General features: G+C 62.7%; 49 protein-coding genes and 2 tRNA genes. 24 read left to right on the top strand and 27 right to left on the bottom strand.

The window, feature by feature from the left end:
• Window positions 1-360: 360 nt before the first annotated feature.
• From AB4097_RS16255 to AB4097_RS16245, 3 genes are all read right to left on the bottom strand, one after another.
• On the bottom strand, window positions 361-1,122 hold the full coding sequence (locus tag AB4097_RS16255; RefSeq protein ID WP_442041377.1) for an ABC transporter permease: 762 nt from the start codon (window positions 1,120-1,122) through the stop codon (window positions 361-363).
• Window positions 1,119-2,066 carry an ABC transporter ATP-binding protein gene (locus AB4097_RS16250; RefSeq protein WP_442041375.1) on the bottom strand — a complete coding sequence of 316 codons (948 nt, stop codon included), beginning with the start codon at window positions 2,064-2,066 and terminating at the stop codon, window positions 1,119-1,121. Before AB4097_RS16250 ends, AB4097_RS16255 begins: the two co-directional genes overlap by 4 nt.
• 206 nt (window positions 2,067-2,272) lie before the next feature.
• Complete coding sequence (locus AB4097_RS16245; RefSeq protein ID WP_442041373.1) at window positions 2,273-3,397, bottom strand: DUF2865 domain-containing protein; 1,125 nt, start codon at window positions 3,395-3,397, stop codon at window positions 2,273-2,275.
• 157 nt (window positions 3,398-3,554) lie between these two features.
• On the opposite strand from AB4097_RS16245, the gene AB4097_RS16240 reads away from it, so the two are divergent.
• Together AB4097_RS16240 and AB4097_RS16235 are read left to right on the top strand one after the other, a co-directional pair.
• On the top strand, window positions 3,555-3,938 hold the full coding sequence (locus AB4097_RS16240) for a VOC family protein (RefSeq protein ID WP_442041371.1): 384 nt from the start codon (window positions 3,555-3,557) through the stop codon (window positions 3,936-3,938).
• A gap of 63 nt (window positions 3,939-4,001) precedes the next feature.
• On the top strand, window positions 4,002-4,505 hold the full coding sequence (locus AB4097_RS16235; RefSeq protein WP_442041369.1) for a CreA family protein: 504 nt from the start codon (window positions 4,002-4,004) through the stop codon (window positions 4,503-4,505).
• A 3-nt stretch (window positions 4,506-4,508) separates the two neighbouring features.
• Here the strand turns inward: AB4097_RS16235 and AB4097_RS16230 are convergent, their stop codons facing one another.
• A complete protein-coding gene (locus tag AB4097_RS16230) occupies window positions 4,509-5,120 on the bottom strand; it encodes a LysE/ArgO family amino acid transporter (RefSeq protein ID WP_442041367.1) in 612 nt (203 codons plus the stop codon).
• A 94-nt stretch (window positions 5,121-5,214) separates the two neighbouring features.
• On the opposite strand from AB4097_RS16230, the gene AB4097_RS16225 reads away from it, so the two are divergent.
• Window positions 5,215-6,105 (top strand): LysR family transcriptional regulator ArgP, encoded by an 891-nt coding sequence (locus AB4097_RS16225; RefSeq protein WP_442041365.1) that lies wholly within the window; start codon window positions 5,215-5,217, stop codon window positions 6,103-6,105.
• Here the strand turns inward: AB4097_RS16225 and AB4097_RS16220 are convergent.
• A complete protein-coding gene (locus AB4097_RS16220) occupies window positions 6,102-6,425 on the bottom strand; it encodes a hypothetical protein (RefSeq protein WP_442041363.1) in 324 nt (107 codons plus the stop codon). The genes AB4097_RS16225 and AB4097_RS16220 overlap by 4 nt on opposite strands.
• Window positions 6,426-6,718: 293 nt before the next feature.
• Here AB4097_RS16220 and cysS point away from each other — a divergent pair, with 293 nt between their 5' ends.
• The 3 genes from cysS to cimA all read left to right on the top strand — a co-directional run bounded on the left by cysS (window position 6,719) and on the right by cimA (window position 10,441).
• The gene (cysS, locus tag AB4097_RS16215) at window positions 6,719-8,188 is read left to right on the top strand and encodes a cysteine--tRNA ligase (RefSeq protein WP_442041361.1); all 1,470 of its coding nucleotides are present in this window, start codon (window positions 6,719-6,721) and stop codon (window positions 8,186-8,188) included.
• A 151-nt stretch (window positions 8,189-8,339) separates the two neighbouring features.
• Window positions 8,340-8,849, top strand: a complete 510-nt coding sequence (locus tag AB4097_RS16210) for a GNAT family N-acetyltransferase (protein ID WP_442041359.1) — start codon at window positions 8,340-8,342, stop codon at window positions 8,847-8,849.
• Window positions 8,846-10,441, top strand: coding sequence for a citramalate synthase (cimA, locus tag AB4097_RS16205; RefSeq protein WP_442041357.1), 1,596 nt, complete (start codon window positions 8,846-8,848; stop codon window positions 10,439-10,441). The genes AB4097_RS16210 and cimA overlap by 4 nt, the downstream gene beginning before the upstream one ends.
• 30 nt (window positions 10,442-10,471) lie before the next feature.
• On the opposite strand, the gene AB4097_RS16200 is transcribed toward cimA, so the two are convergent.
• Window positions 10,472-10,825 (bottom strand): BA14K family protein, encoded by a 354-nt coding sequence (locus AB4097_RS16200; protein WP_442041355.1) that lies wholly within the window; start codon window positions 10,823-10,825, stop codon window positions 10,472-10,474.
• A 237-nt stretch (window positions 10,826-11,062) separates the two neighbouring features.
• Here AB4097_RS16200 and AB4097_RS16195 point away from each other — a divergent pair, with 237 nt between their 5' ends.
• Window positions 11,063-11,512, top strand: a complete 450-nt coding sequence (locus AB4097_RS16195; RefSeq protein WP_442041353.1) for a DMT family transporter — start codon at window positions 11,063-11,065, stop codon at window positions 11,510-11,512.
• Between the two features lie 3 nt (window positions 11,513-11,515).
• On the opposite strand, the gene AB4097_RS16190 is transcribed toward AB4097_RS16195, so the two are convergent.
• Complete coding sequence (locus tag AB4097_RS16190; protein WP_442041351.1) at window positions 11,516-12,124, bottom strand: TIGR00730 family Rossman fold protein; 609 nt, start codon at window positions 12,122-12,124, stop codon at window positions 11,516-11,518.
• 94 nt (window positions 12,125-12,218) lie between these two features.
• Between AB4097_RS16190 and AB4097_RS16185 the strand changes: the two genes are divergently transcribed.
• The 7 genes from AB4097_RS16185 (at window position 12,219) to AB4097_RS16155 (ending at window position 18,657) form a co-directional block, all read left to right on the top strand.
• Complete coding sequence (locus tag AB4097_RS16185; protein WP_442041349.1) at window positions 12,219-13,550, top strand: LysM peptidoglycan-binding domain-containing protein; 1,332 nt, start codon at window positions 12,219-12,221, stop codon at window positions 13,548-13,550.
• Between the two features lie 106 nt (window positions 13,551-13,656).
• The gene (locus AB4097_RS16180) at window positions 13,657-15,570 is read left to right on the top strand and encodes an ABCB family ABC transporter ATP-binding protein/permease (RefSeq protein WP_442041347.1); all 1,914 of its coding nucleotides are present in this window, start codon (window positions 13,657-13,659) and stop codon (window positions 15,568-15,570) included.
• A gap of 57 nt (window positions 15,571-15,627) precedes the next feature.
• The gene (locus AB4097_RS16175; protein ID WP_442041345.1) at window positions 15,628-16,329 is read left to right on the top strand and encodes a phosphatidylserine decarboxylase; all 702 of its coding nucleotides are present in this window, start codon (window positions 15,628-15,630) and stop codon (window positions 16,327-16,329) included.
• A gap of 278 nt (window positions 16,330-16,607) precedes the next feature.
• The gene (locus AB4097_RS16170; protein ID WP_442041343.1) at window positions 16,608-17,456 is read left to right on the top strand and encodes a CDP-alcohol phosphatidyltransferase family protein; all 849 of its coding nucleotides are present in this window, start codon (window positions 16,608-16,610) and stop codon (window positions 17,454-17,456) included.
• Window positions 17,457-17,542: 86 nt separating this feature from the next.
• Entirely contained in the window at window positions 17,543-18,193 is a 651-nt protein-coding gene (locus AB4097_RS16165; RefSeq protein WP_442041341.1) for a Maf-like protein, read from the top strand.
• A gap of 83 nt (window positions 18,194-18,276) precedes the next feature.
• Complete coding sequence (gene yacG, locus AB4097_RS16160; protein ID WP_442041339.1) at window positions 18,277-18,480, top strand: DNA gyrase inhibitor YacG; 204 nt, start codon at window positions 18,277-18,279, stop codon at window positions 18,478-18,480.
• Window positions 18,481-18,581: 101 nt separating this feature from the next.
• Window positions 18,582-18,657: transfer RNA gene (locus AB4097_RS16155), tRNA-Phe, on the top strand.
• 93 nt (window positions 18,658-18,750) lie between these two features.
• Here AB4097_RS16155 and AB4097_RS16150 read toward each other — a convergent pair.
• The 3 genes from AB4097_RS16150 to AB4097_RS16140 all read right to left on the bottom strand — a co-directional run bounded on the left by AB4097_RS16150 (window position 18,751) and on the right by AB4097_RS16140 (window position 20,457).
• Window positions 18,751-18,924, bottom strand: a complete 174-nt coding sequence (locus AB4097_RS16150; protein WP_442041337.1) for a hypothetical protein — start codon at window positions 18,922-18,924, stop codon at window positions 18,751-18,753.
• Window positions 18,925-19,660: 736 nt separating this feature from the next.
• Window positions 19,661-19,891 (bottom strand): hypothetical protein, encoded by a 231-nt coding sequence (locus AB4097_RS16145; protein WP_442041335.1) that lies wholly within the window; start codon window positions 19,889-19,891, stop codon window positions 19,661-19,663.
• 149 nt (window positions 19,892-20,040) lie between these two features.
• On the bottom strand, window positions 20,041-20,457 hold the full coding sequence (locus AB4097_RS16140; protein ID WP_442041333.1) for a hypothetical protein: 417 nt from the start codon (window positions 20,455-20,457) through the stop codon (window positions 20,041-20,043).
• Between the two features lie 115 nt (window positions 20,458-20,572).
• Between AB4097_RS16140 and AB4097_RS16135 the strand changes: the two genes are divergently transcribed.
• Window positions 20,573-20,770: a hypothetical protein gene (locus AB4097_RS16135; RefSeq protein WP_442041331.1), complete on the top strand. Its 198-nt coding sequence runs from the start codon at window positions 20,573-20,575 to the stop codon at window positions 20,768-20,770.
• Between the two features lie 134 nt (window positions 20,771-20,904).
• On the opposite strand, the gene AB4097_RS16130 is transcribed toward AB4097_RS16135, so the two are convergent.
• The 8 genes from AB4097_RS16130 to hutI all read right to left on the bottom strand — a co-directional run bounded on the left by AB4097_RS16130 (window position 20,905) and on the right by hutI (window position 29,519).
• The gene (locus AB4097_RS16130; RefSeq protein ID WP_442041329.1) at window positions 20,905-21,696 is read right to left on the bottom strand and encodes an ABC transporter ATP-binding protein; all 792 of its coding nucleotides are present in this window, start codon (window positions 21,694-21,696) and stop codon (window positions 20,905-20,907) included.
• Window positions 21,693-22,469 carry an ABC transporter permease gene (locus AB4097_RS16125; protein WP_442041327.1) on the bottom strand — a complete coding sequence of 259 codons (777 nt, stop codon included), beginning with the start codon at window positions 22,467-22,469 and terminating at the stop codon, window positions 21,693-21,695. Before AB4097_RS16125 ends, AB4097_RS16130 begins: the two co-directional genes overlap by 4 nt.
• A 105-nt stretch (window positions 22,470-22,574) precedes the next feature.
• Window positions 22,575-23,516, bottom strand: coding sequence for an ABC transporter substrate-binding protein (locus tag AB4097_RS16120; protein WP_442041325.1), 942 nt, complete (start codon window positions 23,514-23,516; stop codon window positions 22,575-22,577).
• 167 nt (window positions 23,517-23,683) lie between these two features.
• On the bottom strand, window positions 23,684-24,262 hold the full coding sequence (locus AB4097_RS16115) for a HutD/Ves family protein (protein ID WP_442041323.1): 579 nt from the start codon (window positions 24,260-24,262) through the stop codon (window positions 23,684-23,686).
• Window positions 24,262-25,926: a urocanate hydratase gene (gene hutU, locus AB4097_RS16110; protein WP_442041321.1), complete on the bottom strand. Its 1,665-nt coding sequence runs from the start codon at window positions 25,924-25,926 to the stop codon at window positions 24,262-24,264. The genes AB4097_RS16115 and hutU overlap by 1 nt, the downstream gene beginning before the upstream one ends.
• A 16-nt stretch (window positions 25,927-25,942) precedes the next feature.
• Window positions 25,943-26,773 (bottom strand): N-formylglutamate deformylase, encoded by an 831-nt coding sequence (gene hutG / locus AB4097_RS16105; protein WP_442041319.1) that lies wholly within the window; start codon window positions 26,771-26,773, stop codon window positions 25,943-25,945.
• On the bottom strand, window positions 26,770-28,305 hold the full coding sequence (gene hutH, locus AB4097_RS16100) for a histidine ammonia-lyase (protein WP_442041379.1): 1,536 nt from the start codon (window positions 28,303-28,305) through the stop codon (window positions 26,770-26,772). The genes hutG and hutH overlap by 4 nt, the downstream gene beginning before the upstream one ends.
• Window positions 28,306-28,316: 11 nt before the next feature.
• A complete protein-coding gene (gene hutI, locus AB4097_RS16095; protein WP_442041317.1) occupies window positions 28,317-29,519 on the bottom strand; it encodes an imidazolonepropionase in 1,203 nt (400 codons plus the stop codon).
• A 150-nt stretch (window positions 29,520-29,669) separates the two neighbouring features.
• Between hutI and AB4097_RS16090 the strand changes: the two genes are divergently transcribed.
• Window positions 29,670-31,028, top strand: a complete 1,359-nt coding sequence (locus tag AB4097_RS16090; RefSeq protein ID WP_442041315.1) for a formimidoylglutamate deiminase — start codon at window positions 29,670-29,672, stop codon at window positions 31,026-31,028.
• Window positions 31,029-31,045: 17 nt separating this feature from the next.
• Window positions 31,046-31,750 (top strand): histidine utilization repressor, encoded by a 705-nt coding sequence (gene hutC, locus AB4097_RS16085; RefSeq protein WP_442041313.1) that lies wholly within the window; start codon window positions 31,046-31,048, stop codon window positions 31,748-31,750.
• Window positions 31,751-32,037: 287 nt separating this feature from the next.
• Here hutC and AB4097_RS16080 read toward each other — a convergent pair whose 3' ends face one another.
• Together AB4097_RS16080 and AB4097_RS16075 are read right to left on the bottom strand one after the other, a co-directional pair.
• Window positions 32,038-33,198, bottom strand: a complete 1,161-nt coding sequence (locus tag AB4097_RS16080) for a cystathionine gamma-synthase (RefSeq protein WP_442041311.1) — start codon at window positions 33,196-33,198, stop codon at window positions 32,038-32,040.
• Window positions 33,198-34,571, bottom strand: a complete 1,374-nt coding sequence (locus AB4097_RS16075; RefSeq protein ID WP_442041309.1) for a pyridoxal-phosphate dependent enzyme — start codon at window positions 34,569-34,571, stop codon at window positions 33,198-33,200. Before AB4097_RS16075 ends, AB4097_RS16080 begins: the two co-directional genes overlap by 1 nt.
• A 375-nt stretch (window positions 34,572-34,946) precedes the next feature.
• Here AB4097_RS16075 and msuE point away from each other — a divergent pair, with 375 nt between their 5' ends.
• Complete coding sequence (msuE, locus tag AB4097_RS16070) at window positions 34,947-35,531, top strand: FMN reductase (RefSeq protein WP_442041307.1); 585 nt, start codon at window positions 34,947-34,949, stop codon at window positions 35,529-35,531.
• Between the two features lie 42 nt (window positions 35,532-35,573).
• Here the strand turns inward: msuE and AB4097_RS16065 are convergent, their stop codons facing one another.
• Window positions 35,574-35,879 (bottom strand): hypothetical protein, encoded by a 306-nt coding sequence (locus AB4097_RS16065; RefSeq protein WP_442041305.1) that lies wholly within the window; start codon window positions 35,877-35,879, stop codon window positions 35,574-35,576.
• Between the two features lie 250 nt (window positions 35,880-36,129).
• On the opposite strand from AB4097_RS16065, the gene galE reads away from it, so the two are divergent.
• The 4 genes from galE to AB4097_RS16045 all read left to right on the top strand — a co-directional run bounded on the left by galE (window position 36,130) and on the right by AB4097_RS16045 (window position 40,126).
• Window positions 36,130-37,122, top strand: a complete 993-nt coding sequence (galE, locus tag AB4097_RS16060) for a UDP-glucose 4-epimerase GalE (protein WP_442041303.1) — start codon at window positions 36,130-36,132, stop codon at window positions 37,120-37,122.
• A 118-nt stretch (window positions 37,123-37,240) separates the two neighbouring features.
• Window positions 37,241-37,783, top strand: a complete 543-nt coding sequence (locus tag AB4097_RS16055) for a DoxX family protein (RefSeq protein WP_442041301.1) — start codon at window positions 37,241-37,243, stop codon at window positions 37,781-37,783.
• 152 nt (window positions 37,784-37,935) lie between these two features.
• Window positions 37,936-39,024: an outer-membrane lipoprotein carrier protein LolA gene (locus tag AB4097_RS16050; RefSeq protein WP_442041299.1), complete on the top strand. Its 1,089-nt coding sequence runs from the start codon at window positions 37,936-37,938 to the stop codon at window positions 39,022-39,024.
• Window positions 39,025-39,151: 127 nt separating this feature from the next.
• On the top strand, window positions 39,152-40,126 hold the full coding sequence (locus AB4097_RS16045) for a phosphoribosylaminoimidazolesuccinocarboxamide synthase (RefSeq protein ID WP_442041297.1): 975 nt from the start codon (window positions 39,152-39,154) through the stop codon (window positions 40,124-40,126).
• Here the strand turns inward: AB4097_RS16045 and AB4097_RS16040 are convergent.
• Window positions 40,117-41,064, bottom strand: a complete 948-nt coding sequence (locus AB4097_RS16040) for a hypothetical protein (RefSeq protein WP_442041295.1) — start codon at window positions 41,062-41,064, stop codon at window positions 40,117-40,119. The two genes, AB4097_RS16045 and AB4097_RS16040, sit on opposite strands and share 10 nt — an antisense overlap.
• A 1,109-nt stretch (window positions 41,065-42,173) precedes the next feature.
• Here AB4097_RS16040 and tyrS point away from each other — a divergent pair.
• The gene (gene tyrS / locus AB4097_RS16035; protein WP_442041293.1) at window positions 42,174-43,427 is read left to right on the top strand and encodes a tyrosine--tRNA ligase; all 1,254 of its coding nucleotides are present in this window, start codon (window positions 42,174-42,176) and stop codon (window positions 43,425-43,427) included.
• Window positions 43,428-43,826: 399 nt separating this feature from the next.
• On the opposite strand, the gene AB4097_RS16030 is transcribed toward tyrS, so the two are convergent.
• The 5 genes from AB4097_RS16030 to AB4097_RS16010 form a co-directional block, all read right to left on the bottom strand.
• On the bottom strand, window positions 43,827-45,023 hold the full coding sequence (locus tag AB4097_RS16030) for a calcium-binding protein (RefSeq protein ID WP_442041290.1): 1,197 nt from the start codon (window positions 45,021-45,023) through the stop codon (window positions 43,827-43,829).
• A 274-nt stretch (window positions 45,024-45,297) separates the two neighbouring features.
• A tRNA-Leu gene (locus AB4097_RS16025) sits at window positions 45,298-45,383 on the bottom strand.
• Between the two features lie 65 nt (window positions 45,384-45,448).
• Window positions 45,449-46,636 carry an FAD-dependent oxidoreductase gene (locus AB4097_RS16020; protein WP_442041288.1) on the bottom strand — a complete coding sequence of 396 codons (1,188 nt, stop codon included), beginning with the start codon at window positions 46,634-46,636 and terminating at the stop codon, window positions 45,449-45,451.
• Between the two features lie 10 nt (window positions 46,637-46,646).
• Window positions 46,647-46,910, bottom strand: coding sequence for a zinc-finger domain-containing protein (locus tag AB4097_RS16015; protein WP_442041286.1), 264 nt, complete (start codon window positions 46,908-46,910; stop codon window positions 46,647-46,649).
• Between the two features lie 284 nt (window positions 46,911-47,194).
• A complete protein-coding gene (locus tag AB4097_RS16010; RefSeq protein WP_442041284.1) occupies window positions 47,195-47,458 on the bottom strand; it encodes a hypothetical protein in 264 nt (87 codons plus the stop codon).
• A gap of 682 nt (window positions 47,459-48,140) precedes the next feature.
• Between AB4097_RS16010 and AB4097_RS16005 the strand changes: the two genes are divergently transcribed.
• Window positions 48,141-50,297 carry a cadherin domain-containing protein gene (locus AB4097_RS16005; protein ID WP_442041282.1) on the top strand — a complete coding sequence of 719 codons (2,157 nt, stop codon included), beginning with the start codon at window positions 48,141-48,143 and terminating at the stop codon, window positions 50,295-50,297.
• The last annotated feature ends 225 nt before the right edge of the window (window positions 50,298-50,522 follow it).

The raw sequence follows: 50,522 nt of genomic DNA, 5'->3' as shown, positions 1-50,522 counted from the left end.
GTCGAGACGCACGAGAACTGGCTGGAAGCCCACCGCTACCTCAATATGGAGGATCTCAAGGAGCACAAGAAAACCACTCTTCGCGAAGCCGCTTAGCCAGCCCGACCGGCCGCCCCTCTTTGCAGAACTTGACGCACACAATCACGGGGGCCGAACGAAGCACAACGCTGCTTGCCTTTGCCTGGCATGCCACGGTTCTGGGTTCCCGCCTTCGCGGGAATGACACGGGCGCAGGTGCCAATGCCCTATCCCGATCCGGACCAACCCCGCCGCGTCATGGCCGGACTTGTTCCGGCCACCCGCGTCTTGGGAACCACAACGCTGCCAAGGGATGCTGGGCATGACGGATGCAGGATCCCCTTAAGCCTTGATCTTGTATCCGGTCCTGAAGACCCACCAGACCGCAGCGAGGCAGATCAGCATGAAGACCATGGTCATGGCGAGGCTCAAGCCGACGCTCACATCGGCGACGCCATAAAAACTCCAGCGGAAGCCGCTCACCAGATAGACCACCGGGTTGAACAGGGCCACCTTCTGCCAGAAGGGCGGCAGCATGTTGATGGAGTAGAAGCTGCCGCCGAGGAAGGCGAGGGGCGTGACGATCATCAGCGGGACGACCTGCAGCTTCTGGAAGCTGTCGGCCCAGATGCCGATGATGAAGCCGAAGAGGCTGAAGGTGATGGAGGTCAGCACCAGGAAGGCGATCATCCAGACGGGATGCGCGATGGAGAAATCCACGAAGAGACGCGCCGTGACCAGGATGATGGTGCCGATGATCACCGACTTGGTGGCCGCCGCTCCCACATAGCCGATCACCGTCTCCAGGGCCGAAATGGGGGCCGACAGGAGTTCGTAGATCGTGCCGGAGAACTTCGGCATGTAGATGCCGAACGAGGCGTTCGAGATGCTCTCCGTCAGGATGGAGAGCATGATCAGCCCCGGAACGATGAAGGCGCCGTAGCTTACGCCGTCGATACTGGCCATGCGCGAGCCGATGGCGGAGCCGAAGACGATGAAATAGAGCGAGGTCGAGATGACCGGAGACGCGATGCTCTGCATCAGCGTGCGCCAGGTGCGTGCCATCTCGAAGAGATAGATGGCCTTGATGCCGTACAGGTTCATGGGCGCCCCTTGACCAGGCTGACGAAGATCTCCTCGAGCGAAGATTCCGAAGTCTGCAGATCCTTGAAGTCGATGCCGTGCTCGCTCAGGCGGCGCAGAAGACCCGCGATGCCTGTTTCCTGCGTCTGCGTGTCGAACGTGTAGACGAGTTCGGTGCCGTCCGTGGAAAGCTGTAGATTGTCGGAGCGTAGCCCGGTCGGCAGGGCGGAGAGAGGGCTCTGCAGGTGCAGGGTGAGCTGCTTCTTGCCGAGCTTCTGCATCAGGACGTTCTTGTCCTCGACCAGGATGATCTCGCCTTTGCTGATCACCCCGATCCGGTCGGCCATTTCCTCGGCCTCCTCGATGTAATGGGTGGTCAGGATGATGGTGACGCCGCTCTCCCGCAGAGCGCGGACCATGTTCCACATGTCCCGCCGCAGCTCCACGTCGACGCCGGCGGTCGGCTCGTCGAGGAAGAGGATCTTGGGCTCGTGCGACAGCGCCTTGGCGATCATGACCCGGCGCTTCATGCCGCCGGAGAGGGCCATGATCTTGCTGTCCCGCTTCTCCCACAGGGAAAGGTCTTTCAGGATCTTTTCGATATAGGCGGGATTGGGCGGTTTGCCGAACAGGCCCCGGCTGAACGTCACCGTCGCCCACACGCTCTCGAACGCGTCAGTGGTGAGTTCCTGCGGCACGAGGCCGATCTTGGTGCGTGCCGCCCGGTAGTCGCGGATGATGTCGTGCCCGTCGGCCGTGACGGTGCCCGTGCTCGGATTGACGATCCCGCAGATGATGCTGATCAGGGTCGTCTTGCCGGCGCCATTGGGGCCGAGCAGCGCGAAGATCTCGCCCCGGCGGATCTCCAGATCGATCGTCTTCAGAGCCTGGAAGCCCGATGCATAGGTCTTGGCAAGGCCGGAGACGGAAATGATGGGATCGGAGGCGCCCGTGGGGCGGAGCATCTCAGGGGAATCGAGTGGTTTCATGCCGGGGTGATAGCATGACGGGGGATGGTGCGGAATGGGCGCGGGATCATGCCCCTCCGGCATCGTCACCGGCCTCGTGCCGGTGATCTCGAACAATTTGAGCGCCGCGCTTTTCCAATCGGGATGGCCGGCACAAGGCCGGCCATGACGTAGAGGGCGTCATCCCGGGTTTGCCGAGATCATCAGTTCTGGGCGTGCGGAACCGGAATGATGTTGGGAGCGATCACGCGCACGGTCTTCTTCTGGCCGTTGCCCGCGACGACCTCCTGCTTCGAGCCCTCGCCCTGGCCGACCACGGCATTGGTCTCGATGGATTGTGGTCCGATGCCGGCCGATTCCTTGCTGGCGGTCGGGGCGGCGGCGGCGATCTCGGCGGCTTCCTTGGACTCCTCGTCGGCTTTCTTATCGGCGGCCTTGCGGGCGGCCTGCACCTTTGGCCTGGAGAGCTCCTCCGCCTTCTCGGCGGTGACGATCACGTCGCCCTTGCGCTGCTCGAGCATGCTCTCAGCCTTGCGCAGAACCGCGGCCCAGCTTTCGCCCTGCTTCTTGCAGGCGCAGCTCTCGTCGAAGGTCTTGCGGAATTTGAAGGCGTTCGCCAGCGACGTATAGGGCTGGTTCGTGGAGAGCGAGGCAGCCCGGTTGAGGCCCTGATCACCGCCCGGATAGGCGAAGGCCAGGGTTTCCGTGCCCGGGCAGAGGGACTGGCACATCTCGTTGGCGCTCTGTCCGCCACCCGGGGGAGTGGTCAGCGGGAAGAAAGACCCGTCGCAGGTCTTCACGCAGATCAGGCGTCCGCCACCCATGGAACGCGGTTCGTCGTCGGCGATGATCGGCTGCCCCTCGGGCATGATCTCCTGCTGCTGTTGCTGGCGCGGAGCGCCGAACAGTGATTCGAAGAAGCCACGGGGTTGGTCGGTCGAGCAGGTCTGCTGGATGGCGACCTGCAGCTGCCGGCGGCGTGCCTCGATCTGGCTCTGGTCGACAGCCTGCGAGGCGAGCTGGGCATAGCCGGCCTCGAGTTGGCGGATCTGCTGGGCGATGGAGCCGCATTCGGCCGGGGCCGGACCCGACAGGAAGCCGAGCGGGCCGCGTTCGCAGCCGATGTTGCGGTAGTAGCCGACGAGGCGGTTGATCTCCATCCGCTGGGCCTGCATCTGCCCGGTCGGCGCGCTGCCGCCGCTGCGGTCCAGGGAAGCGAGTTCAGCCTGGAACCGCTGACACTGTGCCGACTGGGCATAGGCGGCCTGCCCGGCGGCCAGAAAGGCCGTCACGGCGATGAGGGAGCGGAGAAAAGATATCTTTGCCATAGAGCTGATCGCAGAACCGGTCCGTTGCGGCATCGAATGCCTGGGTCAGGCAGGTCATGTGCCGCTGGAATTTGACCCTATTGTGATTAACGCCTTGCCCCCTTCGAGGGAAGCTGTCTAGCTTCCTGCGAACAGCGACTCCGAAAAGTGATCCCGCATGTACTCCCATACGACGATCGGAGCAAATGACCTTGCCCGGGCGAGAACCTTCTACGATGCGGTTCTGGCGCCTCTTGGCCTGGAAGTCCGCTTCTCGGACGACAGCATCGTGGGCTGGGGCTTGGCCGGCGGCCGACCGCAATTCCTCGTCGTGCGCCCCTTCGACGGCAGAGAGTCGAGTGTGGGCAACGGCGCCATGATCGCGCTGCTCGCCTCGAAGCGCAGCCTGGTCGATTCCTGTCATGCGGCTGCCCTCGAGCAAGGCGGAACCGACGAGGGGCCGCCTAGCCTGCGGCCTCAATACCACCGCAACTATTACGGGGCCTATTTCCGCGACCTCGACGGCAACAAGATCTGCATCGTCAGCCATCACGCCGAATGAGCCCTCGTCAAAAGCCCAAGCCATCCCCACATGACAGCGTAACCGTGGGAGATGACTGGTACGATGCTTGCTCGAATTGCCTTGGCTCTGGTTGTGACGATGGCTGCCGTGACCGGCGCTGCTGCCCAGGAGCCCGACCTGATCTTCAAGAAGTCCACGGTCTGGCGGGCGCTCACCCCCGACGACAAGCTCGCGGTTTACGGGATCGACGATCCCGTAGTCGAAGGCGTGGCCTGCCATTATACGACCCCGGAGCGCGGCGGCATTTCCGGCACCTTCGGCGTGGCCGAGGAAGTCTCGGACATCTCCCTGTCCTGCCGGCAGGTGGGGCCGGTGAAGTTCAAGCAGAAATTCGGCCAGGGCGACGTGGTGTTCAGTGAGCGCCGGTCCCTGATCTTCAAGAAGATGCAGATCGTCCGCGGCTGCGACGCCAAGCGCAACACCCTGGTTTACATGGTCTATTCGGACCGGCCTATCGAGGGTTCGCCCAAGAACTCCACCTCGACCGTCCCGCTGATGCCCTGGGGCACCGAGGTTCCGCCCAAATGTGGGGAGTGGCTGAAATAGGGGTCAGGTGGCTGCCTCGCCGAGCAGCAGCCGCGCCGCCGTCACCCACATGATGAGCCCGATGGCGACGTCGAGGATCCGCCATGTGACGGGCCGGGCGAAGAATGGCTTCAGGAGACGGGCGCCGAAGCCGAGGGAAAAGAAGAACGTGAAGGAGGCCAGCATGGCGCCGGCGGCGAAGGATCCCTTGTTCTGGTCGAACTGCGTCGAGATGGAGCCGATCAGGACCACCGTATCCAGGTAAACATGCGGGTTGAGCCAAGTGAAAGCGAGGCAGGTCAGGACGACCCGGCCGAGGCTTTCCGGCGCCGCCTCGGACGGCCTCAAGGAAGCATTCCCGAACGCGGCCATGAAGCTGCGCGCCCCGTACACGAGAAGGAACGCGGCGCCGCCATAAAGTAGGATCGTCTTGGCCCAGGGCACCCTCGCGCTGAGCTGCGCGAAACCCGACACGCCTGCCAGGATGAGGACGGCATCCGACAGGGCACAGGTGAGACAGACGGCAAAGACATGCTCGCCGCGCAGCCCGACCCGCAGGACGAAGGCGTTCTGCGCTCCGATGGGAAGAATGAGGCTGAGGCCGAGCAGGAAGCCGGCGAGAAGGGTTGAGGTCATGTCGATGGTCCGAGAAGCAGTCGACGCCTCATAGACCCTGACATAGGATTAGTGCACTTAAACAATCTCATTCCGAATTAGAAAAACTAATCCGATGCTGGACTATGCCCTTCTCTCCGCCCTCGCAGCCGTCGTGCGTACCGGCAGTTTCGAGCGGGCGGCGGAGCATCTCAATGTCACCCCCTCGGCTGTTTCCCAGAGAATCAAGCTGCTGGAGGAGCGAATCGGAGCCGTTCTCGTGGTTCGGGGCCAGCCCTGCACGGCCACAGACGCCGGTCAGCGATTATGCCAACATGTGGAACAGGTCGCGCTGCTTGAAAGCTCTTTACGCCGGACCCTGCCCGGACTTCAGCCCGAGAGCCGTCCGGTCACCCTGCGTATCGCCGTAAACGCGGACAGCCTCGCCACCTGGTTCATTCCGGCCATGGCGCAGACGACAGGGTTCCTCTTCGATCTCGTGATTGACGATCAGGACCACAGTGCCGAGTGGCTGAGGCGAGGGGAGGTCTTGGCCGCTGTGACCTCCCATGGCAAGCCGATCCAGGGCTGCGACAGTTATTCGTTGGGCAACTTACGGTACCTTGCGACCGCCAGCCCCGCGTTCGTGGAACGATGGCTGCCGGACGGCTTGAGCGAGCATTCGGCGGCTCATGCGCCCTGTCTCGTTTTCAACCGGAAGGATCAGCTTCAGGCGCTCTGGCTCCGGCGGGCCTTCGGTGCGGATGTCGTGCCGCCTGTCCACTGGCTGCCGTCATCGCAGGCTTTCGTGGATGCCGCCTTGTCAGGGTTGGGATGGGGAATGAACCTGGAAGCCATGGTTCAGAAGCACATCCGCTCCGGTCGCCTTGTGGCCTTGGAGCCTTCCGATCCGCTGGAAGTGTCCCTGTTCTGGCAGCAGAGCCGGATCGTCGGTCCGCTGCTGGGAGATCTGACCCGGGCTGTCGTCGAGACCGCCCGGACCATGCTCTCACCCATGCCGACTTAGTTGGAGCAGGTTACGGAAACCGGGCGCTCCTCGGGGGTGAGGGCAGCCTTCTGGATGGCGCCCGTTACCTCGTCAGGGTTGATCTGGCGATAGGAAACCGCCTTGGCGTAGCCATGAGCCTCGCACCAGGCGGTCGCCACAACTTGGCCACATGCCTGGGTTGTGATCAGGCATTCCGCGACGCCATAGCCGTCGGCGGCGGGGACCATGAAGGTGGCTTCGGTCGAAGAGGCCTGGGTACCGTTAGGAAGCAGCGTCAGGGACGCGGCTGCAAGAAACACGACAGTACCCATTCCGAGCATGGTGAATGCGCGGCGCATCGCAGACCTCTTTTGTTGAACTCGGGCCATTATGCCACGAGTGTGCGTGAACAAAGCTCTAACGCGCTTTGCTGGGACGCGTTTCATGCGGCCGTGCAAATAAAACATGCTTACCGAATCGGAAACCTTGACGTCCCAGGGGCGAAAAGGCATTGATGGCTTCATGAACACGGCAACGATCCTCATTTCCGGGATTATTTGCGGCTAGCGCATTTCGCTGGCTGGAGCCGTCTCGTTCTCATTCCAAGATCGAAACCATTCTCCGGCCTGCGGCCTGACAGGGATTTGGTTTCATGGCGGCAAGCTTGAGGCTCTACAACACGTTGACCCGGTCGAAGGACGCTTTCGTCCCGATCGACCCCGGGAACGTGCGCCTCTACGTCTGCGGACCCACCGTTTACGACTACGCTCACATCGGCAATGCCCGCCCGATCATCGTCTTCGACCTTCTCTTCCGTCTGCTGAGATATGTTTACGGTAAGGAAGCCGTCACGTATGTGCGCAATATCACCGATGTGGACGACAAGATTAACGCCCGGGCCGCCCGGGATTACCCGGGCCTGCCCCACAACGAGGCTATCCGCGTCGTTACGCAGAAGACGGAAGAGCAGTTCCACGCCGATATCCGGGCGCTGGGCGTGCTCATGCCGGAGGATGTGAACGAGGCGGGCGAGGCTCCTCGCTTCGTCGAGCCCCGGGCAACCGAGCACATCGACGAGATGCGCATGATCATCGAGCGGCTGATCGCGCGCGGCGCGGCCTATGTCGCCGAGGAGCACGTGCTCTTCTCCGTCGCCGCCATGCAGAGCCTGCCGAACGTCCCGAAATATGGCGCCTTCTCGAAGCGCTCCCTCGACGAGCTGCTCTCGGGCGCCCGGGTGGACGTGGCGCCCTACAAGCGCGACCCGATGGATTTCGTGCTCTGGAAGCCTTCCGGCCCGCAGGATCCCGCCTGGCCGTCGCCGGCGGGCATCGCGACCCCGGGGCGTCCCGGCTGGCACATCGAGTGCTCGGCCATGTCCTGGAAACATCTGGTTCAGGCTTTCGAGACGCGGCTTTCCTGCTCCGATCCGACCGAGCGCGAGATCTTCGACATCCATGGCGGCGGCATCGATCTCGTCTTCCCGCACCACGAGAACGAGATCGCCCAGAGCTGCTGCGCCTTCGACACCCCACGCATGGCCAATGTGTGGATGCACAACGGCTTCCTGCAGGTGGAAGGGGAGAAGATGTCGAAGTCCCTCGGCAACTTCTTCACCATCAACGAACTCCTGCAGGATTGGCCTGGCGAGGTTTTGCGCTTCAACATGCTGCGCACCCATTATCGCCAGCCGATCGACTGGACGGCCAAAGGCCTCGAGGAAAGCGAGAAGACACTCGACCGCTGGTACGAGCTGGCCGGCCGGGGCGAGAATGCGTATCTGTCGGATCACATCGTCGATGCGCTCGCAGATGATCTCAACACGCCGAAGTTGCTGGCGGAGCTTCATGCCCTCGACGGGCAGGGGGCTCACGAGGAGCTCGGCTCGAACCTTCGTGCGCTCGGATTCCTTCTTGAAGGCGCTGATGCGTGGAAGAGCCGCAAGCAGGCCTCGCTCGGCGTCGATCCGGCACAGGTTGAGGCCTTGATCGCAGCCCGCAAGGAAGCGCGTGCGGCGAAGAATTGGACCGAGTCGGACCGCATCCGCGACGAGCTCGCCGCGCTCAATGTGGTCGTGAAGGACAACAAGGACGGCACGACCACCTGGGAGGCTGCGCGATGACCGTCATGAATTTCTCCTCCGTCATCACCGGCCTTGTGCCGGTGATCCCGAACCGAAGGGCGCGGCATTTTTCAAATCGGGATGGCCGGGACAAGCCCGGCCATGACATGCGTGAAACGAGTCGCACATTCAAAGCAGGAAAGGCACGCTGATGGGACAGGCCTTGCCGAAACCGGGACTTCGTCCCTTCCTGCCGGCGGACCTGCCGGTCCTCGTCGACATCTACGAGGAGAGCATCGCGGAGCTGACGGGCGAGGATTACAGCGAGAGCCAGCAGGAAGCCTGGATAGCTCGTGCCGAGGACGATTCCTTTGCCGAGAGGCTGACGAAGAGCTTGACCCTGATCGCGACCGTCGAGGGTTCGCCCGTTGGGTTCATCGCGCTGAAGGACAACGAGCTGATCGACCTGTTCTATGTGCACCCCGCCGCTGCCGGGCAGGGGATCGGCACGATGCTCTACGACGCGGTGGAGAAGCTTGCCGGAGCGCGCGGCGCCGCACGTCTCGTGGCAGAGGTCAGCGACAATGCGCTGCCGTTCTTCCAGAAACACGGCTTCCAGCCGCAGCGCCGCAACACGATGCCGCTCGGCGACGAATGGCTCGGCACCACGACCATGGAAAAGCGCCTGGCGCCCCAGGAAGACAGGAAATTGTCGTCATGAGCCGCGAACGCATCACCCTCTTCGACACGACCCTGCGTGACGGGGCGCAGACCACCGGCGTGGACTTCTCCCTCGAAGACAAGAAGGCGATTGCAGCCCTCCTCGACAAGCTCGGAATCGATTATGTGGAAGGCGGCTATCCGGGGGCGAACCCGCTCGACACGGCCTTCTTTGCCGAGAAGCGCACGAAGAGCGCGAAGTTCACGGCTTTCGGCATGACGAAGCGGGCAGGGCGCTCCGTCTCCAACGATCCCGGCGTCGTGGCGCTGCTTGAAGCTGAGGCCGACGCGATCTGCTTCGTGGCGAAGTCCTGGGACTACCATGTGCGTGTGGCGCTCGAGACGACGCCTGAGGAAAACCTTACGGGCATCCACGAGAGCGTCGAGGCCGCCCGCGCGAAAGGCCGAGAGGTTCTCGTCGATTGCGAGCATTTCTTCGACGGCTACAAGGCGAATCCCGATTATGCATTGTCCTGCGTGAAGACGGCCTATGAGGCCGGAGCCCGTTGGGTCGTGCTCTGCGATACCAACGGCGGCACGCTGCCACACGAGGTGACGGAGATCGTCAAGGCGATGACGTCGGTTGTGCCGGGCGAGCATATCGGAATCCACGCCCATGACGATTGCGGCTGCGCGGTAGCGAATTCCCTTGCCGCCGTGGAGGCGGGCGCCCGCCAGATCCAGGGCACGCTCAACGGGCTCGGCGAGCGCTGCGGCAACGCCAATCTGATCACGCTCATCGGCGCGCTGAAGCTGAAGGACGGCTACGCGTCCCGCTTCAACCTCGGCGTCACGGACGATGCCTTGAGCCAACTTACCCATGTCTCGCGTCAGGTGGACGAGATCCTCAACCGGCAGCCGAACCGTCATGCGCCCTTCGTAGGTTCTAGCGCCTTCGCGACGAAGGCCGGAATCCATGCCTCGGCCGTGCTGAAGGATCCGCACACCTATGAGCATGTGGAGCCGGAAGTCGTCGGCAATGCGCGAAGACTCCTGGTGTCGGACCAAGGTGGTCAGTCGAACATCCTCGCCGAATTGAAGCGCTGCGGCTTCGACCTCGAAAAGGGCGATCCGCGCATCGCGCGCGTGCTCGACGAGGTGAAGCGCAAGGAGGCGCAGGGCTTCGCGTTCGAAGGCGCGGACGCGTCCTTCTACGTGCTGGTCAAGCGGATGCTGGGCGAAGTGCCGGCGTTCTTCGATGTGGAACGCTTCTCCGTCAATGTGGAACGCCGCTTCAACGCGGTCGGCGAACTCGTCACCGCCTCGGAAGCCATCGTGAAGGTGCGCGTGGGCGACGAGGTGCTGATTTCCGCCGCGGAGGGCAACGGCCCTGTGAACGCGCTCGATGTCGCGTTGCGCAAGGATCTGGGCAAGTACCAGCACCTGATCCAGGATCTGGAGCTGGTGGATTACAAAGTCCGCATCTATCAGGGCGGCTCGGACGCCGTGACGCGTGTCCTGATCGAGTTCACGGACGGCTCAGGCGAGCGGTGGACCACGATCGGCGTGTCGGCCAACATCATCGATGCCTCGTTCCAGGCGCTGACGGACTCGATGGTCTACAAGCTGTTGAGGAGCAAGGCATCGCTGTAGAGTGGGGGGCAAAGCTCCAGTTCTCGCCGCTCAGCGGCAAACGTGACGGTGGCCGTCGCTCCCCATGAAGGTGTTCGAGCTCGGGTCGTAGGTCCGGAACTTCTGAGTGCAATAAGACGCATGCATTTGCGCCGAACCCGCCTGCGGCATAGTCCCTGCGATGCTGCCGGTCGACATGGGAGCCGCGACACCCGGGACATCGGGGTCATACGGGTTCATGGTGGTTGTCGGACCGTTCTTTCCGAATTGGTCCCGATGATTGCAGTAATAGGTCAGGGCATCCTGATTGGTCGTACAGTCTAGATTTACGTCCTGGGCTTGGGCGGAAGACAAATACCCGGATATCAAGCCGCAGGCGGCGATTAGGAAGAGAGGCTTCTTCATGACCATCTCCTGTTGATGGGATCGGAGATTGCTGCCGCCCGAAAATGTGCTCTTCGAGTTTGGTTCAAATGCGGGGGCCAAAATCACATTTGCGATACTCAGTTTTCACGAATCTATTTAAGAACCTGTCAGATCCAGCATTCAGATCACGCTGTCGGCGAATGTCGGAGCTTCATGCCCATTGATTGCATCTGAAGCCGCGATACACAGGCAAGCGTTCTTCCCAGCGGAATTCCCATGAACATCTCGATCCTGCTGCCGCTCCTCGGCATCCTTCTCGGCGGCGTATTCCTCGCTTCCCAGGCCCCCATCAACGCCGCCCTGGCGCGATCTCTCGGCGACCCGATCCTGGCCGCCTGCATCTCGTTTGGAATTGGCTTCGTCATCCTCGCGGCAATCAGCGTCGTGAGGGGCTCCTGGCCGTCCGGCAGCGCCATGGCGGCGGCACCCTGGTGGTCCTGGCTCGGCGGCTTTCTGGGCGCCTTCTATGTCGCCATCGTCATCTGGGGCGTACCCCAGCTCGGCGTGGTCAGCACCGTGGCGGCCCTGGTTTTCGGGCAGGTTGCCGCCGCGCTGGTCCTCGATGCCGTGGGCGCCTTCGGGCTTCCCGTTCAGGAGATCACCTGGCAGCGGCTCGTTGCGGCGGGCATGATCCTTGGCGGCCTTGTGCTGTCCCGCGCAGGATGATGTTTAAAACCGGGTTTCGATCTCGTCTTCGTTGCCGACGATTCCGACCCGCCGTGCAGCATTTTCGAGCATGGGGATGACCTCTTCCACCCGCTCGGCCACCAGATAATTGAGTTCTAGGCCCGGGCGAATGAAACCCTGTTCGCGCATGTGCGCTATCAGAGTGAGAAGGGGCTTCCAGAAGCCCTTGGTGCTCAGCATGAGGATGGGCTTGGTGTGCTGGCCGAGCTGCGACCAAGTCATCTGTTCGACGAGTTCTTCGAGCGTTCCGATCCCGCCGGGCAGGGCCACGAAGGCATCGGCCTTTTCGAACATAAGGCGCTTGCGGGTGTGCATGTCGGGCACGACGATGGTTTCCTGCACATCGTCGAGGAGCTTTTCGCGGGATTTCAGGAAATCAGGGATGATCCCTGTGACATAACCGCCGCGGTCGAGCACGGATTGAGCCACCGTGCCCATGAGGCCCACATTCCCGCCGCCATAGACCAGATTGATGCCCTGCTCGGCCATGGAGCGGCCCAATACGGCCGCATTCTCGGCGAAAACGGGATCGTCTCCGAAGCCGGAGCCGCAATAAACGCAAATGGATTTGATCGGTCTGATGGATGACATGTCTATTCTGGGGAGGCGGGGAGCCTCCCGCGCTGAGTCGTGAAGCATTAATTGTCCTTTATGGCCGTAGCCTTTTGAAAGATAAACGGTTTAAATGCACGAAAGTGCCGCGTTCGAGAAAAGCACCATGGCGGATCCGAAGGAAATCAAGGGTACAATCGCGTTGCTCGGCGTCGCCGCTGCAGCCGTTGTCGCAGTTCTCCTCGGGGTGCTTTACTGGTCCTGGACCGGCGGGTCCGACCCTACGCAGAGCGCCATGCCCGCCCAGCCATCCTCTGCATCCCAGACCGGCCCTGGCCAGCAGGCTGCCGCCAAGCCGGCGAACCCTGGGGAAGCTTCCCCAGCAAAGCCCAAGGACGGGCCAGTCGCACCGTCCTTCGATCTGGTGCGGGTTGAGCCGGACGGCGAAAGCGTAATCGCGGGTCGCGCCGCGCCCGGAGCCACCATCGAATTGTTGAGGGGCGATCAGGTTCATGCCCGGGCCGCGGCTGATGCCTCGGGCCTCTTCGCCATCGTGCCTCCGCCCCTGCCGCCGGGCTCCCATCTGGTGGTGCTGCAATCCATTGCGCCGGACGGCACACGCCAGCGCTCCTCTCAGAGCGTGACGGTCGTGATCACCGACGCCAAGACGCGGCCGCTCGTGACCCTGACGGCTCCTGACAAGCCGACGGTGGTCCTCTCCAATCCCGAGCCGCCCGCCAAGGTGGCCGAGGAGACCAAGCCTGAGACGAACACGGCCGAAGCATCGCCGGCAGCGCAGCAACCGTCTCAACCCGGAGCGCAGCAGCAGGCAAGTGCCGCACCGTCGACGTCCTCTCCATCGGCTGGCCCCGCGCAACCGGCTCCGCGGCCCGAGATCAAGATCGTGACCGTCGATGCGGAGGAGGGGAAGCTCTTCGTCTCCGGCCAGTCGGCGCCTGGTGCGACCGTACGCCTCTACCTCAACGAGAGCTTCATCGCTCCCGGCGGGGCGGGCGGCGACGGCAAGGTGTCCTTCTCGATCGCGAATGGCGTGAAGCCCGGCGATTACCGGATCCGGCTCGACGACGTGGATCCGGTCTCGGGACAGGTCAGGTCACGGGCCGAAGTGGGTTTCAACGTCCCGGTCCAAGTGGCTTCCGGACAGCCTCAGGCCCCGGGATCAGCCCAGCCGGCCGCCGCCCGGGTCCAGTCCTCCCGCGAGGTGGCGTCCGCCTTGCCTGAGGGCCAGATGGCCAGCGCCGGAACGGTTGTGGTCCCGAACATCAGCACCACCATCGTGTCGCGGGGCGACAATCTCTGGCGCATCAGCCAGCGGATCTACGGCCAAGGCCTGCGCTATACGGTGATCTACGGCGCGAACCAGGAGCAGATCAGAAATCCGAACCTGATCTATCCAGGGCAGGTTTTCGTCCTGCCGGGCGATCAGGGGCCGAAGAGCAACTGAAGCGCTCATATGATCCTCCCTGAATTGGAACATTACTAAACTTGGGGTGAATTCATCCCGATGATCGCCTATATCGAGGTCCGACACTTCGATTGGATTCCCGCGTATGCCTCCCTCTACCGCCGTCCCGAAGACGAGCGCTGCTGCGCCAAAGCCCAACGGCTTGGCGGCCACCTGGACGAAGCTTTGGCCCTATCTCTGGCCCCATGGCAGGCCCGATCTCCAGCGTAGGGTCTTCCTGGCCTTCGGCCTGCTGCTGGTGGCGAAGGGCGTGACCATGGTGACGCCCTTCGCCTTCAAATGGGCGACGGACGCTCTCGTGGCGGTCACGGGTGGCGCTGGCCGAGGCGCCGAGGCGGCGGCCACCTCGGGGTCCTGGCTCTGGAAGGCGCCGATCCTGCTGACCGCGATCTATGGGGTGACCCGCATCCTCATGGCCGTCCTGACCCAGATGCGCGACGGCCTCTTCGCCAAGGTCGCCATGCATGCGGTGCGCAATCTCGCGCTTCAGGCGTTCGAGCACATGCACCGCCTCTCGCTGCGCTTTCACCTGGAGCGCAAGACCGGCGGCCTGACCCGCGTGCTGGAGCGCGGCCGCGAAGGCATCGAGGAATTGTCGCGCCTCGTGGTGCTGACCCTCGTCCCGACAATCCTCGAATTCATCCTTGTGCTGGGGCTGCTCGCCTGGCAGTTCAACTGGGTCTATTCCGCCGTCGTCTTCGTAATGGTCGTCGTCTATCTCGCCTATACCTACAAGGCGACCCAATGGCGGATCTCGATCCGCAAGCAGATGAACGATTCCGACACGGATGCGAATACCAAGGCGGTCGATTCCCTGCTGAACTACGAAACGGTGAAGTATTTCGGCGCCGAGCAGCGGGAGACCGCCCGCTACGACCGCTCCATGGCGAAGTTCGAGAGCGCTTCCACTCAAACCTATACGTCGCTCGCCGTCCTCAATGCCGGTCAGGCCGTCATCTTCTCCATCGGCATGGCCATCGTCATGGTCCTGGCCGCGCGGGATATCATGGCGGGGCGAGCCTCCATCGGCAGCTTCGTTCTTGTCAACGCCATGCTGGTGCAGCTCTATATCCCGCTGAACTTCATGGGCATGCTCTATCGCGAGATCAAGCAGGCCCTCATCGACATCGACGACATGTTCGCGATCATCGAGCGCAATCCCGAGATCCAGGACAAGCCCAGCGCCAAGCCGCTCCACGTGGCCGAGGGCATCGTGCGCTTCGAGGACGTGCATTTCGCCTATAACCCCGAGCGCCCCATCCTCAAGGGCGTGAGCTTCGAGGTGCCGGCGGGCCATACGGTGGCCATCGTCGGACCTTCGGGCGCAGGCAAATCGACCATCTCGCGCCTCCTGTTCCGCTTCTACGAGCCCACCAGCGGCCGAATCCTCATCGACGGGCAGAGCGTCGCCGAGGTGCAGCAGGCCTCCCTGCGGAAGGTCATCGGCATGGTTCCGCAGGATACGGTGCTGTTCAACGACACCATCGGCTACAACATCCAGTACGGCCGCTGGGATGCGACGCCGGAGGAGGTGCGGGAGGCGGCGCGTCTCGCCCAGATCGACCGCTTCATCGGCCTTCTGCCGGAGGGCTACGACACACCCGTCGGCGAGCGGGGACTGAAGCTATCAGGCGGCGAGAAGCAGCGTGTGGCCATCGCCCGCACGATCCTCAAGAGCCCCCCGATCCTGGTGCTCGACGAGGCGACCTCCGCCCTCGACACCTTCACCGAGAAGGAAATCCAGGACGCCCTCGACCGGGTCAGCCGAGGGCGGACCACCCTGGTGATCGCCCATCGGTTGTCCACAGTCATCGGTGCCGACGAGATCATCGTTCTCGACCAGGGCCGGGTGGTCGAGCGAGGCAACCATGCGAGCCTCCTGAGCCTTGGCGGGGTCTATGCCGCCATGTGGAACCGCCAGCGCGAGGCGGATCAGGCCCGAGAAACCCTCAAGCGGACCGAGGAGGAAGAGCGTAGCCCGGAGAGCGTGGCAGGTTGACAAAAAGCTCTTTCGCCTGCCATCCCCCAGATAAATGCTCTTAAGGCTTGAGAAAATATGACCGATATCCTGGAATCGATGCGCCGCATCTTCGTGCCGATCCACAAGGAGGGGTATCCCTTCATCCTGATCGCGCTGTTTGCGACGATCGTCCTGGCGTGGCTCTGGTCACCGCTGGGCTGGATCGGAGCAATCCTGACCGTGTGGGTCTGCTACTTCTTCCGCGATCCGCCGCGAGTAACGCCGATCCGGGAAGGCCTCGTGGTTTCCCCCGCCGACGGCCGGGTGAACCTCATCACCACCGCCGTGCCGCCGGCCGAACTCGACCTGCCGCCCGAGCCGATGACCCGCATCTCGGTCTTCATGAACGTGTTCGACTGCCACGTGAACCGGTCGCCGGTCACGGGCCGGATCGCCCAGATCCTGTATACGCCGGGCCTCTTCCTCAACGCTGAGCTCGACAAGGCGAGCGAGGACAACGAGCGCAACGCTCTCGTGATCGAGACGGCAGGCATCAAGATCGGCGTGGTGCAGATCGCGGGCCTCGTGGCCCGGCGTATCGTGTCCTTCGTGAAGGTGGGCGAACATCTGAGCACCGGCGAGCGCTTCGGCCTCATCCGATTTGGTTCGCGCCTCGATATCTTCGTTCCGCTCAACGCCCAGGTTCTCGTGGGCCTCGGCCAGACGGCGGTGGCCGGCGAGACGGTGCTCGCGGATCTCACGGCCAACGAGCCGGCGCGACAGTACCGCGTGGGCTGATGCCTTCCCACCCGCTGAGAGGAAAGGCTTCTCGGCGGGCGTTCGGGCGGAACCGTTTACGCGGCTTGTGCTTTTCCGTCACGCGCAAACTGCCCAGCTCTGCTTGCCGCTCTCCTCTTGATGAGCGCATCGCTCAAGGTGGAAAACCGGATCCACTTTCTCACACGATGCGCTAGAGCTGTTTCCACTGACGTGGAATCAGCTCTCTTCTTTGCTTTGCCGCATTTTTGGACGGTGAACCGGATCCACTTCACCGAAAAATGCTCTAGGTTGGTGCCATGAGTGACCTTTTCCCGCCCTTCGCTCCGGATCCGAATGAGCCCCGCAAGCGGCTCTTCAAGCCGGTTCCGTTCCGGATGATCGCCCCCAACATCATCACCCTGATAGCCCTTTGCCTGGGGCTCTGGGCCATCCGGCTGGCGTTCGACGGGCAATATGAAAAGGCCGTCGTGGCGGTGATCGTGGCCGCCTTCCTGGATGGGGTCGATGGCCGGATTGCTCGCCTGCTGAAGGGTACCTCCCGCTTCGGTGCGGAACTCGATTCCCTGGCCGACTTCCTGAATTTCGGCGTGACCCCGGCGCTGATCATCTACAGTTTTGTCCTGCACGAGCTGGGACGCGTGGGGTGGATCGGCTCCATCGTGCTCGCTATCGCGGCGGCTCTTCGCCTTGCTCGGTTCAACGTCATGATCGACGACCCGAACCGGCCCGAATGGAAGAAGAATTTCTTCGTGGGCATGGCGGCGCCTATGGGAGCCATGTGCGCCTTGCTGCCGCTTTACCTGTCCTTCCTCGGTATCCCTATCCAGGAATCCTCCCTGGGACCCGTCATCCTCGTTTACGTGGTCGGGGTCGCCTTCCTCATGGTCTCGACCATCCCGACCTATTCGGGAAAGACCATGGGTAAATACGTGCCGCGCCACTGGGTCCTGCCGATCTTCGTCTTGTCGGTTGCGGCGTTCGGCCTGCTCATTAGCTTCCCTTGGGAGATGTTGAGCCTGATCACCGTTGCCTTCCTGGTGACGATCCCGATCAGCGTGATGCGGTACCGCAAGCTGGACCGGCAGGATGGCGCAGGCGATGCCGGGGCCACCCAGTCCGGAATCGAGCCGCCACCCGTCGCTTGATCGTCTTGATTCGAGCCGGCCCGGTGCCATGTTGCACCCAGCGTGGCCGTTTGCGTTTATGAATATCCTGGAGCGTGGAGAGAAAAGTGGCGTCTTCTTCCGAGGTGTCGAATCCCAGCGGGCGTCCGAGGCTCGTGCTCGCGTCCGCGTCGCCACGCAGGCTTGGCCTTCTGCAGCAGGCCGGCATCGAGCCTGATGCACTCCTGCCCGCCGATGTGGATGAAACCCCGTTGAAGAACGAGGGGGCCAAGGATCTGGCCAAGCGCCTAGCGCGCTCGAAAGCGGAAGTCGCCCGGAAGGTTGCCCGGGTCCGCGAGGACCTGAAGGATGCCTATGTCCTCTCCGCGGATACCGTCGTGGTCGTCGGCAAGCGGATCCTGCCCAAGGCGGAGCTCGTGGACGAGGCGGCCGGCTGTCTGCGACTGCTCTCGGGTCGCGCCCACCGGGTCTACACCTCGATCTGCCTGATCACACCGAAGGATTCCATTCGCGAGCGCCTAGTGGAAACCCGCGTCCGCTTCAAGCGCCTCTCGCGCGACGAATTCGAGCGTTATCTCGCCTCCGGCGAGTGGCGCGGCAAGGCGGGTGGCTACGCCATCCAGGGCCTCGCAGGTACCTTCGTGGTCAAGCTGGTCGGGTCCTATTCCAACGTGGTGGGCTTGCCTCTCTACGAAGCGGCGGCCTTGCTCGATGGGGAGGGCTATCCCGTCCGTTCCAGCTGGCTCGACGCGGCCTGAATTCGTTGCATTGATGTGAGCGCTGTCTTGCGCGTCCGGGCACCGGCAACCACGTTGCCGTTCAGCAGGAAAGGAGGTGCGCGATGAACGCCGCCAATGAGAACAAGCCCCTCGCTTCAGATGGCAAATGCCCCATCTGCGGCAAGCCCGCCCAGCCTGAGTACCGACCCTTCTGCTCGAAGCGTTGTGCCGACGTGGATCTGAATCGTTGGCTGTCGGGCACTTACGCGATTCCAGCTGTCGAAAGCGAGGAGAACGACCGCGACGAGGACGATAGGGAAGCCTGAATCGATTTCCTGGAAAATTTGTCGTTCGAACCGCTGGACATGCGGCTCAGGTCTGACTATACACCCCTCCACGACGCGCACGGCTTCGCCGCGCATCGGATGCCCAGGTAGCTCAGTTGGTAGAGCATGCGACTGAAAATCGCAGTGTCGGTGGTTCGATTCCGCCCCTGGGCACCACTTTCCTTCCTTCAATTCCAAAGGTTTGAAGCCTTGCGCGGCTTCGAAGTTTCCCGCGGGTACTCGGGCATTCGATGCTCGCTTGGCTCGCCCTTATCCAGCTCTCTTCGCGGCCTTGTGCAGCTTCAAGTTGTCGAGTTTGTGATACTCATATTGCGCAAGTGCTGCTCCGATTTGGCCGAAAAGCGCTCCGATCATCAGTCCCGTAATGATGATAAGCGGCAGTTGGCGCCAATCGATGTGAGTTTTGGTCAGATCCTGTGTCATCGCTCTTTCTCGCATGAGCCGTAGGTTCACTACGTGGTTGTTCGCGATGATCCTAGCACGTCATCGTGCGGAGTTGAGTAGAGAGCGCAGCCTGCTGAGCAAGGGAGGTGCTGGTCGAGTAAAGACAACCTCAATCCGAGCGGGACGTTACACGCGAGTACCACCACCGTCGTCCGGCGGTTTCCGCCTCGCGAGCGGCCTCGGACGCATTTATCATGAGCGATGATCGAGGGTGTGAGGTCTGCTGTTGCACGAGTAAGATCGCTGCGCGCGCCAAGACCCGGAACTCCTCTTGCAAGAGGTCGGGAGCATCATCCCAAGCGTCGGAATGCTCGGTGGCATAAAACGCCTGCGCGACACGTTCAACTTGGTTCGGCGTCATGCAAGTCTCCCTGCACCCATTAACCAGATAGGTAATAAAAGAGGTATTCGTTCCCTCACTCTTTCGAGGTACCACATCGGATAAGCATCAAAGTCATGAATTGAATGGAGTTGCTACCACTTTAGAGCAGAGAATATTCTAGGATTCTTTCCAGGGATAATTGCCTGGCGGTGCTCATCCGGCTGATCGTCGTAGGCGACCATGACCTTAGCCTAAGGATTGCAGATGGAAGCCGCGTTCAAGGCCCCCGAAGCTACACCGGCGGACCGGCGCTAACTCTGCAATGCGATCCTCATGTATCGGTCACGTGGGACAAGTCAGCTGCGGTCATGGATATACGCGATCCACACCCGGTCACTTCTTGGCGCAGATCGCCCGAGCGGTCATGCCCCTTGAGCCGTCGCTCGTCGAGAAGCAGTAGACGCTCGATTCATCCATGTCGAAACGGTCGCCCCGGCTGCAGGTGCCGTTGATGGGATACTCATCCTCGTCGCAGCGCGCCATGCATCGCCCCTGTGCGGCGCATTCCTGCACGAACACCCTCAGGATCGTACCGGAGAGCCCTGGCTTGCCTTCCGGTCCCATCTTTCCCTCCAGGCCGACGGGGCCGGGGGGACCCACCGGGCCGGTCAGTCCGGCGGGGCCTATCTGCCCGACAGGACCTGGGGGGCCAATGGGGCCGATCTCACCAGCGTTGCCTTGCGGGCCGGGGGGTCCTGCGGGACCAATGGCTCCTACGGGGCCAAGCGGTCCGACTGGGCCCGGCTGCCCAGCCGGTCCAGGTTCGCCTCGCGGCCCTGGCGTCCCTTGAGGGCCCTGAGGTCCCTGATAGCCCGCCAGGCCCTGAGGTCCCTGTGGCCCAGGCGGGCCTGCCGGCCCTTCGGGGCCGATTGGTCCCGCTGGACCCTGCTGCCCTCCGGGGATGGCTTGCGCTTCCGCATTCCCGGCCGGCCCCGGAGGGCCGGCGGGTCCTTGTGGCCCTGCCGGACCGGCAGGGCCGGTCTCACCACGCGGACCCACCAAGCCGGCAGGCCCTTGCGGGCCCGGAGGACCCTCAGGCCCGACGGGACCTTGCGGACCGGGAGCACCGTCGTGACCAGGCTCCCCCTGAGGACCAGGTGGGCCAACAGGCCCGGGCTGAGCTGGGACAACGGCGGCCTCCTGCTGGGCTGCGCCAGACCCTTCCGGACCGCGCTGGCCGCAGAATCCGATAACCGCCTGCCGCTGCTCGTTCTCCGCCTGGAGATTCACGATGCAGGTGGCGGGATGGTAGGGGATCCGGAAGGTAAATCTGCCGCTGGCATCCGCCTTCGTTTCGAACCGTTCGTCGAGGAAGACGGAAATCTGCCGCGGTCTGCTCAATCGACCGATGACGCGCAACTCACCCGCAGTGATCATCGCCTGATCAATGACGATATCCGCCATGGCAGGCATGCTGCTGGCGATCAGGATGGATCCGGCTAACAGGCGTTTGAGCATTGTGCCTTCCCGCTTCAGAGACCCAGAGCGTCGCCTGAAGGTGCCTGAAGCGTCAATTCATCCGGAAGGGTACCGCATATGCCTTATGTCGTGCGCACGATCCTGTAGCCGCAATAGTCTCAATGCACCCCTTCCGCCTGCATTGCCTCGACGCGGATTTCCTCGGTCAGCTGGGCCTTCAGGCTCGAGAATTCCGGTGTGGTCTTCATCCTGTAGTGACGCGGATGCGGCAGATCGACCGCGATGTCGGCCTTGATGCGGCCGGGGCGGGCCGACATGACGATGACGCGGGAGGCAAGGAAGATCGCTTCCTCGATGTCGTGGGTCACGAAGAGAACGGTCTTGCGCTCGCGTTCCCAGATGCCGAGCAGCAGCTCCTGCATCAGGCCACGGGTCTGGTTGTCGAGGGCGCCGAAAGGCTCGTCGAGCAGCAGGATTTCCGGGTCGTTCGCGAGCGCGCGGGCAATGGCCGTGCGCTGCTGCATACCGCCGGAAAGCTGCTTCGGATAATGGTTCTCGAAGCCGCGCAGGCCCACCTTTTCGGTGTAGGACGCGACGATCTCGTGGCGCTCAGCCTTCGGCATGCCCTTCTCGCGCAGCCCATAGGCGATGTTCTCGGCAATCGTGAGCCAGGGGAACAGCGTATAGGACTGGAACACCATGCCCCGGTCGGCGCCGGGGCCCTTGATCTCGCGGCCATTGAGCATCACGCGGCCGCCGCTTGGACGATCGAGGCCCGCCACGATGCGCAGGAGCGTGGATTTTCCGCAGCCGGAGGGTCCGAGGATCGTAATGAAATCGTTCTGCACCACCTGCAGGTTCGTGGGCTCCAGCGCCCGCACGGGCGCGCCGCCGCGCACGCCAGGAAACACGCGCGAGACGCTGTCGATCTGGAGGATCGTGCCGGTCATGCGAGCCTCCACGGGAAGAGGGAACGGTTGAGGGCCTTGAACAGGAAGTCGGAGATGAGGCCGATCACGCCGATGACGATGATGCCGAAGATCATCTGCCCCGTCGCGAGAAGCGCCTGGCTGTCGATGATCATGTGACCGATGCCCGAGGAGGAGCCGATGAGCTCCGCAACGATCACGTAGGTCCAGGCCCAACCAAGCACGAGCCGCAGGATTTCGGCGATCTCCGGCGCATTGGCGGGAATGAGCACGCGTTTCACCACGCCCCGGTCCTTCGAGCCTAGGGTATAGGCGGCTTCGACGAGATCCCGGCGCGTGTTGCCGACGGCGACCGCCACCATCAGGATGATCTGGAACACGGAGCCGATGAAGATCACAAGGAGCTTCTGCATTTCGCCGATGCCCGCCCAGAGGATGAGGAGCGGCACGAAGGCGGAAGCTGGCAGGTAACGGGCGAAAGACACGAAAGGCTCGAGGAAAGCCTCGTAGGATTTGTAGGCACCCATCATGATGCCGAGCGGCACCGCCACGAGGGCAGCAAGAACAAAGCCGCCGACGACGCGCCAAACCGTGACGCCGATATCGTTCAGGAACCCGAAACGCGTGAGCAGCAGCCAGCCGTCCTGCACCATGGTGATCGGATCGGCCAGGAACGTGCGCGAGACGAAGCCACCCAGCGTCGCGAAGGCCCAGGCCGCGAAGAAAAGAACGAAGAAGGAAATGCCGAGCGTGACGCGCGTGCCCTGGCTGACGGGTTCTAAAGGACGAGGCATGACAAATCTGTTCTGCCATCCGGCCCTGGTGTGCTGGATGGTATACATGAGGAAAGGTCAGGCGATGGCCCGCAAAAAATTCGGACCATCGCCGGGGCAACGGCGTTACTGGATGAAGCTGGTATCGGCGAGCGTTTCCATGTCCGGCTTCTGCTTGATGATTCCGGTTTCGAGTAGAAGGTCGGCGGCTTCAGCCGAGAAGGTCTTGAATTCGTTTGCGAAGAACTTCTTGTTCTGCTCACGGTCCTGCCAGCGCAGGAACTGGGCCGACTTGCCGAAGGCCTCGCCGGTCTGCTTCACGTCCGCGCCCATGATCTCGTAGGCCTTCGCCTGATCCTTGGCGATCATATCGAGAGCCTCGAAATAGCTGTCCGCGAAGGCCTTGGCAGCCTTAGGATTGTCGGCAAGGAACTTCGGAGTGCAGCCGAAGGTGTCCATCACCATCGGATAGTCGAGCGTCGTGGCGATGATCTTGCCGGCTTGCGGAGCCGCGCGCACGGAAGAGAGGTACGGCTCGTAGGTCATGGCCGCGTCGTTCTGCCCGGCGATGAAGGCTTGAGCTGCAGGACCGGGCTCCATATTGACCACGGTCACGTCCTTCACGGAGAGACCGTTCTTCTTCAGCATCCAGGACAGCGCGAAATAGGGCGACGTGCCGGGCGCGGAGGCCGCGACCTGCTTGCCCTTGATGTCCTTGATGGAAGCGATGTCGTTCTTCACCACCATGCCGTCGGCACCGTAGCTCTTGTCGAGCTGGAAGATCTGCTTGGTGGGAACGCCGTTCGCATTCCACACGATCCAGGTCTCGACCGTCGTCGCGGCGCATTGGATGTCGCCGGATTGGATGGCGAGGTGGCGGCTCGCCTGTGGGACCTTCTTGATCGTGACGTCGAGGCCGTTCTTCTTGAAGATGCCGGCTTCCTTCGCGAGCGTCAGGGGTGCGAAGCCCGTCCAACCCGAGATGCCGATCGCCACCTTCGTCTCCTGCGCCGAGGCGGACCCGACCGCCAGCGCCAACACGGCCAAACCACCCAATATCGCCTTCATTGCTGCCTCCGTTCTATCCGAATCCCTGGCTCGTTCCATTTGCCGTGCCTCCCGGCCGGCGTTATTCTGCGAGCGGGCGAATGGCATCATGCCGGAGCGGCAATGTCAAATGTATAGACATTTATATCTGCCGCCCTTTTGGGCACGGCGAGCCAAAATTTGCGCTCCTATGGCTGGTCAGGTCTAATCTCAACGAGAATGGCATAGCCGGTTCCGGACAGCAGGATAAGATCCTGCTTCGCTTCCAGCATCAGCACGTCGAGCTCCTGGAGCGAATGGATCGTCGAATCTAGCGTCACGTCGAACGGACCGTCGAGTGGGACGAGAAACGCGACGCTGGTGTCCTCCGACAGCAGCGCAACGCCGGATTCGACGAACCGCGTCCGGTGAACGAACTGTCCACGGCGCGTCATCACGTTGAGGTCGCGGATTGGCCCCGAGAGAAGGCGCCCGGTGGTGATGTCGTCGCCCGAGAAGGAAAGCTTGGGCGAGGCCTTGTCCAGCGGATAGACGATGCCCTCCACGTCGAGCTCGATGCCGTCGCCTTCGACCACGATCAGGGTCCGGTCGATCCCCGGAAAGATCGAGAACGGGCCGTCTGAGGCCACATCAGCCATGCTGATGCGCCAGCCGAAGGTCTCGAAGGTCGAGCCCTCCGGAAAGGCGGCGACCTCCGCGGTGGTGCCGCCGCCGTTCTTCCACGGAACTCTAACGAGATCCTCGTTGCGGATGACGCGAGCCTGCATCACCGCAGGCTCGGCAGATTGAGGCCGTGCTCGTGGGCGCAGTCGATGGCGATGTCGTAGCCCGCATCTGCGTGGCGCATCACGCCGGTCGCCGGATCGTTCCACAGAACGCGCTCGATGCGTTTGGCCGCTTCCGGCGTGCCGTCGCAGACGATCACCATGCCCGAATGCTGCGAAAAGCCCATGCCGACGCCGCCGCCATGGTGCAGCGAAACCCAGGTGGCGCCGGACGCGCAGTTGAGCAGCGCGTTGAGGAGCGGCCAGTCGGAGACGGCATCCGAGCCGTCCTTCATGGCTTCAGTCTCGCGGTTGGGGCTTGCGACCGATCCGGAATCGAGATGGTCGCGACCGATCACGATAGGAGCCTTCAGCTCGCCCTTGGCCACCATCTCGTTGAAGGCGAGGCCGAGGCGGTGACGATCGCCGAGCCCGACCCAGCAGATGCGCGCGGGCAGGCCTTGGAACTTGATGCGCTCCTTGGCCATGTCGAGCCAGTTGTGCAGGTGCTTGTTGTCTGGCAGCAACTCCTTCACCTTGGCGTCGGTCCTGTAGATGTCCTCCGGATCGCCGGAGAGCGCGGCCCAGCGGAACGGTCCGATGCCGCGGCAGAAGAGGGGGCGGATATAGGCCGGCACGAAGCCCGGGAAGTCGAAGGCGTTGTCGACGCCTTCCTCTTTTGCCATCTGGCGGATGTTGTTGCCGTAATCCAGGGTCGGAACACCTGCCTTGTAGAAATCGAGCATGGCGCGCACGTGCTCGGCCATGGATTGCTTGGCCGCGTGCTCGACGGTCTTGGGGTTGCTCTCGCGCTTGGCTTCCCACTCGGCCAGGGTCCAGCCCTTCGGCAGATAGCCGTTGATCGGGTCGTGGGCCGAGGTCTGGTCCGTGACCGCGTCGGGACGGATGCCGCGCCGGTAGATCTCGGGGAAAATCTCGGCGGCGTTGCCGAGAAGGCCGACCGAAACCGGCTTCTTGTCGCGGCAGGATTGCTCGATGATGGCCAGCGCCTCGTCGAGGGTGTCTGCGCGCCGGTCGAGATAGCCGGTGCGCAGACGCATCTCGATGCGGCTTGGCTGACACTCAACAGCCAAGCACGAGGCGCCCGCCATGGTGGCGGCGAGCGGCTGCGCGCCGCCCATGCCGCCGAGGCCACCGGTGAGGATCCAGCGGCCGGAGAGATCGCCGTCGTAATGTTGGCGACCGACCTCCACGAAGGTCTCGTAGGTGCCCTGCACGATACCCTGCGTGCCGATATAGATCCAGGAGCCGGCCGTCATCTGGCCGTACATCATGAGTCCCTTGCGATCGAGCTCATGGAACTTGTCCCAGGTGGCCCAGTGCGGGACGAGATTGGAATTGGCGATCAGCACGCGCGGTGCATCCGCATGGGTGCGGAACACGCCCACGGGCTTGCCGGACTGCACGAGGAGCGTCTCGTCATCGTTGAGATTTTTCAGCGCGGCAACGATGCGGTCGAAGCTCTCCCAGTCACGCGCGGCGCGGCCGATGCCGCCATAGACGACGAGTTCGCTCGGCTTCTCGGCCACGTTCGGATCGAGATTGTTCATCAGCATGCGCAGGGGCGCTTCTGTCAGCCAGCTCTTGGCGGACAATTCGGTGCCATGGGGAGCGCGGATCACGCGGGCGTTGTCGATGCGGGTCATGGGACGGATCCTCGGATCAGGCTTTCGATTGAGCGAAGGTGAGACAGGTCTGAAGGATATGTTTGAGCGCCGTGCGCATGGGCGCGGCGGCGTCATCGTCGTAGGGCGTCGGCCATTCTCCTTCGGAGACGGGGCCAAGCGGCTCTTTCATGTAGCCCCGGCAGGCAAGCTCCATTTGGATGGCGTGAACTCCCTCATCGGGCTTGCCGAGGCTGCGCGCGATGTAGCCGCCCTTGAAGCGGCCGTTGAGCACATGGTTGAAGCCGCTGTCGCTGCAGATCGTCACGATGGCGTCGCTCAATGACGATGCGCAGGTCGTTCCGCCATTGGTGCCGATGTTGAAGTGGGGCAGGGTGCCGTCGAAGAGGCGCGGGATGATAGAGCGGATCGAGTGGCAATCGTAGACGACGATCGTGTCATGCCGGGCGCGCAGACGCTCGATCTCGGCACGAAGGGCCGCATGATAGGGATCGAAGAAGCGGGCACGTCGTTCAGAAATCCCCTCTGTCGTCGGTTCGGTGCCTAGTTCGTAGAGTGGCTCACCGTCAAAGGTCGTCGTCGGGCACAGCTCCGTGGTCGCCTGTCCCGGATAGAGCGAGACGCCGGACGGGTCACGGTTCACGTCGATCACCGTGCGGGAAATCGTGGTGCGGATGATTGTGGCGCCGAGGCCGGCGGCGAAATCGTAGAGCTGGTCGATCCACCAATCCGCATCCTTGCGCGCGAGCCATGGCGAGACGAGGCCGCGTGTGTACTCGTCCGGAATCACCGTGCCCGTATGCGGTAGGCTCACCACGAGCGGTGCATCGCCGCGGGTGACGGTGAGCCAGTCGGGATGCGCGTTCATGCCAGGACCTCGCTCGTCACGTTCGGCAGAACATCGGCACCTGCGGCATCCGCGAGCGCGCCCGAAATGACGAGAGCCGTAGCCTTCTCCATGTCGGGCGCCATGTGCCGGTCGTCGTCGAGATGCGGGACATTCACACGCAGCAGCGCGCGGGCACGCTCCAGCCGCTCGCTCGATACCATGGGAGCGTGGAAGTCGCAGCCCTGGACCGCAGCCAGTGCTTCGATGCCGATCACGTTCGCGGTGTTGGCCGCCATAGGCAGCAACCGCCGCGCCCCATGGGTTGCCATGGAAACATGGTCCTCCTGGTTGGCGGAGGTCGGTATCGAGTCGACGCTCGCCGGATAGGCGCGCTGCTTGTTCTCGGACACGAGGGCCGCGGCCGTGACCTGCGGAATCATGAAGCCGGAATTGAGCCCAGGCTTCGGTGTGAGGAAAGCAGGCAGACCCGACAAGGCCGGGTCGACCAGCATGGCGATGCGCCGTTCGGCGAGGGAGCCGATCTCGCAGAGGGCCATGGCGATCATGTCGGCGGCAAAGGCCACCGGCTCCGCGTGGAAGTTGCCGCCGGAGATGACCTCCCCGGTTTCCGAGAAAACGAGCGGGTTGTCGGACACGCCGTTGGCTTCGGTGCCGAGCGTCTCGCCCGCCTGGCGCAGCAGATCGAGAACCGCGCCCATCACCTGAGGCTGGCAGCGCAGGCAATAGGGATCCTGCACGCGGTCGTCATTGGTGAGGTGCGAGGCACGGATGGCGCTGCCCTGCATCAGCGCGCGCAGCGAGGCCGCGACCTCGATCTGCCCGCGATGGCGCCGAAGCTTTTGGATACGCTCGTCGAAGGGTCCATCCGAACCCTTGGCGGCATCGGTCGCCAGCGCTCCCGTGACGAGTGCGGCCTGGAACACGCGCTCGGCTTCGAACAATCCTGCCAATGCAAGCGCCGTCGAGACCTGCGTGCCGTTGAGAAGGGCGAGGCCTTCCTTTGGGCCGAGCGAGAGCGGCGAAAGGCCTGCCCGTGCGAGCGCCCCTTCCGCCGGCACGCGTATGCCGTCGACGAAGAACTCGCCGACACCCATGAAGGCCGCCGTCATGTGGGAGAGGGGTGCGAGATCGCCTGAAGCGCCGACCGACCCTTGACCCGGAATGACAGGAATGAGCTTCGCGCGCAGGCAAGCCGTCAGATGCTCGATGGTCGACCAGCGTACGCCCGACGCTCCTTGAGCGAGGCTTGCGAGCTTGAGGGCCATGACGAGTCGCACCACCGCAGCCGGCAGCGGATCGCCGACACCCGCCGCGTGCGAGAGCACGATGTTGCGCTGAAGCGTTGCGAGATCGGCGGAGCCGATGCGCATGCTTGCGAGCTTTCCGAAGCCGGTATTGATGCCATAAACTGGCTCGCCCTTGGCCACGATGGCCTCAATCGTCCTGGCGCCGGCCTCGATGGCCGCGCGGCAATCCTGATCGAGCGCGACTTCGGCGCCGAAGTAAACGCGGCGCCAATCGGCCAGAGCGACGGAGCCGGGATGAAGCATTACGTTCTTGGTCACTGTCCCCTCCAGACGCGGGCGTGAAGCGGGTTGAAGCCGATGCGGTAGACGAGTTCCGCTGGGCGCTCGATGTTCCAGATCGCGAGATCGCAGGACTTGCCGATTTCCAGCGTGCCGATCTCGTCGAGGCGACCGAGCGCACGGGCGGCCTCGCGCGTCACGCCGGCGATGCATTCCTCGACGGTCATGCGGAACAGGGTTGCGCCCATGTTCATGGTGAGCAGGAGCGATGTGAGGGGCGAGGTGCCGGGGTTGCAGTCGGTCGCCAGCGCCATGCGCGTCCCTGCATTGCGGAAGGCGGCAATAGGAGGCACCTTTGTCTCGCGCAGCATGTAGAAGGCGCCCGGTAGCAGCACGGCGACCGTGCCCGCCTTTGCCATCGCGGCCGCGCCTTCCTCGTCCGTGTATTCCAGGTGATCGGCGGAGAGGGCGCCATAATCTGCGGCAAGCTTCGCGCCGTGCAGATTGGAGAGCTGGTCGGCGTGGAGCTTGATCGTCAGGCCATGTGCCTTGGCGGCGTCGAACACGCGAGCCGTCTGTTCTGGCGAAAAGGCGATGCCCTCGCAGAAGGCGTCGACCGCGTCCGCCAGTCCTTCGCGGGCAAGCACCGGCAGCATTTCGTGGCAGACCTTGTCGATGAAGGCGTCCTTGTCGCCGTTCGCCTCCGGCGGCAGGGCATGGGCGCCGAGGAAGGTGGTGACGACGGAGACGGGGCGTTCCTCGGCCAAGCGGCGCGCGGCGCGCAGGGATCGGGCTTCGGTTTCGAGGTCGAGGCCATAGCCCGACTTGATCTCGATGGTGGTGCAGCCCTCGGCGATCAGGTGATCGAGGCGGGGCAGGGCGCTCGCCACAAGCTCGTCCTCGCTCGCCGCGCGCGTCGCCTTCACGGTGGAGACGATGCCGCCACCAGCCCTGGCGATTTCCTCGTAGCTGGCGCCCTTCAGGCGCAGCTCGAACTCATGCGCCCGGTCACCGCCATAGACCAGATGAGTATGACAATCGACAAGGCCGGGGGTGATCCAGCGGCCTTGGCAGTCGATCCGCTCGACCGCATCCCAGGCGGCCGGGAGATCCTTCTGAGACCCGACGAAGGCGATTCGGCCATCCTTGGCGGCAACGACTCCGCTCTCGACGATCCCGAGTCCGTCATCGGCAAGTGTAGCCAAGCGAGCGTTAAACCAGACCCGATCGAAGCGCATGTTCCTGCTCCGGTGAGGTTGCGATAATGTCTATACATAATCGCGAAAATTCATTATTGTCTAGACTTATTCAGTGAGATTTGATGGTCCGGCGTCGGCATGGCTTTTTGGCGGCCTTCGTTTCAGGCCCGTAACAGTGAAGGTGTCCGCATGCGCAGGCTCATTCTCGACCACGCTCTGTTGCCGCATGGCTGGGCGGAGAATGTCGGGCTCGACATCGAAGGCGGAGCGATTGCCGCCATCCAGCCCGATGCCACCTCAGAGGGTCGCGAGCGAGTTGCCGGAATCACGCTTCCCGGATTGCCGAACCTGCACAGTCACACGTTCCAACGGGGCATGGCGGGACTTGCCGAAACCCGGGGACCGGAAGGAGACAGCTTCTGGACCTGGCGGCAGGTGATGTACCGGTTTCTCGGATCGCTCACGCCGGACGATGTGGAAGCCATCGCGGCCTTCGCGATGATGGAGATGCTCGAGGGCGGCTTCACGGCGCTCGCCGAGTTCCACTACCTGCACCACGATGCGGACGGTCGCGCCTATGCCGACATCGCGGAACTCTCCGGTCGCATCGCAGCCGCCGCGCAGCAAACCGGCATGGGGCTGACGCTCCTGCCGGTCTTCTATGCTCAGGGCGGCTTCGGCGGTGCTGCGCCGACCGAAGGGCAGCGGCGGTTCATCAATGATATCGATAGCTATGCCCGCCTTCTCGAAGGTGCCCGCAAGGCTATCGCCAGCCCGGACGATGCCGCCGTCGGCATCGCGCCGCACAGCCTGCGCGCCGTCACCCCCGAGAGCCTCCGTGAGATCGTCACACTGGCAGGCGAGGGACCGATCCATATCCATATCGCCGAGCAGGTGAAGGAAGTCGAGGATTGCCTCGCATGGTCGAGACAACGACCGGTCGCATGGCTGCTCGATCATGCATCCGTGGATCAACGCTGGTGCCTGATCCACGCGACCCATCTCGATGAGCAGGAGGCCAAAGGCATGGCGGCCAGCAATGCGGTGGCGGGTCTATGCCCGATCACGGAGGCCAATCTCGGCGACGGCATTTTCGAAGGGGCTGATTACCTTGCCGCCAAAGGCCGTTTCGGGGTCGGGTCCGATTCCAACATCGAGATTTCCGCGCCTGCGGAACTCAAGCAGTTCGAGTACAGCCAGCGCCTCAAACACCGTGCTCGTAATGTCCTGGCCGAGCGGGAGGGCCAATCGACCGGACGCAGTCTCTACGACAAGGCACTGGCGGGTGGCGCCCAAGCACTGGGTCGCCGCATTGGTGCGATCGAAGCAGGGCATCGCGCGGATTTCGTTGTGCTTGATGCTAACCATCCGGATCTCGCCGCCGTGTCGGGAGACCGCTGGATCGACTCTTACGTGTTCGTCGCGGGAACGAGCGCCATCGATACAGTGTTCGTGGCGGGCAAGGCCGTGGTAAGGAATGGCAGACATTTGAACCGCGAGGCGATCCGCGCCCGCTACTCACGCGCTATGGCTCGCATTCTGTCTTGAGAGAAATGTCGTCCGGCATGAAACATCTGTATCAGCGCATCCGTGACGATATCGAAGCCAAGATCATGTCCGGCGAGTGGTCGCCGGGTCACCGTATTCCCTATGAGCATGAGCTGATGGCTGAATACGGCTGTTCGCGCATGACCGTGAACAAGGTGCTCTCGACGCTCGCGGCCAATGGCCTCATCACCCGTCGCCGCCGCGCAGGGACGGTGGTGGCGGAGCCGAGCAATCAGCAGGCCGTGCTCCAGATCCAGGATTTCGCTCTCGAGGCGGCCCGCGCAGGCATCGACTACCACTTCAAGATCCTGCATCGCGCCGTCGAGCCGATTGATGCCCCCGCCGCGCAACGGATCGGTTTACCGGTGGGGACGAAGATGCTGTGCCTCTCGACGCTTCACGTCATGGATGACGTGCCGCAGGCTTTCGAGCAGCGACTGATCAACCTCGCCACGGTGCCTGAAGCTGGCGAGGAGCCGTTCACGGATGATCCTCCTGGCACATGGCTTCTGCGGCGCGTGCCGTGGACGGATGCGGAGCATATCGTGCGGGCAGTCAATGCCGATAGTACCATGGCGAAGCGGTTGCAGATTCAAACGGGAATCGCCTGCCTCGTCCTGGAGCGCAGGACATGGCAGGCGGGCGCCTTCGTGACCGAGGCGCGCATCACCTATCCGGGCGACCGTCATCAGCTTGTCGGGCGGTTCTCGCCGGTTGCGTGAGGGGACTTGTCGCTTTCAGGTGAACGATAGGTTCAGCTCCAACTGTCATTCCGGGGCGAGCGTAAGCGAGAACCCGGAACCCATAGCACTAGCGTTACCGGAAGAGTTGTAACGCTGCTCGCCATTCCTTGGTCGCAACGGTTATAGGTTTTCACGCCTTCGGCGCGGCCCTTCGGGTCGGGTTCCGCTTCACAGCCCCGGACTGTCATTCCGGTGCACCTTTTCCGGTCGAGATCACCGGCACAAGGCCGGTGATGACAAGGAGGGGAAACCCCTCTTGATGGCGCTCAAGCCAAGGCGGAACGCAGGTCGTCGATCAGATCGTCCGCATCCTCGATGCCGACCGACAGGCGCACGAGGCCGTCATCGATGCCGAGCTCGGCGCGGACCTCCGCCGGCACGGAGGCGTGGGTCATGATCGCCGGATGCTCGATCAGGCTTTCCACGCCACCGAGGCTTTCCGCCAGCGTGAAGAGCTGGCAGCGCTCGAGGAAACGCGTCGCGCCGTCGAGGCCGCCCGCGATGCGGGCCGTGATGATGCCGCCGAAGCCGCGCATCTGGCGCTTGGCCAGGTCATGCTGCGGATGCGAGGCGAGGCCCGGATAGATCACGCCGTCAACGCCCGGATGGGATTCGAGGAACTGGGCAATCTTAAGCGCCGAGGTGCAATGCCGCTCCATGCGCAGGGACAGTGTCTTCAGACCGCGCAGGGCCAGGAAGCTGTCGAACGGGCCGGACACGGAACCGACCGCGTTCTGCAGGAAGGCGATCTTCTCGCGAATTTCCTGGTTCTGGCCGACGATCACCACGCCGCCGACCATGTCGGAATGGCCGTTGAGGTATTTCGTGGTGGAATGCACCACGATGTCGAAGCCGAATTCGAGCGGGCGCTGCACATAGGGGCTGGCGAAGGTGTTATCGGCCACGAGCCAGGTGCCGTGCCCGCGCGTTGCCGCGGCAATCGCCTCAAGGTCGGCGAGCTTCAGGAGCGGATTGGTGGGGGTCTCGACCCAGACGAGCTTGGTGTTGGGGCGCAAAGCCGCCTTCACGGCGTCGGGGTTTCCCAGATCGACATAGGTGATGTCGAGCCCGGCCGACTTCCTGCGCACACGCTCGAAGAGGCGGCGGGTGCCGCCGTAGAGATCGTCGGAGGCGACGATGTGAGAGCCGTGCTCCAGCATGTCGAGCACGGTGGCGCTCGCCGCCAAGCCGGACGAGAATGCGAAGGCCGCGCTGCCCCCTTCCAGATCCGCGATGCAGCGCTCGAAGGCCATGCGGGTCGGGTTCTGCGAGCGGGCATATTCGAAGCCCTTGTGAACGCCGGGGCTTTCCTGCGCGAAGGTCGAGGTGGCGTAGATCGGCATCATCACCGCGCCCGTGGTGGGATCCGGCGACTGGCCTGCATGGATGCAGCGGGTGGCGAAATCGAGCTGGTTGCGGACAGTCATTATGGGTGGATCCGATAGAAGTTGATGAGGTCGATGCGGGTGACGAGGCCGACGAAGGAAGCGCCATCCATGATCACCGGTACGAGACCGGCAGCGAAGAGAGGGAGAAGCTCCTTGACCGGAGCATCGGCGGAGATCGTTTGAAGACGCGTCACCATCACGTCGCGCACCGGCTTGTCGAAGACGCTCTGGGGAGCGCCTTCATGGGCGACCAGCGCATCCAGAATGTCGCTCTCGTCGATCAGGCCGACCACGTGGCCATCGTCGATCACCGGCAGCTGCGAGATGTCGGAGGAGCGCATGCGGGCAAAGGCGGAGCGCAGGGTCTCGTTGGGCGAAACGAAAATGGTCGCGCCCTCGCCGAAGGGGTTGATGACCACATCGCGCGCGGTGCCGGTTACCTTGCGGTCGAGCCAGCCCTCCTGCGCGATGAAGGCATCGTTGAACACTTTCGACAGGTATTTGGCGCCGGTATCGCAGACGAGGGTGACGACCCGCTTCGGCTCGGTCTGCTCGCGGCAATAACGCAGGGCTGCCGCCAGAAGAGTGCCCGAGGAGGAACCGGCCAGGATGCCTTCCTTGCGGAGCAGTTCGCGTGCGGCGGAGAAGCTCTCCTTGTCGCTGATCGAATAGGCCTTCTTCACCAAAGAGAGATCGCAGTTCGGGGGCACGAAGTCCTCGCCGATACCCTCGACGGCCCAGGAGCCTGCCTCGGTCATCTCGCCCGTCTCGACGAGCGGCGCGAGGATCGAGCCCGCCGGATCGGCCAGGACCATCACGGTCTTGGGCGAGGCTTTCTGGAGATAGCGGCCAATGCCGGTAAGAGTGCCGCCCGAGCCGACACCGACCACGACGGCATCCACGTCGCCGTCCATGCCCTCCAGGATCTCGGGGCCGGTGCTCGCCTCATGGGCGGCCGGGTTGGCCGGGTTCTCGAACTGGTTGATGTAGACGGCGCCCGCCGTCCTGCTGGTGATCGCCTGAGCCAGGTCCTGGTAATAATCCGGGTGACCCTTGCCCACATCGGAACGCGTGATGACGACTTCGGCGCCTAGAGCCTTGGCGTGGAGAACCTTCTCCCGGGACATCTTGTCCGGCACCACGAGGAGCGTGCGATAGCCCTTGCTGGCGCCGACCAGGGCCAGACCGACGCCTGTATTGCCCGCCGTCGCTTCGATGATGGTCCCACCTGGCTTCAGGCGCCCGTCGGCTTCCGCCGCCTCGATCATGGCGCGGGCAGGACGGTCCTTGATCGAACCGCTCGGATTGGCACTCTCAAGCTTGAGGAAGAGCTTGCATGGACCGGTATCCAGACTCGTCACCTCGACGAGGGGAGTTTTGCCGATCAGATCCAGGGCTCCATGGGCCGCCATTTTGCGTCTTTCTGATGTGAAATATATTATTTGTTTCTTTTTTGATGTGAAACAGGATTGTCCTTACAGATCCTCAGAAGGATTGTCACCCGCCGTTCTCATTCCTCAACGGCTATCCAATACCTTTGGTCCCAAGGGCTTCATGGCTTCGACAGTCGCGACCGGCAGTAAGCGCTTCCCGCAATCGGCATCTCCCGATGGGGCCTAAAAGAGAAAATCCTTCTTTTCTGTTCGTTTAAAAGAACATTCGAATTGACAGAGCGGATTCGACGGGAGAACCTTCGACGACTTCCATGGCAGAGGCAGGTTGGCACCGGGTAAATCCGTGCGCCGTAAAGCCGATACCTCGCTTCATCGCATCAGAAAGGGTTCTCCATGGCGCCCCCTCGTATTGTCGGCATCGCCGGCAGCTTTCGCCGTCCTTCCAAGACTCGATCTCTCGTCGAAGCTATCGGAGCCGAGGTCGGGCGGTCGAAGCCGGTCGATTTCGTCGTCCATGACCTGGTGGAAATCGGGGCAGGTCTCGGCGGCGCCTATTCGCGCGCGCAGTTGTCTCCGGAGGCTGTGCGCGTCCTCAGGGACATCGAAACCGCCGATGCCCTGATCGTCGGAACGCCAGTCTTCAAGGGATCCTATACGGGCCTGTTCAAGCACCTCTTCGACCTTGTCGAGCCCGATGCCCTGAAGGACGTGCCCGTGCTGCTGACCGCCACGGGCGGGGGGCTACGCCACGCGCTGGTGGTCGAGCATTATCTACGCCCGCTCTTCGGCTTCTTCGAGGCGCTTACCATCCCGATAGCCGTCTATGCGAGCGAGAGCAATTTCATCGACGGTACCCTCGTGGATGCCGCCGTGCGCGAGCGGGCGTCGAAGGCCGCCGGGCAGCTCTCGGCCGTACTGAGCCAGCGCATCGAGCAACCTCTCAGCCGTGAACCGGTGCGGCTCGCGGCCGTACGATGATGCTGCCCTTATCCGCATGGGATGACGCGGCTTTATCCCGCGTCATTTGATGAGATCGAAAAGCGGGCCCGAGCATTGGGCGACGAGGATCAATAGAAGAATACCGATGAACCAGAGCCAGGAGCCGCGCCGCTGCGGTTGGGCGGCGGTCGGCTGGGGCGCGGATGGGCGTATGACGGGGACCGGAGGAGCCGGCAGCCGCTCGATCAGTTCGGCCGAGATGGCGGTGATGGTGCCGCCCATGCCGATGAACCTGAAGCTTACGGGGATGCCCCCGACGAAGTCGACTTCGGCAGGCTGGATTCTGGAATCATAGCTGACCCACCAATATTCCCTGCGATCATCCATCCTGCACTCTTTCACTAGCAGATCATCGGATCATCAGGCCCAAAGGTGGAAGCTACCTTTGGGCCTGATGCTCGTTTTCCCTGACCGACGCATCATTTGGACCGGCACGAAGGTTGCGTCAGCGAGAAGCCCGATACACTTTTCCGCCTGATGCCCTAGCCTTCCTGTCATCGGGATCACCTCGATCTAGAAACTTTGAACTGATAAAGCCAGCATGGTGGACATTCGAGCTGGGCTTCCAGGAGATTTCATGAACGTTCTCGTCACAGGCGGAGCAGGATATATCGGCGGCCATATGGTGCTCGCGCTGCTCGACGCGGGCCACAATCCGATTGTGTTCGACAATCTGTCGACGGGTTTTCGCTGGTCGGTGCCGGAAGGGGTGCCGCTTGTCGTCGGCGATGTGGGCGATTTCGAACTCGTTCTTCGCACACTCCAGCAGTATCGGGTCGACGCCATCGCCCATTTCGCCGCCAAGCTTATCGTGCCGGAATCCGTTTCCGACCCCTTGGGATACTATCTGAACAACACCGTCAAAAGCCGCTCCCTCATGGCGGCGGCCGTTGCGGCCGGCGTCAAGAAGTTCGTGTTCTCGTCGACGGCGGCCGTCTACGGCGACACCTCCGACAAGCCCATCGACGAGAATGCTCCCTTGGGACCCCTGTCGCCTTACGGCAGCTCGAAGCAGCTGACGGAGATCATGCTGCGCGACGTCGCGGCGGCCCATGATATGCGCTATGTGGTCCTACGCTACTTCAACGTTGCGGGAGCAGACCCGCTGATGCGCCATGGCCAGTCGACGGCGAATGCCACTCATCTGATCAAGGTGGCCGTGCAGACGGCGCTCGGCATGCGCTCCCATATGGAGGTCTACGGCACGGATTATCCGACGCCGGACGGCACCTGCATTCGCGATTACATCCATGTGAGCGACCTGATTTCGGCCCATGTGCAGGCGCTGAACCACCTCGATAAAGGGGGCGAGAGCCTCGTCATGAACTGCGGCTATGGGCACGGCTATTCCGTGTCCGAGGTCATCGACACCGTGCGCAAGGTGTCCGGCAAGCCGGTCGAGGCTCGGATCGGGGCGCGGCGGGCGGGCGATCCGGTGAGCATCGTGGCCGATTCGACCCGCATCCGCTCAAAGCTCGGCTGGGAGCCGCGCCACGACGACCTCGCCATGATCGTGGATCACTCGTTGCGATGGGAAAGCATGCTGCGGGAGCGGAACCTGAAGCTCTGAAGTCCGGTGGATTGCCGGCTCCCGATAAGGGCGGGTTAAGAACCTCTGCCTCAAATGCTCGTCAGGCGCCGGGACGATTCCCGGCGTCAGAGGAACCGGCGAGCAGGAGGACAACGGCATGGGCGAGGGCAGGGGAGCGGGCATCAATGGAATTCTGCTGCTAAGCCGCCTGCTGCTGGCAGGCTGCTTCCTGCCGGTCGCCATCGGACGTCTGTCGAACGTGTCCGGACTTGCCGCCACGCTGACCCTGAAGGGTATGCCTTATGGGGACGTGGTGGCGACCCTGATCGTTCTGGCCGAGGTGTTCGGGCCTCTGGCTCTCATCGTCGGCTTCGCGCCGCGCCTGAGCGCCTCCGTCCTCATTGCCGCCCTGGTGGTGACGACGGGGACCATGCATCGATTCTGGGACTATGGCGGCTTGAACCGCCAGGCCGAGCAGGCGATATTCCTGTCCCATCTCGGCGTTCTCGCCGGTCTCCTCTTCTACGGCCTGATGGGCCCCGGGGCCTGGAGCTGGCAGGGCTGGTGGAGAGGGCTGAGCGGCAAGGCGAAGCCCGCCAAGGGCAAGAGGAAGCAGCCGTCCCGTCCGAGGGCACCCAAGCCTCGGCCTGCGCCCGCCCGCCCCATGGCGGACGACGACGAAATGGCAGATGCCGCTTAAGGTCATTCGAAATGCTCGACCGCTCTGGACACGACTCGCTTTCGTCTGCAAGGCTCCTGCCTTCATTCAGCCTCTTATCCGAGCCATAAAGCATTGCTGCGCCGTGCTTTTGCGCACGGGCTCCGGCGGTTTTTCAGGTTAGTTTTGGCGTCATGCTCCATTCCTCCTCGCGTTGCATTCTCGGTTTGGCTGTCGTCCTCGCGTGCCTGTCTCCCGCCGCTGCTCAGCAGACGTCAGATCCGCTGACCCGCTTCCTCGATAGCGTTTTCAAGAAGCCGGCGGCTCAGGTGGAGAGCGCGCCTCAACCGGCTGCACCCCAGGTCGCGGCCCCAGCGCCTGCCGCTCCACGCCCCCAGGCACAGCCGCAAACGCGTCCGCAGCCCTCCCCTAAGCCGAGCGCGACAGCCCAAAAGCCTCAGACGCAGCCTCAAAGAACCGCAAAACCACAGCCTCTGGCCACGCCGCAGACGGCGGCGAAACCCGAAGCGAAGCCTGCGCCAGCTCCCGCGAAGGTGGAGGCGAAGCCGGCCGCGCCTGAACCGCAGAAACCTGCTCCCGAAGCGCCCGTACAGGCAGCGGCCGAACCGCCCAAGCCAGCCGCGCCGGCCAAGGTGGCGGAGCCGCCCAAGCCTGCCCGCGCTACCCCAGCCCAACCTGCCGCGCCCGCTCCGACCTCGGTGGCCGCGCCGTCCTCCTCCCCGACGCCGACATCGCCTCCCGGGCCGCGCACCCCCGAGGAGGCCCTCGACCGGGTCAACGCCTATTTCAACAGCATCGACATGATGTCGGCTTATTTCGTTCAGAAGAACCCGAACGGCCAGCAGGCTGAAGGCACGCTCTCCATGCGCCGCCCGGGCCAGTTCCACTTCGCCTATTCCCCGCCGAGCACCCTCGAGGTGGTCTCGGACGGGCGTAACGTGGCGATCCGCGACAAGAAGCTCGGCACGAACGATGTCTATCCCGTCAGCCAGACGCCCCTGAAATTCCTGGTCCAGGACAATATCGACTTGTCTCGGGACACCAAGGTCCGTGACGTGCAGGTCGGGCGTGACGGAATGGTCACGGTCCGGTTCGACGACAACGCGACCCTGGGAGGCACCTCGAAGATCACCCTGCGCTTCGACAGCCGGGCCAATGCCCTCAAGCAATGGACCATCATCGACGCCCAGGGTTACGAGACCTCCGTGACGCTGTCGGGCCTCAACGCGACCTTTCGCCGGGACGCTAAGGCAGGTCAGTAAGGCTCCGGCTGTTCCCGGGGAAAGTGCTGCTTTTCGGCGGTTAGGGCCTAGCATGCACGGGATTTCGGTTTAGAACTCCGCCAGCACGCCGTCGGAGCGCGGCCCTCATAATCCTTGGCAGGTGAGCATGGTGGATAAAGCAGCCCTTGGAGCCTATGCCGGTTACGTTCTTGAAGACGCAACCATTCCGGAACTGCCGAACCATTATCGCGGCAAGGTGCGCGACAACTACGATCTGCCGGACGGGCGCCGCATCATCATCGCCTCGGACCGGATCAGCGCATTCGACCGAAACCTCGCGGCCATTCCGCTGAAGGGGCAGGTCCTGACGCAGACCGCCAAGTTCTGGTTCGAGGCGACGGCGGAGATCTGTCCCAACCACGTGATCGAATACCCGGATCCGAACGTGCTGGTCGGCCGCAGGCTCACCATCCTGCCCGTCGAGATCGTCGTTCGCGATTATCTCGCGGGCACGACCGGCACCTCGATCCTCTCGCTCTATAAGGCGGGCCAGCGCGAGATGTACGGCATCCGCCTGCCCGACGGCATGCGGGACAACGAGAGGTTGCCGCAGACCATCATCACGCCGACGACCAAAGCTTTCGACGGCGGGCACGATGAGCCCCTGACCGCGCAGGAGATCATCGAGCGTGGGCTGCTCAGCGTGGAGCAATGGAAGACGGTTTCCGACTACGCTCTGGCTCTCTTCGCGAAGGGCCGGGAGATGGCCCGCGAGCGCGGCCTGATCCTCGTCGATACCAAGTACGAGTTCGGCATCGATGAGACCGGAAAGATCATGATCGCCGACGAGATCCACACGCCCGACAGCAGCCGTTACTGGTTTCTGGACAGCTACCAAAGCCGCTTCGAGGCCGGCGAGCGGCCCGAGAGCTTCGACAAGGACTTCATCCGCACCTGGGTCGTCGCCCGCTGCGATCCTTACAAGGACGAGATCCCTGAGATTCCACGGGACGTGGTGCTGGAGACCTCGCGGGTCTACATCGATGCCTTTGAACGCATCACTGGCCAAACCTTCTCCTTGCCGTTGAGGGACGTGCCGGCGCTGGAACGGGTACGCAAGAACCTGAAGGCTTATTTCTGATTGCCCGACATGAAGCCGTGACGATTTGATGAGAAGACCGAATCCATAACGAAAAGGGGCGCCGAAGCGCCCCTTTGATTGTGAGATTGGGCCGGCTCGGGGTCAGCGCCTGCCGCCGCCGTTGCCGCCACCGCTTTGACCGCCGCTGCCGTTTCCACCGCGGTCACCCCCTTTGCCTCCGTCGCGACCGCCGCGGTCGTCACTGCGTTCGCCACCCTGGCCGTTATTGGAGTCTTTTCCGCCGCCATCAGATCCCTTATCGCCCTCGGGACCTTTGCCGCCGCGGCCATGGTCGCCAGAGTCCTTGCCGCCGTTGTGATCGCCGCCGTCACGACCTTTTCCGCCCCGGCCGCCGTGATCGTCACGATCCGGCCTGCCGCCATGGTCTCCCGACCAGCCGCCATCGTGGCCTCCACGACCGCCACCATCATTTCCTTTCCCGCCGTGGTCTCTACCGCCGTTATGATCGCCGCCGTCGCGGCCTTTGCCACCCCGGCCGCCATGTCCGTCGCGATCGGGCTTTCCGCCGTGATCGCCGGACCATCCGCCGTGATGCCCTCCACGGTCATCGCCGGATCCCCAGCCGCCGTGGTCCCTGCCACTGTGGTCCTTGCCGCCGTGATGATCGCCGTCATGTCCCCTGCCGCCGCGGCCACCGCCATGATGGTCTCGATCTGGCTTGCCGCCATGCTCCCCCGACCATCCGCCACCGTGATGTCCTCCATGGCCACCATGATGGTCATCGTTACCTCCGTGCTGACCGCCTCCGTGCTGACCACCTCCGTGATGGCCGCCTCCAGGATTTTCACCGGGATTCGTGCCGCCACCCGGGTTGGTTCCACCGCCGGGATTAGTGCCACCACCTGGGTTAGTCCCACCGCCAGGGCTGGTCCCACCACCGGGACTGGTTCCGCCGCCTGGGTTGTTTGTGCCGCCACTCTGGTCTGGCGACGTACCGGCACCTGCGCTTGGTCCTGTACCGCCAACCGGGCTGGATCCGCCACCGCCGGATGACTGGCCGCCTCCACCGCTCTGCGACGGATTGTTGCCTCCACCTGAGCCGCCGCCGCCGGAGGCGGGCGGATTGCTCGGTCCGCCGGTGGTTGGACCGGAGGTCACCGGGCTGCTGAGGCTGGCGCTTGCCTGCGGGCTTTCACCCCTGTCGCGATAGGTGTTGATGAGACCCGGTACGAACTGCGCGCTGGGCACGGTCGGGCATTCCCAAACCTGGCGCGGGCCGAGCAGGCCCCGGATCGTGACGGGCCGGCAATATTGCCGGAACGAGGCGTCCACGTTCTCGGTGTAAACCGGCGCAGCAGCAGTACTCCGGCTTGCTGCGGGTGCGATGGACCTCGCATTCGCCGCTGCGGAACGCCTCGCACCTCTGGCCGCCGGCTGTCGGGCCTCCGCTGCAGTGTACGCTTCATAAGAAGTAAAGCGCGTAGTATTTCTCTGTGTAGATTCTGTGGAGAACGCGCTTGTGGAAGATAAGAGGGCGATTAATCCAACGCATAGACGAACTGACATGAGTGCTCCTGCTCACTGAATTGTTTTTCGAGGCCAATTCTTGAGCAGGGAACACTTTTATTCCAGAATAGGTTCGGTATAGCTTCCTTCTATGTGGAGCTAATACCTTCTCGCCAGTTCATAATTTCCATTATATGGAGGTAATTCCGTGATTTTATTGAGCTCGGAGGAGTGTGTGCTGGCTCTGGTGGGGTAATGCGAGCGAACGGTGCGAATTACTCCCTAAGGCTAGGACAATACTCAGATAGGATCAGGATCCGAAGGCGCGCAGGCCCGAGGATGACCTTGGTCGATCCGATCTCGGTGCGCAGGAGCGGATTGACGATCGCGACACTCAGTTATAAGGATGCATCCATGATCACCAGTCGCACCACTTTCAGGAACTATTTTACGCCGTCCCCATAGGGCGGCTCCGTTCGGTTGCGACCAAACGTTCGATGCCGCCGCTCTCCGGCGGCATCTTCATATGGTGATCAGGTCTCCGGGCAGCGGCTCCCGCCAATCCCGAGGAGACAGAAAGATGACCATCCCGAAATCGGACTTCCTGAAGGCGCTCGCCGAGCGCGGCTTCGTTCACCAATGCACGGATCTAGACGGCCTCGATGCGCGCCTTTCGGGCGGCCCTGTGGCGGCCTACATTGGTTTCGACGCGACGGCCGACAGTCTCCACGTGGGCAGCCTTGTTCAGATCATGACGCTGCGCTGGCTCCAGAAGTCCGGTCACAAGCCCGTCGTTCTCATCGGTGGCGGCACGACGCAGATCGGTGATCCCAGTTTCCGCGATGCGAGCCGGCCGCTGCTCGACGATGAGCAGATCGCCGCGAATGCCGCAGGATTGAAGCAGGTGTTTTCCCGCTACCTCGCCTTCGGCGACGGGCCGACCGATGCAGTGATGGTGGACAATGCCGTATGGCTCGACCCGCTGCGCTACCTGCCGTTCCTGCGCGATTTCGGCACGCACTTCACAATCAACCGGATGCTGAGCTTCGACAGCGTGCGTCAGCGGCTGGAACGGGAGCAGCCGCTGACGTTGCTCGAGTTCAACTACATGGTTCTCCAGGCATTCGATTTCCTGGAACTGTCGCGCCATCACGGTTGCGTGCTGCAGATGGGCGGCTCCGATCAATGGGGCAACATCGTCAACGGCATCGAGCTTGCACGCCGAATCGACCGGCGCCAGCTCTTCGGGCTGACGACGCCGCTGCTCACCACCTTGGCCGGGGCCAAGATGGGCAAGACGGCGAGCGGCGCGGTATGGCTCAATGCCGAGAAACTCAGTGCGTACGAGTTCTGGCAGTTCTGGCGCAACACCGAGGACGACGATGTCGCGCGCTTCCTGCGCCTGTTCACGGAATTGCCACTCGACGAGGTGCATCGTCTGGGGCAGCTGAAAGGCTCCGAGATCAACGAGGCGAAACGCGTTCTCGCCGATGAGGCGACCCGTCTCGCGCATGGCGAAGAAGCCGCGTGCAACGCGGCCGACACCGCGCGGCGCACCTTCGAGGAAGGAGAGAACGCGTTGGGACTTCCAACTCTTGATCTCTCACGGTCGGAGCTCGATGCCGGCGTGACTATCGCACAGCTTCTCGTGCTGGCGGGGTGCTCGAGTTCCAAGAGCGAGGCGCGCCGTCTGGTTCTCAACGGTGGGGCAAGGCTCAACGGACAGATGGTGCAGGATGCGGATGCGCGGATCGGTGCGGACGATCTCGCCGATGGCGTCTTGAAGCTGACGGCCGGAAAGAAGCGGCATGTTCTGGTTCAGGTGAGTGAGTGAGGCGGCCACCCTTTGATCCTCAGCCTGCGGGGCGGGTTCATAAAAGCGATGCCTCGCTTGTTCCTCACGGATCTCGGGCGGCCCGAGATCCACTCAGCTGCGCGAGCCGGGAGCAACTGGTTTGCGCTAGGGATGGCCGGGTTCCTCCGTGGCTGAATTTTGTAGTTGGGCAGGTGCGGCTGAGGCTCGTAGGGATCCTTCATGACATTTAGGATGCCGTTGGAGACTAGCGCATCAAGAGTGTCGGCAGGAGTTATGGTGAAGGGTAACTTAAGAGCGGCCGGATAGGGACTTTCGGCAATTGTTCGGCTGAGGGACAGAGCAGAATAATCCATCCCGTAGCTCAAACAGAAAAGACTCCGGTTAGCTCCGGAGCCTCCTCAAGCCATCTCAGATGCCTTAGATGACGTAGAAGTCCTTGTTCGTCATTCCGAGGTTCTTCGAGATGGTCGCAAAAGCCACGGCCGCACCTTTCCCGGAACCGTCCGCATCGTAGTAGAGAACGCCGCTGTCCTTGTCATAGATAATCCGGTCGTCCTTGTCGTGCGCTTTGCCCGTGTTGTTCGTCCAAAAGGCTGCTGACTTGAGGGTGCCGTTTGCACCAATCTTCGTGAACACCGCTTTATCCAAACGAATGGTATCGTCGGCGACATTGAAATCTTTTATGGCATCCTTGTTCGTGCGACTGTTCGCGGCCGTGTCGAACACAAACGCATCTTTCCCCTTACCTCCGTAAAGAGTGTCATTCCCGTCCCCACCATAGAGGAAATCGTTGCCGCCTTGCCCATAGAGCTTGTCGTTGCCGCCATAACCCCTGAGGGTGTCGCTGCCCGATGTTCCATTCAGAGTGTCAGCACCCGCGTAGATATTCTCAGGTTTTGGAGGTGGCGGAGGGTTGATCGGGAGTAAGCTGGCAAGGCCGAATGTGCCGTTAGCGAAGGAGAGTGCCTCAATACCCGAAATGATGTCGGTGCCCCAACCGCCGACCAAGTCCGTGACGGTGACTGAGCCATCGTAGTTTAAAGCGAAAACATAGTTGCTGCTGACGCCACCGAAGACTGCGGTATCGTTGCCTTCGCCGCCGATGAGGATGTCGTTCCCGTGACCACCGCTGATCGTGTCATTGCCCTGGTCGCCCAGGAGCGTATCATTACCAGCGTAACCGATGACAAGGTCGTTGCCATATCCAGCACGAATGACGTCGTTGTAATCGTTGCCCTCGAAAGTGTCGTTGCCTTGGTTCAGGCGTACCATCCATGCGTTGTACTGCAAGTCCGACAATGTCGTCCAAAGATTTAGATTGGACATTTCTATGGTCTTTGTGATGTTCCCAGACGCGTCCACAAATCCGGAAACCATGTAGTTGACTTGGACGTTATAGTTATCGGTCCAAAATAACATACCCATCCAGTTGGCGTACGGATTTCCTGCCACATCGTACTCGACATACTTGTTCCCAAATGCATCCATGGCACCGAAATCACGCACGGAGGTCTGAATATTCGGATCTGCCTCGATATAAGCCCAGCCGGAATCCCCAGTCGTGGACATGTTGAAGCCAGCGCCCGCTGCGTTGTACGCAATAAAATTAGCCATCTTACCCCCCGATTGCGCCCCTCGTCGCCAAACGAGCGCCGCACCCAAATCCTGCCACTTACGGGCCAGGAATTAGATTACCTAGCGGAAGGCGTTGGCAGAATAAACCTAGGAATGGATGGATTTCGTGAAATATCTACGGATTGGAAATACCGCGCCTTACGCCACCTATTTACCAATAGCGTTAAGGAACATAATCCTTAGGAGGCTGACAAGGTCTGAAGCGCTCTTCCAGCCAAACAGGAAAGCCTTGGAGGTAAGGTAGGAGTTGTAGTGGTGCGGACGGCGGGGGTCGAACCCGCACGGGCATAGCCCGAGGGATTTTAAGTCCCTTGCGTCTACCGGTTTCGCCACGTCCGCATCGGAATGAGGGTTATCGACCCAAGGCCCGGAGTGCAAGGGCCAAGGCTTCGACTCTCCCAGGGTTACGCAGGGGCACGGAAGCCGTAGAGCCAGTCGTAGCGCCGGGTCATGCCCTCGGGCCCGAGATGGCGCAAGACCTGGTTGCGCCCGAAGGCGATGAGGCCGCCCGCATGATAGATGCGCCCGTTCCTGCGGGCCTCGTTCTGCACCCGGCGGGCCCGTGCGAGGCGCTGCGTCTCATAGGCGGACAGGGCCTGGGCGATGTCCTGCTGGTCTTGGCCCAGCAGAGCCGCGAGGGTGGCCGCCTCCTCGATGGCAAGTGCCGCGCCCTGCGCCAGGAAGGGGAGGACCGGATGGGCGGCGTCGCCGAGGAGGGCGATCCGGCCCTTGGCGAGACGCTCGGCCGGATGGTCGAACAGGGACCAGCGCAGCCATTCCCGCGGCTGCGACAGCAGATTGCGCAGGGCAGGGGCGGCCGAGGTGTAATCCTTGAGAAGCTCGTCCCGGTTGCCCGGCGCGGCCCAGCCTTCCACGGGAGCAGGGCTCCTCTGGATCGCCACCACGTTGACGAGCCTGCCGCCGGCAATCGGATAATGCACCACATGGCCCCGCGAGCCGAGCCAGAGGCCGGTCTCGTCGCCGGCGAGTTCGGCCGGCGCCAGGGTGCGCTCGACGATGGCGCGCCAGGCGATAGTGCCGCGAAAGGCCGGGGGCGTCCGGTCGCCCAGGGCCTGGCGGACCTTCGACCAGACGCCGTCGGCCCCGATGATCAGGTCGGCCTCGATGCCCTCCCGCGCGCCGCCGGCGGAGGTCCAGGTCAGGCTGGCGCAATTAGGCCCGTCCGTCACCTCCTCGACAGTCCGGCCCATGACGAGCCGGATCGCCGGTTCCGAGCGGACGGCGTCGAGGAGAACCGTCTGGAGATCGGCCCGGTGCACGACCCAATAGGGGGCCTCGAAGCGCTCGCGCATGAAGGCCCCGAGGGCGATCTGCCCGATGGGCTTGCCCGAGCGGATCGCGCGCACGACGACGCGCTGCGGCTCTGTCACCACACGGCGCAGGGCGGCGCCCAACCCGAGGCCGAGCAGGATCCGGCTGGCATTGGGCGAAAGCTGGAGCCCGGCGCCGACTTCGCTGAACCCGGTCCGGCGCTCGACGAGCGTGACCGCATGGCCCTGCCGGGCTAGCGCCAGGGCCGCCGTGAGCCCGCCGATGCCGGCGCCGACGATGGCGATCGAGAGTTTCTGCACTTAACGCGAGTTAGCGCGAGGCGGGATCGGTCGCGAAATCGGGCTCCCACACGCACTCGGCCGGGCGGGCCTCGTCGGCCTTCAGGCTGGGGTCGTACTTGAACAGCGTCGAGCAATAAGAGCAGACGGTCTCGCTGTCAGAGCCCATGTCGATGAAGATATGGGGATGGTCGAAGGGCGGCGTCGCGCCGATGCACATGAACTCCTTCGAGCCCACGTGAATGACGGGAACGCCCGGATCGTTGTGGAAGTGGGGTGTGCCTTTGTCAGCCATGACCGTCGCTCTCGAGGGGTGAAATTGCGGCGCACCATAATGGCCGAAGGGCCATGCGCCTAGAGCCTTTTTCCGAGGGGGAATTGGGCGCGGGACCTCGATGGGCCAGGACCGCACTTCGTGCCGCGATCCCCGCATATGCGGGGATGATGGGGAAACGTGCATTGTCATCCCGGGCGCCGTAGGCGAGCCCGGGATCCATAATCGCTGACGATGCAGAGGCGGGCGCAACGGGCCATTGGCTCTTCCTCCCGCCGTCGCCGGGACGGCAAGGGAAGGCTCGCTCACCGCCGCCGCTCTTCGGCCCGGATCGCCCGGTGCCGGTCGTGCCAGAACTCCCGGTATTCCTGCATCTGCCCGCCCACGCCCACCACGAAGGCCCGGCGCTCCTCCAGATAGCAGGGCGGCCCGTAGCCGCCCTGGCACGAGCCCCTGCGCCGGCACCGGCTCCTGCGGCAGGTGACCGGCATCTGCAGCACGTCGGCGAGGCGGCGCAGGGTATCGTCGCAATCGGGCAGTTCGGACAGGGTGGGATGAAAGCGTGTCATGGAAGGATCTTTCGGCAATCGTCGATGGGAGATGAAAAAGGGACAGGGCATGCGCCCTCGTCTCCGGGCTGCGAGAGCCCGGAGGTCGAAGGCGATCGAGGGTGGCGCGATGGGCAGCCCGGCTCGATGTCTAAGGATGAGTGTGAGAGCCGAACTGCTCGTCACGCACGGTTCTTTTAGGCGTTTAGACTTGGACCAGCACATGGCTGCCAAGGGCCTCCGGCCACAGGATTGCGAGGCCTGCGACCGGACCGTTCCCCACCCCACACTGGCTGACGCCTCGCGAGCGCGCCCCTCGTCAGGTGAGGATGGGTAACGATATAGCTCAGCTTGCGCCCGCTGTCAAGAACAAAGTAAGAACATAACGTTCGCTCACCACGCTCTCCACATCACCCACCACGTCATCACCGGCCTCGTGCCGGTGATCCCGATGGGAAAAGCGCGGCGCTTCACACGCAGGATGGCGGGCACGAGACCGGCCACGACGGGGAAAGGCTGACTAGGGGCGGTTCTGTTCGTTCCGAGCATCCAGAGGAAAAACTCGGCTTTAGGAGCGTCCCGTCGTCATCTGTGGTTCAACAACTGACCCCGATAGGCAGTGATCTAACGTAAGATTGGGCTTGGGGCTTTCGAGAAATCAGGCTAATTGTGAATTAATATAACATTTGTTTAGGGACCTGCCATGGCCAATTATGAAATCTCGACGCCCACAACTGTTGTAGGAACCTGGAAAACGCTTGCTGCGGAGGACACCGTTTTAGTCACGGCAGCGGGAAGCTTGGATGCCGATATTGGGATAACCTCCACAGTGTCAGGCAATCGGGTTCAGGTGATAGGCTCGGTGTCCGGAACAAATTATGGGATTCAGCTCGGAACCAACGGCACTATCGACAACTCCGGGACGATCACAGGTGGAAACTGTGCCGTGCAGCTCGGCGTCGATAATTCCAGTGGTGGGAATCTGCTCGTCAACTCAGGTACTGTTGGTGCACCCGACAGCAGGGTTGGTGTTCAAATTCGGGGAAGTGCCACAATACTCAATTTCAACACCATTCAAGGCTGGGATGCGATTAACGTTCTCGGCGGGTCGGTTCTGAATATCACGAACTATGGGCTGATCAAGTCGACCTTCTCTGCGTTTGCAATCAAGAACAATGGTGGCAATGCCGGCGCCACTATCATCAACAACTTCGGTACAATCGAAAACAAAATAAGGCTCGGTGAAGTTAAAGATATCTACGATGGTCGGTTGGGGCGAGCCTTGGATCTCATAGATCTTGGCGGTGGAGACAACATTGGCTATGGCGGCGTCTTTTCTGACACCTTTAAGTCATTCCTAGGAAATGATTTTATCGATGCGGGTGATGGTATCGATTCTCTCTTATTCGATACTGCTAGCTCTAATCTAACGATAGATTTATCGCAGAATACGCCACAGGCGACTGGCTATGGTACAGACACATTTCTGAATTTTGAGAATGTCATCGCCGGCGGTGGAGCAGACCGGTTGACCGGTAATTCGCTTGCTAATGTTCTCGATGGAGGATCTGGACGAGACACCCTTGATGGTGGATGGGGCGACGATCTTCTCAAAGGCGGCAACTTAAACCATGGAGACTCTCTCTTCGGTGGACATGGCAACGACACGCTGGATGGCGGCTTTGGCGATGACACTTTAAGCGGCGGCGATGGCTTCGACACGGTGGTGTTCAACTATGTCGAAGACGAAAGCCTAGGCGTCTACGTCAACATGGCGAACCTATCCGACCCGATGAACAATGCTGATAACGCCACTATTTCCGGCTATGGCGCCGACACCTATATCAGCATCGAGGCGCTCATCGGTACCAAGTTTGCCGACCACTTCATCGGCGACGGCGCCAAGACGGTGTTCACCGGCGGGGCCGGCAACGACACCATCGATGGCGGCGGCGGGAGCGATGTCGCCAAGTTCACTGGGACCCGCAGCCAGTATTCGATCAGCGCGCCCGATGCGAACGGCTATGTGACCGTCACCTACCTGCCGGGCGGCGGCGACGGAGCGGACAAGATCAGGAACGTGCGCGTCCTGCAGTTCTCCGATCAGGCCGTCGCGCTCGTGAACGCCGCGCCCGTGAACGTGGCGCTCTCCAAGACTTTCCTGCCCGAGACCGCGCCCGTTCACAGCGTCGTGGCCACCCTGTCATCCGTCGATGCGGATGGAGACGCGGTGAGCTATGCTCTCGCCAACGATGCCGGCGGTGCTTTCCGGATCGAGGGCAACAGCCTCGTGCTCAACCGTGCCCTCGACTACGACACCGGTCCGCACCAATACACGATCAGCGTCGAGGCCAGGGACCAGTTCGGCGAGAAAACCAGCAAGAGCTTCACCCTCGACCTGACCAACGTGGTCGAGACCAACCCGCTGGTGCTCATCGGCACGGCGGGCGCGGACACGCTCACGGGCGAGAGCGGCAACGACCGGCTCACCGGCAACGCGGGCAAGGACATGCTGACGGGTGGAGCCGGGCAGGACATCTTCGTGTTCAACCGTCTCGCCAAGACCAACACGGCGCACAAGCGGGCGGATCTCGACACCATCACCGACTTCAACCGAGTGGACGACACGATCCACCTGGCGAAAAGCGTGTTCAAGGGCATTGCCAAGAAGGGCGTTCTGGCCAAGGCGGCGTTTTATGTCGGAACCAAAGCGCACGATGCGGATGACCGGATCATCTACGACAAGAAGAAGGGCGCGCTCTGGTACGATGCGGACGGTACGGGTTCGAAGGCGGCGATCCAGATCGCCACGCTGGATAAGAACCTGAAGCTCACAAACCTCGACTTCTTCGTCGTGTGACAAGCTCCACGTCATGGCCGGACTTGACCCGGCCATCCATGTCTTGGCGACGGCGGATTTAAGACGTGGGTTGGCCTGCCCCCTTTGAAGTGGTCCTCCCTGATGTATGGCTTTTTGCCATTTGGAGGACGAGAGAATGCCCAGGAAGAGACACACGGCTGAAGAGATTGTCGCGAAGTTGCGGCAGGTTGATGTGCTGACGGCGCAAGGCCGCTCAGTCTCAGT

The sequence above is a fragment of the Microvirga sp. 2MCAF35 genome, from assembly GCF_052115545.1.
Taxonomy (GTDB): Bacteria; Pseudomonadota; Alphaproteobacteria; order Rhizobiales; family Beijerinckiaceae; genus Microvirga.
Note: the sequence above shows the minus strand (reverse complement) of the source record. Positions and strands in the feature narration are given on the sequence as shown.

Excerpts from the sequence above, each read along its gene's own strand:
- AB4097_RS16255 (WP_442041377.1), bottom strand. The coding sequence starts at position 1,122 with ATGAACCTGTACGGCATCAAGGCCATCTATCTCTTCGAGATGGCACGC.
- AB4097_RS16250 (WP_442041375.1), bottom strand. The coding sequence starts at position 2,066 with ATGCTCCGCCCCACGGGCGCCTCCGATCCCATCATTTCCGTCTCCGGC.
- AB4097_RS16245 (WP_442041373.1), bottom strand. The coding sequence starts at position 3,397 with ATGGCAAAGATATCTTTTCTCCGCTCCCTCATCGCCGTGACGGCCTTT.
- AB4097_RS16240 (WP_442041371.1), top strand. The coding sequence starts at position 3,555 with ATGTACTCCCATACGACGATCGGAGCAAATGACCTTGCCCGGGCGAGA.
- AB4097_RS16235 (WP_442041369.1), top strand. The coding sequence starts at position 4,002 with ATGCTTGCTCGAATTGCCTTGGCTCTGGTTGTGACGATGGCTGCCGTG.
- AB4097_RS16230 (WP_442041367.1), bottom strand. The coding sequence starts at position 5,120 with ATGACCTCAACCCTTCTCGCCGGCTTCCTGCTCGGCCTCAGCCTCATT.
- AB4097_RS16225 (WP_442041365.1), top strand. The coding sequence starts at position 5,215 with ATGCTGGACTATGCCCTTCTCTCCGCCCTCGCAGCCGTCGTGCGTACC.
- AB4097_RS16220 (WP_442041363.1), bottom strand. The coding sequence starts at position 6,425 with ATGCGCCGCGCATTCACCATGCTCGGAATGGGTACTGTCGTGTTTCTT.
- cysS (WP_442041361.1), top strand. The coding sequence starts at position 6,719 with ATGGCGGCAAGCTTGAGGCTCTACAACACGTTGACCCGGTCGAAGGAC.
- AB4097_RS16210 (WP_442041359.1), top strand. The coding sequence starts at position 8,340 with ATGGGACAGGCCTTGCCGAAACCGGGACTTCGTCCCTTCCTGCCGGCG.
- cimA (WP_442041357.1), top strand. The coding sequence starts at position 8,846 with ATGAGCCGCGAACGCATCACCCTCTTCGACACGACCCTGCGTGACGGG.
- AB4097_RS16200 (WP_442041355.1), bottom strand. The coding sequence starts at position 10,825 with ATGAAGAAGCCTCTCTTCCTAATCGCCGCCTGCGGCTTGATATCCGGG.
- AB4097_RS16195 (WP_442041353.1), top strand. The coding sequence starts at position 11,063 with ATGAACATCTCGATCCTGCTGCCGCTCCTCGGCATCCTTCTCGGCGGC.
- AB4097_RS16190 (WP_442041351.1), bottom strand. The coding sequence starts at position 12,124 with ATGTCATCCATCAGACCGATCAAATCCATTTGCGTTTATTGCGGCTCC.
- AB4097_RS16185 (WP_442041349.1), top strand. The coding sequence starts at position 12,219 with ATGCACGAAAGTGCCGCGTTCGAGAAAAGCACCATGGCGGATCCGAAG.
- AB4097_RS16180 (WP_442041347.1), top strand. The coding sequence starts at position 13,657 with ATGCCTCCCTCTACCGCCGTCCCGAAGACGAGCGCTGCTGCGCCAAAG.
- AB4097_RS16175 (WP_442041345.1), top strand. The coding sequence starts at position 15,628 with ATGACCGATATCCTGGAATCGATGCGCCGCATCTTCGTGCCGATCCAC.
- AB4097_RS16170 (WP_442041343.1), top strand. The coding sequence starts at position 16,608 with ATGAGTGACCTTTTCCCGCCCTTCGCTCCGGATCCGAATGAGCCCCGC.
- yacG (WP_442041339.1), top strand. The coding sequence starts at position 18,277 with ATGAACGCCGCCAATGAGAACAAGCCCCTCGCTTCAGATGGCAAATGC.
- AB4097_RS16150 (WP_442041337.1), bottom strand. The coding sequence starts at position 18,924 with ATGACACAGGATCTGACCAAAACTCACATCGATTGGCGCCAACTGCCG.
- AB4097_RS16145 (WP_442041335.1), bottom strand. The coding sequence starts at position 19,891 with ATGGGACCGGAAGGCAAGCCAGGGCTCTCCGGTACGATCCTGAGGGTG.
- AB4097_RS16135 (WP_442041331.1), top strand. The coding sequence starts at position 20,573 with ATGGTAGGGGATCCGGAAGGTAAATCTGCCGCTGGCATCCGCCTTCGT.
- AB4097_RS16130 (WP_442041329.1), bottom strand. The coding sequence starts at position 21,696 with ATGACCGGCACGATCCTCCAGATCGACAGCGTCTCGCGCGTGTTTCCT.
- AB4097_RS16125 (WP_442041327.1), bottom strand. The coding sequence starts at position 22,469 with ATGCCTCGTCCTTTAGAACCCGTCAGCCAGGGCACGCGCGTCACGCTC.
- AB4097_RS16120 (WP_442041325.1), bottom strand. The coding sequence starts at position 23,516 with ATGAAGGCGATATTGGGTGGTTTGGCCGTGTTGGCGCTGGCGGTCGGG.
- AB4097_RS16115 (WP_442041323.1), bottom strand. The coding sequence starts at position 24,262 with ATGCAGGCTCGCGTCATCCGCAACGAGGATCTCGTTAGAGTTCCGTGG.
- hutU (WP_442041321.1), bottom strand. The coding sequence starts at position 25,926 with ATGACCCGCATCGACAACGCCCGCGTGATCCGCGCTCCCCATGGCACC.
- hutG (WP_442041319.1), bottom strand. The coding sequence starts at position 26,773 with ATGAACGCGCATCCCGACTGGCTCACCGTCACCCGCGGCGATGCACCG.
- hutH (WP_442041379.1), bottom strand. The coding sequence starts at position 28,305 with ATGCTTCATCCCGGCTCCGTCGCTCTGGCCGATTGGCGCCGCGTTTAC.
- hutI (WP_442041317.1), bottom strand. The coding sequence starts at position 29,519 with ATGCGCTTCGATCGGGTCTGGTTTAACGCTCGCTTGGCTACACTTGCC.
- AB4097_RS16090 (WP_442041315.1), top strand. The coding sequence starts at position 29,670 with ATGCGCAGGCTCATTCTCGACCACGCTCTGTTGCCGCATGGCTGGGCG.
- hutC (WP_442041313.1), top strand. The coding sequence starts at position 31,046 with ATGAAACATCTGTATCAGCGCATCCGTGACGATATCGAAGCCAAGATC.
- AB4097_RS16080 (WP_442041311.1), bottom strand. The coding sequence starts at position 33,198 with ATGACTGTCCGCAACCAGCTCGATTTCGCCACCCGCTGCATCCATGCA.
- AB4097_RS16075 (WP_442041309.1), bottom strand. The coding sequence starts at position 34,571 with ATGGCGGCCCATGGAGCCCTGGATCTGATCGGCAAAACTCCCCTCGTC.
- msuE (WP_442041307.1), top strand. The coding sequence starts at position 34,947 with ATGGCGCCCCCTCGTATTGTCGGCATCGCCGGCAGCTTTCGCCGTCCT.
- AB4097_RS16065 (WP_442041305.1), bottom strand. The coding sequence starts at position 35,879 with ATGGATGATCGCAGGGAATATTGGTGGGTCAGCTATGATTCCAGAATC.
- galE (WP_442041303.1), top strand. The coding sequence starts at position 36,130 with ATGAACGTTCTCGTCACAGGCGGAGCAGGATATATCGGCGGCCATATG.
- AB4097_RS16055 (WP_442041301.1), top strand. The coding sequence starts at position 37,241 with ATGGGCGAGGGCAGGGGAGCGGGCATCAATGGAATTCTGCTGCTAAGC.
- AB4097_RS16050 (WP_442041299.1), top strand. The coding sequence starts at position 37,936 with ATGCTCCATTCCTCCTCGCGTTGCATTCTCGGTTTGGCTGTCGTCCTC.
- AB4097_RS16045 (WP_442041297.1), top strand. The coding sequence starts at position 39,152 with ATGGTGGATAAAGCAGCCCTTGGAGCCTATGCCGGTTACGTTCTTGAA.
- tyrS (WP_442041293.1), top strand. The coding sequence starts at position 42,174 with ATGACCATCCCGAAATCGGACTTCCTGAAGGCGCTCGCCGAGCGCGGC.
- AB4097_RS16030 (WP_442041290.1), bottom strand. The coding sequence starts at position 45,023 with ATGGCTAATTTTATTGCGTACAACGCAGCGGGCGCTGGCTTCAACATG.
- AB4097_RS16015 (WP_442041286.1), bottom strand. The coding sequence starts at position 46,910 with ATGGCTGACAAAGGCACACCCCACTTCCACAACGATCCGGGCGTTCCC.
- AB4097_RS16010 (WP_442041284.1), bottom strand. The coding sequence starts at position 47,458 with ATGACACGCTTTCATCCCACCCTGTCCGAACTGCCCGATTGCGACGAT.
- AB4097_RS16005 (WP_442041282.1), top strand. The coding sequence starts at position 48,141 with ATGGCCAATTATGAAATCTCGACGCCCACAACTGTTGTAGGAACCTGG.